This is a genomic window from Paenibacillus cellulositrophicus, assembly GCF_009363095.1.
In the GTDB taxonomy this organism is placed as follows: domain Bacteria; phylum Bacillota; class Bacilli; order Paenibacillales; family Paenibacillaceae; genus Paenibacillus_AQ; species Paenibacillus_AQ favisporus.
On sequence record NZ_CP045295.1, the window covers coordinates 6,158,571 to 6,216,241 of the forward strand.

Annotated in this window: 60 protein-coding genes and 1 pseudogene (2 of these 61 cut by a window edge); 59 read left to right on the top strand and 2 right to left on the bottom strand. The window is 53.6% G+C overall.

All coding sequences use genetic code 11. The features are described from left to right. The 6 genes from lepB to GCU45_RS28095 form a co-directional block, all read left to right on the top strand. Positions 1-489, top strand: partial view of a signal peptidase I gene (gene lepB, locus GCU45_RS28070; protein WP_105443639.1) — the 3' portion only. 132 nt of this gene lie to the left of the window's left edge; 489 of the gene's 621 nt are visible here — the last part of the coding sequence; the start codon falls outside the window, past its left edge; the stop codon is at positions 487-489. A gap of 48 nt (positions 490-537) precedes the next feature. Next, positions 538-1,404, top strand: coding sequence for a ribosome biogenesis GTPase YlqF (gene ylqF, locus GCU45_RS28075; RefSeq protein ID WP_116231770.1), 867 nt, complete (start codon positions 538-540; stop codon positions 1,402-1,404). A gap of 145 nt (positions 1,405-1,549) precedes the next feature. Then, entirely contained in the window at positions 1,550-2,386 is an 837-nt protein-coding gene (locus tag GCU45_RS28080; protein ID WP_152402210.1) for a YitT family protein, read from the top strand. A 191-nt stretch (positions 2,387-2,577) separates the two neighbouring features. Continuing rightward, positions 2,578-3,372: an amino acid ABC transporter substrate-binding protein gene (locus GCU45_RS28085; protein WP_152403380.1), complete on the top strand. Its 795-nt coding sequence runs from the start codon at positions 2,578-2,580 to the stop codon at positions 3,370-3,372. 22 nt (positions 3,373-3,394) lie between these two features. Next, entirely contained in the window at positions 3,395-4,072 is a 678-nt protein-coding gene (locus GCU45_RS28090) for an amino acid ABC transporter permease (RefSeq protein WP_145021963.1), read from the top strand. 18 nt (positions 4,073-4,090) lie between these two features. Beyond that, positions 4,091-4,840 (top strand): amino acid ABC transporter ATP-binding protein, encoded by a 750-nt coding sequence (locus GCU45_RS28095; RefSeq protein ID WP_152402212.1) that lies wholly within the window; start codon positions 4,091-4,093, stop codon positions 4,838-4,840. A 4-nt stretch (positions 4,841-4,844) separates the two neighbouring features. Here GCU45_RS28095 and GCU45_RS28100 read toward each other — a convergent pair whose 3' ends face one another. Beyond that, positions 4,845-5,120, bottom strand: a complete 276-nt coding sequence (locus GCU45_RS28100; protein ID WP_152402214.1) for a hypothetical protein — start codon at positions 5,118-5,120, stop codon at positions 4,845-4,847. A 347-nt stretch (positions 5,121-5,467) separates the two neighbouring features. Between GCU45_RS28100 and GCU45_RS28105 the strand changes: the two are divergent. The 4 genes and pseudogenes from GCU45_RS28105 to GCU45_RS28120 form a co-directional block, all read left to right on the top strand. Next, a pseudogene (locus GCU45_RS28105) lies at positions 5,468-6,151 on the top strand (ribonuclease HII); the annotation flags it as partial. A gap of 439 nt (positions 6,152-6,590) precedes the next feature. After that, positions 6,591-8,648, top strand: coding sequence for a hypothetical protein (locus GCU45_RS28110; protein WP_152402216.1), 2,058 nt, complete (start codon positions 6,591-6,593; stop codon positions 8,646-8,648). Next, a complete protein-coding gene (locus GCU45_RS28115) occupies positions 8,645-8,947 on the top strand; it encodes an EscU/YscU/HrcU family type III secretion system export apparatus switch protein (RefSeq protein WP_076168193.1) in 303 nt (100 codons plus the stop codon). The genes GCU45_RS28110 and GCU45_RS28115 overlap by 4 nt, the downstream gene beginning before the upstream one ends. Beyond that, entirely contained in the window at positions 8,944-9,330 is a 387-nt protein-coding gene (locus tag GCU45_RS28120; protein ID WP_244364310.1) for a YraN family protein, read from the top strand. The genes GCU45_RS28115 and GCU45_RS28120 overlap by 4 nt, the downstream gene beginning before the upstream one ends. A gap of 1,369 nt (positions 9,331-10,699) precedes the next feature. Here GCU45_RS28120 and GCU45_RS28130 read toward each other — a convergent pair. Further along, positions 10,700-12,292, bottom strand: coding sequence for a YifB family Mg chelatase-like AAA ATPase (locus GCU45_RS28130; protein WP_152402220.1), 1,593 nt, complete (start codon positions 12,290-12,292; stop codon positions 10,700-10,702). Positions 12,293-12,629: 337 nt separating this feature from the next. On the opposite strand from GCU45_RS28130, the gene GCU45_RS28135 reads away from it, so the two are divergent. The 49 genes from GCU45_RS28135 to frr all read left to right on the top strand — a co-directional run. Next, complete coding sequence (locus tag GCU45_RS28135; RefSeq protein ID WP_152403385.1) at positions 12,630-13,100, top strand: MarR family winged helix-turn-helix transcriptional regulator; 471 nt, start codon at positions 12,630-12,632, stop codon at positions 13,098-13,100. Between the two features lie 320 nt (positions 13,101-13,420). Next, a complete protein-coding gene (gene sucC / locus GCU45_RS28140) occupies positions 13,421-14,581 on the top strand; it encodes an ADP-forming succinate--CoA ligase subunit beta (protein WP_076168179.1) in 1,161 nt (386 codons plus the stop codon). A 34-nt stretch (positions 14,582-14,615) separates the two neighbouring features. Continuing rightward, complete coding sequence (gene sucD / locus GCU45_RS28145) at positions 14,616-15,545, top strand: succinate--CoA ligase subunit alpha (RefSeq protein WP_076168177.1); 930 nt, start codon at positions 14,616-14,618, stop codon at positions 15,543-15,545. Positions 15,546-15,673: 128 nt separating this feature from the next. Beyond that, on the top strand, positions 15,674-16,792 hold the full coding sequence (gene dprA / locus GCU45_RS28150; RefSeq protein WP_152402222.1) for a DNA-processing protein DprA: 1,119 nt from the start codon (positions 15,674-15,676) through the stop codon (positions 16,790-16,792). Positions 16,793-16,845: 53 nt separating this feature from the next. Next, the gene (gene topA / locus GCU45_RS28155) at positions 16,846-18,948 is read left to right on the top strand and encodes a type I DNA topoisomerase (RefSeq protein ID WP_145134945.1); all 2,103 of its coding nucleotides are present in this window, start codon (positions 16,846-16,848) and stop codon (positions 18,946-18,948) included. A 25-nt stretch (positions 18,949-18,973) separates the two neighbouring features. After that, on the top strand, positions 18,974-20,314 hold the full coding sequence (trmFO, locus tag GCU45_RS28160; protein ID WP_152402224.1) for an FADH(2)-oxidizing methylenetetrahydrofolate--tRNA-(uracil(54)-C(5))-methyltransferase TrmFO: 1,341 nt from the start codon (positions 18,974-18,976) through the stop codon (positions 20,312-20,314). A gap of 18 nt (positions 20,315-20,332) precedes the next feature. Further along, positions 20,333-20,875 carry an ATP-dependent protease subunit HslV gene (gene hslV / locus GCU45_RS28165; RefSeq protein ID WP_076168171.1) on the top strand — a complete coding sequence of 181 codons (543 nt, stop codon included), beginning with the start codon at positions 20,333-20,335 and terminating at the stop codon, positions 20,873-20,875. A gap of 16 nt (positions 20,876-20,891) precedes the next feature. Beyond that, positions 20,892-22,295: an ATP-dependent protease ATPase subunit HslU gene (hslU, locus tag GCU45_RS28170; protein WP_152402226.1), complete on the top strand. Its 1,404-nt coding sequence runs from the start codon at positions 20,892-20,894 to the stop codon at positions 22,293-22,295. Between the two features lie 526 nt (positions 22,296-22,821). Further along, positions 22,822-23,229, top strand: a complete 408-nt coding sequence (gene flgB / locus GCU45_RS28175) for a flagellar basal body rod protein FlgB (RefSeq protein ID WP_105443631.1) — start codon at positions 22,822-22,824, stop codon at positions 23,227-23,229. Between the two features lie 12 nt (positions 23,230-23,241). Next, positions 23,242-23,685 (top strand): flagellar basal body rod protein FlgC, encoded by a 444-nt coding sequence (gene flgC, locus GCU45_RS28180; protein WP_234489631.1) that lies wholly within the window; start codon positions 23,242-23,244, stop codon positions 23,683-23,685. A 41-nt stretch (positions 23,686-23,726) separates the two neighbouring features. After that, complete coding sequence (gene fliE / locus GCU45_RS28185) at positions 23,727-24,038, top strand: flagellar hook-basal body complex protein FliE (RefSeq protein WP_076168164.1); 312 nt, start codon at positions 23,727-23,729, stop codon at positions 24,036-24,038. A 98-nt stretch (positions 24,039-24,136) separates the two neighbouring features. Then, positions 24,137-25,717, top strand: coding sequence for a flagellar basal-body MS-ring/collar protein FliF (gene fliF, locus GCU45_RS28190; protein WP_152402227.1), 1,581 nt, complete (start codon positions 24,137-24,139; stop codon positions 25,715-25,717). Between the two features lie 11 nt (positions 25,718-25,728). Continuing rightward, entirely contained in the window at positions 25,729-26,745 is a 1,017-nt protein-coding gene (fliG, locus tag GCU45_RS28195; protein WP_076168160.1) for a flagellar motor switch protein FliG, read from the top strand. Next, on the top strand, positions 26,738-27,583 hold the full coding sequence (locus GCU45_RS28200) for a FliH/SctL family protein (RefSeq protein ID WP_152402229.1): 846 nt from the start codon (positions 26,738-26,740) through the stop codon (positions 27,581-27,583). Before fliG ends, GCU45_RS28200 begins: the two co-directional genes overlap by 8 nt. After that, positions 27,570-28,889, top strand: a complete 1,320-nt coding sequence (fliI, locus tag GCU45_RS28205) for a flagellar protein export ATPase FliI (protein WP_076168156.1) — start codon at positions 27,570-27,572, stop codon at positions 28,887-28,889. The genes GCU45_RS28200 and fliI overlap by 14 nt, the downstream gene beginning before the upstream one ends. Positions 28,890-28,898: 9 nt before the next feature. Beyond that, positions 28,899-29,348: a flagellar export protein FliJ gene (fliJ, locus tag GCU45_RS28210; RefSeq protein WP_105443629.1), complete on the top strand. Its 450-nt coding sequence runs from the start codon at positions 28,899-28,901 to the stop codon at positions 29,346-29,348. 42 nt (positions 29,349-29,390) lie between these two features. After that, complete coding sequence (locus GCU45_RS28215; protein WP_152402231.1) at positions 29,391-30,326, top strand: MotE family protein; 936 nt, start codon at positions 29,391-29,393, stop codon at positions 30,324-30,326. Positions 30,327-30,404: 78 nt separating this feature from the next. Further along, positions 30,405-31,871 carry a flagellar hook-length control protein FliK gene (locus GCU45_RS28220; RefSeq protein ID WP_152402233.1) on the top strand — a complete coding sequence of 489 codons (1,467 nt, stop codon included), beginning with the start codon at positions 30,405-30,407 and terminating at the stop codon, positions 31,869-31,871. A 17-nt stretch (positions 31,872-31,888) separates the two neighbouring features. After that, positions 31,889-32,515 (top strand): flagellar hook capping FlgD N-terminal domain-containing protein, encoded by a 627-nt coding sequence (locus tag GCU45_RS28225; protein WP_152402235.1) that lies wholly within the window; start codon positions 31,889-31,891, stop codon positions 32,513-32,515. Continuing rightward, positions 32,512-32,901 (top strand): TIGR02530 family flagellar biosynthesis protein, encoded by a 390-nt coding sequence (locus GCU45_RS28230; protein ID WP_116231250.1) that lies wholly within the window; start codon positions 32,512-32,514, stop codon positions 32,899-32,901. Before GCU45_RS28225 ends, GCU45_RS28230 begins: the two co-directional genes overlap by 4 nt. An 83-nt stretch (positions 32,902-32,984) precedes the next feature. Further along, on the top strand, positions 32,985-33,800 hold the full coding sequence (flgG, locus tag GCU45_RS28235; RefSeq protein WP_152402238.1) for a flagellar basal body rod protein FlgG: 816 nt from the start codon (positions 32,985-32,987) through the stop codon (positions 33,798-33,800). A gap of 56 nt (positions 33,801-33,856) precedes the next feature. Then, a complete protein-coding gene (locus GCU45_RS28240) occupies positions 33,857-34,081 on the top strand; it encodes a flagellar FlbD family protein (RefSeq protein ID WP_076168142.1) in 225 nt (74 codons plus the stop codon). Continuing rightward, entirely contained in the window at positions 34,078-34,545 is a 468-nt protein-coding gene (locus GCU45_RS28245) for a flagellar basal body-associated FliL family protein (RefSeq protein ID WP_076168140.1), read from the top strand. Before GCU45_RS28240 ends, GCU45_RS28245 begins: the two co-directional genes overlap by 4 nt. Positions 34,546-34,579: 34 nt before the next feature. Continuing rightward, positions 34,580-35,578: a flagellar motor switch protein FliM gene (gene fliM, locus GCU45_RS28250; protein ID WP_076168138.1), complete on the top strand. Its 999-nt coding sequence runs from the start codon at positions 34,580-34,582 to the stop codon at positions 35,576-35,578. Next, entirely contained in the window at positions 35,568-36,842 is a 1,275-nt protein-coding gene (gene fliY, locus GCU45_RS28255; RefSeq protein WP_152402240.1) for a flagellar motor switch phosphatase FliY, read from the top strand. Before fliM ends, fliY begins: the two co-directional genes overlap by 11 nt. A 26-nt stretch (positions 36,843-36,868) precedes the next feature. After that, complete coding sequence (locus GCU45_RS28260; protein ID WP_076168133.1) at positions 36,869-37,234, top strand: response regulator; 366 nt, start codon at positions 36,869-36,871, stop codon at positions 37,232-37,234. Between the two features lie 8 nt (positions 37,235-37,242). Further along, positions 37,243-37,776 (top strand): flagellar biosynthetic protein FliO, encoded by a 534-nt coding sequence (locus GCU45_RS28265; protein ID WP_076168131.1) that lies wholly within the window; start codon positions 37,243-37,245, stop codon positions 37,774-37,776. Beyond that, positions 37,773-38,525: a flagellar type III secretion system pore protein FliP gene (gene fliP / locus GCU45_RS28270; RefSeq protein WP_089546549.1), complete on the top strand. Its 753-nt coding sequence runs from the start codon at positions 37,773-37,775 to the stop codon at positions 38,523-38,525. The genes GCU45_RS28265 and fliP overlap by 4 nt, the downstream gene beginning before the upstream one ends. 32 nt (positions 38,526-38,557) lie before the next feature. Continuing rightward, positions 38,558-38,827, top strand: a complete 270-nt coding sequence (fliQ, locus tag GCU45_RS28275) for a flagellar biosynthesis protein FliQ (RefSeq protein WP_076168126.1) — start codon at positions 38,558-38,560, stop codon at positions 38,825-38,827. Between the two features lie 12 nt (positions 38,828-38,839). Next, the gene (fliR, locus tag GCU45_RS28280) at positions 38,840-39,628 is read left to right on the top strand and encodes a flagellar biosynthetic protein FliR (RefSeq protein ID WP_089546550.1); all 789 of its coding nucleotides are present in this window, start codon (positions 38,840-38,842) and stop codon (positions 39,626-39,628) included. Between the two features lie 22 nt (positions 39,629-39,650). Next, on the top strand, positions 39,651-40,739 hold the full coding sequence (gene flhB / locus GCU45_RS28285) for a flagellar biosynthesis protein FlhB (protein ID WP_240913006.1): 1,089 nt from the start codon (positions 39,651-39,653) through the stop codon (positions 40,737-40,739). Positions 40,740-40,760: 21 nt separating this feature from the next. Then, positions 40,761-42,794: a flagellar biosynthesis protein FlhA gene (gene flhA, locus GCU45_RS28290; protein WP_076168118.1), complete on the top strand. Its 2,034-nt coding sequence runs from the start codon at positions 40,761-40,763 to the stop codon at positions 42,792-42,794. After that, positions 42,791-44,230, top strand: coding sequence for a flagellar biosynthesis GTPase FlhF (gene flhF, locus GCU45_RS28295; RefSeq protein WP_152402241.1), 1,440 nt, complete (start codon positions 42,791-42,793; stop codon positions 44,228-44,230). The genes flhA and flhF overlap by 4 nt, the downstream gene beginning before the upstream one ends. Then, complete coding sequence (locus GCU45_RS28300; protein WP_152402244.1) at positions 44,227-45,141, top strand: MinD/ParA family protein; 915 nt, start codon at positions 44,227-44,229, stop codon at positions 45,139-45,141. The genes flhF and GCU45_RS28300 overlap by 4 nt, the downstream gene beginning before the upstream one ends. 35 nt (positions 45,142-45,176) lie before the next feature. Next, a complete protein-coding gene (locus GCU45_RS28305; RefSeq protein ID WP_152402247.1) occupies positions 45,177-46,571 on the top strand; it encodes a protein-glutamate methylesterase/protein-glutamine glutaminase in 1,395 nt (464 codons plus the stop codon). Positions 46,572-46,584: 13 nt separating this feature from the next. Then, a complete protein-coding gene (locus tag GCU45_RS28310) occupies positions 46,585-48,669 on the top strand; it encodes a chemotaxis protein CheA (protein ID WP_152402250.1) in 2,085 nt (694 codons plus the stop codon). A gap of 80 nt (positions 48,670-48,749) precedes the next feature. Further along, the gene (locus GCU45_RS28315; protein WP_105443621.1) at positions 48,750-49,211 is read left to right on the top strand and encodes a chemotaxis protein CheW; all 462 of its coding nucleotides are present in this window, start codon (positions 48,750-48,752) and stop codon (positions 49,209-49,211) included. A 36-nt stretch (positions 49,212-49,247) separates the two neighbouring features. Continuing rightward, the gene (locus tag GCU45_RS28320; protein ID WP_285855177.1) at positions 49,248-49,841 is read left to right on the top strand and encodes a chemotaxis protein CheC; all 594 of its coding nucleotides are present in this window, start codon (positions 49,248-49,250) and stop codon (positions 49,839-49,841) included. Further along, on the top strand, positions 49,834-50,331 hold the full coding sequence (locus tag GCU45_RS28325; protein WP_076168100.1) for a chemotaxis protein CheD: 498 nt from the start codon (positions 49,834-49,836) through the stop codon (positions 50,329-50,331). Before GCU45_RS28320 ends, GCU45_RS28325 begins: the two co-directional genes overlap by 8 nt. A gap of 2 nt (positions 50,332-50,333) precedes the next feature. After that, a complete protein-coding gene (locus GCU45_RS28330; protein ID WP_152402252.1) occupies positions 50,334-50,732 on the top strand; it encodes a hypothetical protein in 399 nt (132 codons plus the stop codon). Between the two features lie 12 nt (positions 50,733-50,744). Further along, positions 50,745-51,533: a FliA/WhiG family RNA polymerase sigma factor gene (locus tag GCU45_RS28335; RefSeq protein WP_152402254.1), complete on the top strand. Its 789-nt coding sequence runs from the start codon at positions 50,745-50,747 to the stop codon at positions 51,531-51,533. Positions 51,534-51,563: 30 nt separating this feature from the next. Then, entirely contained in the window at positions 51,564-52,973 is a 1,410-nt protein-coding gene (locus GCU45_RS28340) for a flagellar assembly protein A (RefSeq protein WP_152402256.1), read from the top strand. Positions 52,974-53,220: 247 nt separating this feature from the next. Beyond that, complete coding sequence (locus GCU45_RS28345) at positions 53,221-53,532, top strand: hypothetical protein (RefSeq protein ID WP_152402257.1); 312 nt, start codon at positions 53,221-53,223, stop codon at positions 53,530-53,532. A 45-nt stretch (positions 53,533-53,577) separates the two neighbouring features. After that, positions 53,578-54,171 (top strand): hypothetical protein, encoded by a 594-nt coding sequence (locus GCU45_RS28350; RefSeq protein WP_244364311.1) that lies wholly within the window; start codon positions 53,578-53,580, stop codon positions 54,169-54,171. Then, positions 54,168-54,794: an endolytic transglycosylase MltG gene (locus GCU45_RS28355; RefSeq protein ID WP_152402261.1), complete on the top strand. Its 627-nt coding sequence runs from the start codon at positions 54,168-54,170 to the stop codon at positions 54,792-54,794. The genes GCU45_RS28350 and GCU45_RS28355 overlap by 4 nt, the downstream gene beginning before the upstream one ends. Before the next feature lie 206 nt (positions 54,795-55,000). Further along, the gene (rpsB, locus tag GCU45_RS28360) at positions 55,001-55,699 is read left to right on the top strand and encodes a 30S ribosomal protein S2 (RefSeq protein WP_076168084.1); all 699 of its coding nucleotides are present in this window, start codon (positions 55,001-55,003) and stop codon (positions 55,697-55,699) included. Positions 55,700-55,850: 151 nt separating this feature from the next. Then, entirely contained in the window at positions 55,851-56,501 is a 651-nt protein-coding gene (gene tsf / locus GCU45_RS28365; protein WP_076168081.1) for a translation elongation factor Ts, read from the top strand. Between the two features lie 201 nt (positions 56,502-56,702). Beyond that, entirely contained in the window at positions 56,703-57,431 is a 729-nt protein-coding gene (pyrH, locus tag GCU45_RS28370) for a UMP kinase (RefSeq protein WP_076168079.1), read from the top strand. Further along, positions 57,431-57,671, top strand: the beginning of a protein-coding gene (gene frr, locus GCU45_RS28375; protein WP_076168076.1) for a ribosome recycling factor. The gene runs 314 nt beyond the window's last position; the window shows 241 of its 555 coding nt (coding positions 1-241); its start codon is at positions 57,431-57,433; the stop codon falls past the right edge of the window. The genes pyrH and frr overlap by 1 nt, the downstream gene beginning before the upstream one ends.

Consider the following 57,671-nt stretch of genomic DNA (forward strand, 5'->3'; position numbering starts at 1 on the left):
CGCTGGCTTCTCTTCAAACCGTTTATTGTGGACGGACCCTCCATGCAGCCAAACTTTCATACAGGCGAGCGGTTGATCGTCAATGAAATATTGTACGATATCCGGGCTCCGCATCGTGGAGAAGTTATCGTGTTCCATGTTCCGTCCGAAGGCAAGGATTTTATCAAACGCGTGATTGCCGTCGCAGGCGATACCGTCAAGGTGGAAGGCGACACGGTAACCGTGAACGGCAAAAAAGTCAATGAAGCCTACATACAGGGTGCCATCGATGCAAGCCATAAAGCGGGCCAGATGTATAATGACAAAGATTTTCCAAACAGCGCGTTTCCGGATGGCAAGGTTCCCGAAGGTCATGTGTTCGTGATGGGGGATAACCGGTCCGACAGTACGGACAGCCGGATGATCGGTTATGTGCCGCTCGGGGATATCGTCGGACGGGCTGACCTCATCTTCTGGCCGGTGAAGGACATCCATTTGATCAACCATTAATGAACGTGGAATGAGGCTGTTTGCGGACAAGAGAATGAGGTGATGACGGTGACGATTCAATGGTTTCCTGGTCATATGACCAAAGCGCGCCGCCAAATACAGGATAAGTTAAAGCTGATTGACGTCGTGATCGAGCTGATCGATTCGCGTCTTCCGCTGTCCAGCCGCAATCCGATGATTGACGAGATTTTGCAGGGGAAGCCCCGGCTGATCATTATGAACAAGGCGGATTTGGCAGACCCTTCGGTAACGAAGCAGTGGCAGGATTATTTTAAAGAGGAAGGCCATACGGCATTTCCGGTCGATGCGGCTACAGGCACGGGCGTGAAAGAGATTCCTGGACAGCTGAAGCTGCTTCTGAAGGAGAAGATTGATCGCCAAATCGCCAAGGGGATGAACCCGCGGGCGATCCGTGCGCTGATCGTCGGCATCCCGAACGTAGGCAAGTCGACGCTGATCAACCGGCTCGCCGGGCGCAGCATTGCCGCAACGGGGGACCGGCCGGGCGTGACGAAAGGCCAGCAGTGGATTAAGGTAGGCGGAGAAATCGAGCTTCTGGATACTCCGGGGATTTTGTGGCCCAAATTTGAGGACGAGAACGTTGGCTACCGCCTCGCGGTAACCGGCGCGATCAAGGAAGAGATCCTGAACGTGGAGGATGTCGCCTTTTTTGCGGTCAAATACCTGGTCCAGTATTACTGGGACGCCTTCCGGGAGCGCTTCGAGATCGATGCGGACATGCCGCACAACCCGGACGAGAGCGACGAAATCGTCTCCATCATGGAAGCGGTGGGGCGCAAGCGCGGCTGCTTGATGAGCGGCGGACGGGTGGATCTGGAGAAAGCGTCGAAGACGCTGCTGCGGGAGCTTCGTGCCGGCAAAATGGGCCGGTTCTCGATGGAGGCCCCTTACTAATCGGAAAAGAACGCCGGATACGATCCATGTGTCCCGCGTGTATCAAAGCGAGATGTACAGTATCATAGTGAACGAACAAGCCCAGTTCCGTTATAGGTACTGGGCTTTTTTTGCGTGTTGATTTATGGGAGAGGAAGGCCGTCATATGAAAAAAAGAATGATGGAAATCATAACGATCATCGCGGGGGCGTTTATTTTTGCGCTCGATATCAATCTGTTTGTCATTCCCCACGACCTTGGCGAAGGCGGTGTGACCGGGATTACGATCATCCTGTATTACCTGTTTGCATGGTCGCCGGGATTGGTCAACCTGATTTTGAACGCCATCCTGCTGATCGTTGGTTATAAGTTTTTGGACAAAATGACGACGGTGTACACCATCGTTGCTGTCGTGTTTAACTCTTTGTTCCTCCATTTGACCGAAAGTTGGACACTTACATCGAACGAACCGATCGTCAATGCGATTTTTGGCGGTGTATTGGCCGGTGTCGGCATCGGGCTGATCGTGAGGGCCGGAGGCACCACCGCCGGTACGGTCATTTTGGCGCGGATTGCCCATAAATACTGGGACTGGAACATCAGTTACGCCCTGCTGTTCTTTGATCTGATCGTCGCGTTCTCCTCCTACTTTATCATTGGCGCGGAAAGCCTGATGCTGACGATCATTATGCTGTTCGTCGGCACGAAGGTGATGGAATTCATCATCGAGGGCCTGAACCCGAAGAAGGCGGTGATGATCGTATCGGAGCAGCATGCGGAGATCGCCGAGAAGGTTAACCGGGTTATGGACCGGGGAGTCACCGTGTTTAAAGGGTACGGCTATTACAGTAAGTCGGCCAAGGAAGTGCTGTACATCGTCATCAGCAAGCAGGAGGTACCTGTCCTGAAAAAGATCGTCAAGGTGGCGGACAAGCAGGCGTTTATTACGATCCATGACGTTCGGGACGTGTTTGGGGAAGGATTCATCGACATATCGAAATAGTGTCGCAGCAGATAAAGACTTAGAATAGAGAAGAGGAAAGCTCATGACCTGGGGTCATGGGCTTTTTTTGTCGGGATCGACGAACGCAAGAAAGGCAGCCGCGCATGAAAATACAGCATCGTGGCAAAATAGGTGAAAACGGTTAGAGGAGGAAAAATGTGAGAAGCTGGCGGATATTTTGGGCAATCGTGATGACGTTGATGCTGGCCGTGACGACAGCGTGCGGCGGAAATACGGGAACGAAGCCGCAGGAGGGGCAAACCGGGGGCGCCCAGACAGGTAAAAACCTGCTTGAGACGATCAAGCAAAGCGGCAAGCTGCGCATCGGCACGGAAGGAACGTATGCACCTTTTACCTATCATGATGAGAAAGGAACGCTGACCGGTTTTGACGTTGACCTGGGCCGGGAGATTGCCAAAAGGCTCGGCGTGAAGCCGGAGTTTATCGAAACGAAATGGGACGGCATGATCGCCGGCTTGGACGCCAAGCGTTTCGACGTGGTGATGAACGAAGTATCCATTAATGCGGAGCGGAAGGCTAAATACGACTTTTCGGACCCCTACATCGCCTCCAAGGCGGTATTGATTGTGAAGGATAATAATCAGGACATTAAAAAGCTGGCCGACCTCAAAGGCAAAAAAGCAGGTCAGTCGCTGACGAGCAATCTGAATCAAATTGCTAAAGACAACGGTGCCACGATCGTGCAGGTCGACGGTTTCAACCAAGCGATCGACTTGCTGCTGTCCGGGCGCATCGATGCTACGGTGAACGACAAACTGTCCTATCTCGACTTCAAAACAAGACGTCCCGACGCGCCGATCAAGGTGGTGGACGAAACCGATACAGGCAGCACCAGCGCCGTACTGATGAACAAAAACAACAATGAGTTGCGGGACGCCATTAACCAGGCGCTGGCCGACATGAAGAAGGATGGAACGTACCTTGCCATCTCCAAAAAATACTTTGGTACGGATGTATCGAAATAATCGGCAAAAAGGGGGTTAACCGATGAATGACAGAACCGCCCATCTCACCGATATTTTTATCGACTCCTTTGTGCCGCTGCTCATGGCGGGGATCAAGTTCACGATTCCCCTGACGATCATTTCCTTCATTCTCGGTTTCGTGCTGGCGTTCCTTACCGCGCTGGCCCGCCTGTCGCGCTGGAGCATTCTCCAGCGGGTCGCCTGGTTTTATGTGTGGATCATCCGGGGGACTCCGCTGCTCGTCCAGCTGTTTATCATTTTCTACGGGCTTCCGAGCATCGGCGTCGTCATCGACGCTTTCACCGCTGCGGTGATCGGATTCTCGATCAGTGTCGGAGCCTATGGTTCAGAAATTATGCGCGCCGCGATCCAGTCCATCGCCAAGGGGCAGTGGGAGGCGGCGTACTCGGTCGGGATGACCCGTTCCCAGGCGCTGCGCCGGATTGTTCTGCCGCAGGCGGCAAGGGTATCGCTGCCTCCTCTGGCCAACTCTTTTATCAGCCTGTTGAAGGATACGTCTCTGGCAGCGACGGTGACACTCACAGAGCTGTTCCAAAAGGGGCAGCAAATTACGGCGGTCGTGTATGAGCCTTTGCTGCTGTACTGCGAGGTAGCCTTGATCTACCTGATCTTCAGCACCGTCCTGTCGGCGCTCCAGCATCAGCTCGAACACCGGTTTGACCGTTATGCCGCAAGATAGCGAAACGAGGGATGCATCATGATTGAAATCAACGATCTGAGATTAAGCTTTGGCAGCAATGAAGTGCTCAAGGGAATCGACCTGTCGATCGAAAAAGGACAAGTGACGGTCATCATCGGGCCCTCTGGTTCCGGAAAAACGACGCTGCTCCGGTGCATCAACCTGCTGGAAATCCCGACGGAAGGAATGCTGCGGATCGGAGACTCCGCCTTGTCGTTCAGGGAAGGAAACAAGCCGGGAAGGGGAGACATCCTGGCTTTCCGGAGGAAAACCGGTATGGTTTTTCAATCGTATAATCTGTTTCCCCATATGACGGCTCTGCAGAACGTGATGGAGGCGCAGGTCATCGTGCAGAAAAAGAGCCGAGCGGAGGCTAAGGAGAGATCGATGGAGCTTCTCGGCAAGGTAGGACTTGCCGGCAAAGCGGACTCCTATCCGCACCAGCTGTCCGGCGGACAGCAGCAGCGGGTCGGTATTGCCCGGGCAATGGGCATCGGTCCGGAGCTGCTTTTATTCGATGAACCGACGTCCGCCCTGGACCCGGAGCTGGTCGGTGAAGTGCTGAAGGTCATCAAAGAGCTGGCTGTAGAAGGCATGACGATGGCCATCGTAACCCATGAGATGAAATTTGCGAGCCAGGTGGCGGACCGGATCGTGTTTATGGACGAAGGAATCATCATGGAGCAGGGCAGTCCGAATGAGGTGCTAAACCATCCGGCGCAGGAGCGGACGAGGCAGTTTTTATCGCTGCTCAGCGAGCCGGTGTAAAATACTAGTAGGTGCTTGCGGGCACGGCGACGATAGCTGCATTGATGCAGCTATTTTTTTGTGTGGGGATCGTGGTGCGCGGGTGTTTAAAGTTGTACCGCCTTCTCAAGCAGCTGAATAACCGCATTTGGAAATTTACGAAACTATGATTGATTGCGGTGGTGTCAAAAAGCTTGGTTGGGTAGCATTCTTCAAAGAGTTTGGCCGGTTCACGGCGGACTCCGGGATTGCCAAAACCACGATGACCCTTGTTCAAGTCGTTCGATATAGCTGCATCCATGATCACTCCTCGAAGTACATCCATCTCATTACAGCATATTCACCTCTTTGCAACACTCTTCTTTTTCAATACATTCACCTCTTTGAAGTTACATTCATCTCTTTGCAGTTACATTCTTCTCATTACAGCACATTCTGCTCCTAGCTTCGTGAGGCTAGGTTTTTTCACCGGTTAATGCTTTCGGGCATATCGGCTCGGCGCATCTTCTGCACTCCAGCAGTCCGCACCCAAATTTTTGGAAGCCTGCCAGATGTCGTTTTTCGTTGGAATCCGCTGCCCGAACATAGTACAATAAAAAGGATAGATTGCGAGTTTGATAGACTTGCCAGGGGAATGAGCGGGAATACCCCTTGGCTCTTGCAGCACGGAGGAGGAAAGACAGCATGGATACGGAAGAGATCGAGCAGTCCCCGAGGGACCTGCTAAAATATGAACGCGAATACATAGAAAAAGATTACCGGTACATAGCGGGCGTGGACGAGGTTGGAAGAGGCTGTTTATTTGGCGACGTGGTGGCGGCGGCCGTGATTCTGCCGGAAGGACTCGTTCTGGAGGGCGTCGACGATTCGAAAAAATTGAGCGCCAAAAAACGGGACCTTCTGTACGACGTGATTATGGAGCAGGCGCTTGCCGTCAGCGTAGGGTACGTGGATGCTCGGACGATCGATGAAATCAATATTAAGCAGGCGGCCCGCCTGGCGATGAAAAAGGCGGTGCTTGGCCTGACGATCGCCGCGGATTTTTTGCTGGTGGACGCGGAGCATGTGGACGTGCCCGTTCCACAGCTGGCGATCATAAAGGGGGACGCTAACAGCCAATCGATTGCCGCGGCTTCGATCGTGGCCAAGGTTAGCCGGGACCGGCTGTGTGAAGGGGAATGGGAGGCGAAGTATCCTGAGTACGGCATCGCGATTCATAAGGGCTATGCAACCAAACTGCACCGTGAGCAGCTGGCAGCTTTGGGACCGACACCGATGCATCGCCGCAGTTTTTTGAAAAATATGGAAGTTGTGCAGCAGACCCTGTTCTAGGGCTGCTGTTTTTTTGCCAAGTAAAATGGAAACTCGGGTGTCGCGATGTAAACTTTTATAAGGAAAAAGTTTGGCTGATCAGACTTTTGGAAGGTGCGTTTTTCTGGATAAGTATCTCCAAGCTTTGATTCAGAAAAAAGACCAACCTTAGATGCAGGCTCGCCGTTTCGCGTCGTCTCTGTTCCTCGCGGACCAATCAGGACGTAACGATGACCCCAGCATCCGATAAAACGTATTCAGCCAGATTCGTAATTTGTTGGACGGTATTTTACATTTCATGTTTGAAGAGCTGAGCATTTGCAGCAATTATGAAGATAAATGACGATCTTTGATGAAAAGAAACAACGGAGATCGTGAACGCAGATAGACGGACTACAGCCCGCGGCTGGTTCGGCCGATAAATAAATAAACGAAGGAATACGGAAGGGGGAGAGGGACATTGAATATCGGTTCACTGCTGCGCGGCATGATGGGAGACACCAAAGCGGGCGAGACCAAACAGCTGGATTTGAAGGAAGGGCAAGTCGTCCGCGGCGTTGTGCTGAGCGTCTCTGAGGACGGACAGGAGGCCGTCCTGCAGATCCAAGGCGTCAAAGTACGGGCGGCGCTGGAAACGCCGCTTCAGCCCGGCCAGGCAGCGGTCCTGCAGGTACAGCCGGACAATGGCGGCGGCCTTCCGGTATTGAAAGCGATGGAGGGTTCCCCCTATGGGTCCGGGACTCCGATGTCGCTTGCGGACGTGCTGCAATCGCTCGATCTGCCGGATACGCCGGAGAATCGGGCCATGCTGGAGGCGCTGCGGTCTTCGGGCGTATATGTGACAAAAGAAAACGCAGCCGTCTTCAAAGACGCGCTGGCGTTAAAACCTGGCGGGGTCAGCACGGAGCAGTGGCTTGGCGCCGCATCGATTGCCAATCAGCGCGGACTGCCGCTGACGGCCGAAAGCGTCCGCGGGCTGCAGCAGGCGGTATTCGGCCCGCCGGTGCACCAGCTGCTTCACGTGCTGGAGGAACAGTTGAATGCGTTCACCGCGCAGGCTGGAGCGGGTTCGGAGGAAGCGGGGGCCGCAATCAAAAGCGGACAGGGCGTCATTACGCCACAGGCTCTGGGGCAGCAGCCGCCGGCTTCGTTACCCGGAGCGGCTACGCAGCCTGGGGCTGGCAGCATAGCGGCTCCCGAAGCGGAGCCAACGGCCGGTGCCCGCAGCCCAAAGAGCACCGAGGCAGAGGGGGATGCCGGGAAGACGGCGGGGCGCGCGGCTGACGGCACATCCGCGGCCGGCACGGCTGCCGCGGCGTCCCATCCGGCGGCGGCGCTTCAGCCGCTGGTCGCCAGGCTGCAGGCGCTGCTGCAGCAGCTGCGCGCGGCACCGCTCACGGGTGCCGCCGCACCAACGCCCGCCCCGGCTGAGCCGGCGGGCGGGCCTGCTGCCGGCGGCTCAGCCGCGCCGGCAGCAGAACCTGCGCCGCAGCACGCGGCGCAGGGAGGCGAAGGCCCCGCAGGCATGGGGCCTTCGCTGAAGACGCCCCTGTCCCACGGTGCGGAGCCGTGGGTGGGGCGTCTCTTGAAGCTGCTCGGTGCGGAGCACGAGCAGCAGGGCGTGCGCGCGGCGCTGCTGCAGCCCGCGCAGGAGGCCCCGCAGGGGCCGGGTGCCGCGGCGGGGAACGCGCGGCAGCCCTTGGCTGCACCGGCCGCAGGCCAGGGTGCAGCGGCAGAGGCAGGCCCGGCACAGCCGGGGCCTGCGCCGGGAGCGGCGAGCGCGGCAGGGGCCGCCGCCGCGCAGCCCGCTCCCCAAGTCGCGGACGGTCCGGAGCTGACCGTCCGGCCGCATGCGGTTCAGCAGCAGCCTCCCGGCCCGGCGCATCACGCCGTCCGGCCGGAGCAGCTGGCTGAGCCCGCTGCGCGGATGGAGCAGGCGCTGCAGGAAACCGGGCAGCGCGACACGCTGAAGGGGCTCCTCCTTCAGCTCGTCCAGGACGATGCTGCGCCGCCGGCCTTGAAGGAGGCGGCGCAGCAGGTCATCTCGCAGCTGACCGGCCAGCAGCTGCTCCTGAACACGGACCGGACGGCGCCGTTCGCCCAGGTCACGCTGTTCCTGCCCTTGAACGGGCCGGACGGCCAGGAGACGGCGTCGGTGCATGTCCAGTCCAGGCGCGGCCCCAAGGGTGAACTGGATGCATCCAACTGCCGCCTGTGGTTCGACCTTCAGATGAAGCATCTCGGGCAGACGCTGATCGACGTCCAGATCGTCGACCGGATCGTCAGTCTGAAGGTCCACAATGATCAGGAATGGGCTCAGTCCCTGGTGGAAGACAGACGTCCTGAAATCGCTGACGCTCTATCCTCCATCGGCTATCAGCTTCTGACGCTTAAAGCCGCTCCGCTACCGTCTCCGGCCGATGAACAACAGCCAGCTGGCTTGAGTGCGGCCATGGGCGGTCACCGCGTGGCGGACTTCGTGCCGCAGAGCTACAAGGGGGTGGATATGAGGGTATGAGCAGCAAGCCTCAGGAGCCGTCCCCAAGTTTGAAAAAGGCCGTCGCCCTCAAATACGCGCCCGGTGACAACGATGCCCCGGTCGTCGTGGCGAAGGGGCGGGGGAAAGTGGCGGATACGATTCTCGAGACGGCGAAGGAACACGGGGTCCCCGTTCAGGAGGACGCCGCGCTGGTGGAGGTCCTCTCCAAGCTGGACCTGGACCAACAGATTCCGCCGGAGCTGTATCACCTTGTCGCGGAGGTTCTCAGCTATATTTACCGGGCGGACCGGCTCGCTCGGGAAAGGCCGTTCGAATGAACGGACGGCAAGGAAAAATGAAGGATAACCGCCGCCAAAAAGGAGCAGCCGCTGAGCGGGCGGCAGCCGACCTGCTGCTCTCCGCAGGTTACCGCGTCCGCGACCGGAACTGGCGCTGCCGCAGCGGCGAACTGGACGTGGTCGCCGAGGACGGCGGCGTCATTGTTTTTGTGGAGGTGCGCAGCCGGACCGCCGGCACCTCCTTCGGCACAGCCGCAGAATCTGTGAATTTCCGCAAAATCCGCAAGGTCCGCAGCACGGCCGAAGTGTATCTTCACGCACAGCGGCTGGAGGGCCGCGAGGTACGCTTTGACGTCGTCGCCGTGGAGCTGGGGCGCGATCTAAGCATTGCCGCGATTCATCATATACAGGGGGCGTTCTAGGACGAGCCCCTAATAAAAAAACTTCCATTACCATGCGATTGGAAGTTTTTTTATTACCCCATTTTCACTGAGACAACTAACAGCATTAGTGCATCCAGATCGGCCGGCTTTATCTGGAGGTGGAAAAGTGGATGTATTAATTGTAATTATTTACCTTATGGTGAAGGCGATTTGAACTCATCATAGAATAATCTAAGTAGAAGTGATGTGTGAACTTGCCTAAAATAGAATTTTTCCTAGGTATCAACATCAGAGGATGATAGTAATTATTTTATTGAGCTTACCTCAACCCGTTCTACATCGAAAGGGGAAACGACGATTTAGTGGGAGGTATCATGAGGAATATTCTGAATTTTCTTATTACCTTTTTGGTGTTCTGGATAGGCAATGAGTACTTTAATCCATATCTTTCGATAACAGATACTAAAACTTTGCTGATTGCATCCCTTCTTATGTTCATAATTAGTCTTTTATTCAGTTTAGCCATGGTAATGTCGGTTATGCTGATCACTGTAGGAATTGGGTGTTTAACCACTCCGGCTTTAATGTTGGCTTCCATCGTGCTGACACCCATTAAACTTTGGCTTCTGGACAAATACCTGTATGGATTTGAAATACATGGATTGTGGACATATGTCATTCTTACTTTGGTTCTTAGCCTATTCACAGTGAAAGTAAAAGAGAGGCATGATTGACGATATGGCAAAAAGCCTGTGAGAACATTTACGAATTGAGGAGGAACCTGTGTTTAAAAATAGACACTGGAAAAAGTATCTCATTCTACTTGCCATTACGCTACCTGTTTTTATTGTTTTTATATTTATGCTTCCACATGATAAACAGCCTATTGCACTAGGTATATGTCCATCCATATTCTGGATATTGTATTATTCATGGATCGCAATGGAGAATAGAAAAAAAGATAGATAGAACAAATATTTAATGAAGGATAACATGAAGTTCTATCCTACAATAATGGCGTTTGGTTACCCGATGATTTACCTCTAAGGGTTAAATTAATCCAGATGAGATGATTGGGTTTTGAAGAGAGAATGGATTGACGGAAATAACCTGCCACAAATGGCAGGTTATTCTTTGTTATGAACCCCAGTGTCCAGTTTCTTCTGATGATTTACAATAAGGCGCCTTGTATCCCTGTAACGTCTGAGGCTGCGCATCTATCTGCTGATAGAGCTCAACGTTTGTTTTCTGGAGTTTAGATATCGTTGCCTTTATCTCTTCGGCTTAGAGCATAGATCATGAAGCAGGATGGCCGAAGGGGTCGAAGGGCAATCTGCATCATTTTATTTTCGTGATCGAACATAAATGAATCACATTACTAGGGTTTATACCGCAAATTAGCTTCCTTTCACCCCACCCCCGTAATCTGCGGCCGATCCAAATTCCGGTATTGGATCGCTTCCGCCACATGGTTGAAGGCGATATTCTCCTGGCCGTCCAGGTCGGCGATCGTCCGGGCCAGTTTCAGGATGCGGTCATATGCCCGCATGCTGAGGCCCAGCGTTTCGATCGTCTGATGGAGCATATCGGCTGAAGCGGAGTCGAGCCTGGCGAAACGCCGGAGCGCACTGCCGGTCAGCTCGCTGTTCCAGCTGCCATAACCGCTGCCGTATCGTTGTTGCTGACGGGCATGGGCTTCGAGCACCTGATTGCGCATTTCAGCCGATGACAGGCTCGGTGCATCGGTGGACCATTCCTTAGGGCGGGGGACCTCGACTTGAAGATCGATCCGGTCAAGCAGCGGACCGGAGATTTTGGCGCGGTATTGGGCGATCCGGCTGAAGCTGCATGTGCATTGATGTTCCGGGTGATCGCTTCCGAGGTATCCGCACGGACACGGATTCATCGAAGCCGCCAGCATGAAGTGCGCCGGGAAGGTGTGCACGGCACGCGCCCTGCTGATCGTAACCGTTTTGTCCTCCAGCGGCTGCCGCAGCACTTCGAGCACCTGGCGGTTGAATTCCGGCAGCTCGTCCAGAAACAGGATGCCCCGGTGGGCAAGGCTGACTTCGCCCGGTTTGGGTATCGTTCCTCCGCCGATCAGTCCTCCGGAAGAGATGGTGTGGTGCGGGGAACGAAAAGGACGTCTGCGGATGAGGCCGGAGCCGGGTTCCTTCAGTTTTCCGGCCGCGCTGAATATTTTGGTCGTTTCGAGCGCTTCCTGCTCGGTCATGAAGGGCAGGATGGTCGGCAGGCGTTTGATGAGCATCGTTTTGCCGGTTCCGGGCGGTCCGATCAGCAAAATGTTGTGCATGCCGGCGGCAGCAATCGTGAGCGCCCTTTTGACATGGAGCTGGCCGAGCACGTCGGCATAATCTTCCGCAGGAAGGTGATCGGGTACGGAAGCTGCGGCAACAGTCGTTGCTTTCAGCAGCGGGGACAAGGTTTGAATCCGGAGGGGCTGGTCTTTGCCGGGCACGTCAGCAGCCGAGTGTTCTGCGGCTAACTGACGCAGCTCGTTCAAATGCCGGATGGCATAAATATTCATGTGATCGATTAAGGCGGCCTCACCGGCATTCTCTTCCGGCAGCAGAACGGCGGTGAATCCCTCGCGCTTCGCCCTGTCCACCATGGACAGGACGCCGTTAACGGGCCTCAGGCTGCCGTCGAGCGCCATTTCTCCGATGAGAAGCAGCTTCTCATCCTGCGGCAGCAGAAGCTGTCCGCTCGTTACGAGAATGCCAAGAGCAATGGCCAGATCAAACGCGGAGCCTTCCTTTTTCAGATCGGCCGGTGCGAGATTGATCGTGACGCGCTGAAGGGGGAAGGTGAAGCCGCAATTTTTGATGCCCGCCCGGACACGTTCCACCGCTTCCCGGATGGCGGAGTCCGGCAGTCCGATAATGCTCGTCTGCGGCAGTCCGTTGGAAATGTCGACCTCCACCTGAATGATCACCCCGTCAATTCCGTATAAACATGTACTGTGCATTTTTCCATACATACAATAAAGCACCCCTATTCCCCGGCGGTTTCCCTGGACAAACGAGAACGGGATCGCCGTAGTTGACGGAAAAAAGGTGCTTCCTTATTTTCGCTTAAGTTTACAAAAATTGTAGGACCGTAAGCAGTAAAAGTCAAGATGGAAGGCATCGGGGATGAGAAATAGAGGTATGCTTGTAAGGGAGTGATTCAAGACCGATTTGTTGTTTAAAATTTAAAAGTATACAATAAAATTGCAGGGCATCAATTGCTCCTTCAGAAGATATCGCGCAATTACTATGATAATGTGACAAATTTATGATAATATTATGACAAGAAGGCAGGTGAAGACGAAAGTGATGAAACCAAGTGAAATGAATCCGCAGCTGCAGCTGGAAAATCAGCTGTGCTTTACCATCTATGCCTGTTCGCGAGAAATCACCAAGCTGTATCAGCCCCATCTGGAGAAGCTCGGTGTGACATATTCCCAGTATTTGGTCCTGCTTGTGCTTTGGGAGCGGGGACAGTGTACCGTGAAGGAGCTTGGGGAGGCTCTTTTCCTGGACTCCGGCACCTTGACGCCCCTGCTGAAGAGACTTCAGGCCGCTGGTCTGATTCACCGTGAGCGCTCTGCCCAGGACGAACGGAAGGTCATCATCACGTTGACGGACGAAGGAAACAAGCTGAAGGAGAAGGCGCTGAACGTTCCGGCCGCCATGCAGCAGGAGCTGTGCCTGAACGAGAGCGAATTCGGGCATTTGCTGGGCCAGTTCAAGAGTCTGCTGAACCGCGTCCATCACAACAACGAACAGCAAGAGAGCAAGATGTGAAGTAAAGAGCGATTTTTGCAGAACATTATCTGCAAATCTGTCGCTCTTTTTCCCTGTTATCCATGAAACCATGTTGGGACGACGCAAGGTTCCAAGGAATTATATCGGATCTAAGACGTTACTTCGAGGGCGGATTTTACCATCAAATCCCAAATATTCTCTCAAACGGATTAAACCGATATCAAAAAGCTGTCGATGGAAACACAGTTTCTTAAGGTAAGCGTTTTAAAAACATGTTACAATAGCTTGGGTTTATATTATTTTCCAAGAGATATCAGAACCCGCCTTGTAGCAGTCATGTTGATAGGAGGATACCGTAAATGAATATCCATGAATATCAAGGAAAACAAGTGTTAAAGCAGTACGGCGTTACCGTTCCGAACGGAAAGGTGGCCTACACCGTGGAAGAGGCGGTTGAAGCCGCTAAATCCCTGGGCAGCCAAGTCACGGTTGTCAAAGCGCAAATCCATGCAGGCGGCCGCGGTAAAGCCGGCGGCGTCAAAGTGGCCAAGAACCTGGACGAGGTTCGTGCTTACGCGGAGGAAATCCTCGGCAAAGTTCTCGTTACGCATCAGACAGGCCCGGAAGGTAAAGAAGTCAAGCGGCTTCTGATCGAAGAGGGCTGCGATATCCGCAAGGAATATTACGTCGGCGTCGTTGTTGACCGCGCTACCGGACGTGTCGTGATGATGGCATCGGAAGAAGGCGGAACGGAAATCGAAGAGGTTGCCGCTGCAACGCCTGAGAAAATTTTCAAAGAAGTGGTGGATCCGGCCGTAGGCCTGCAGGTTTTCCAAGCACGCAGACTGGCTTATGCGATCAACATCCCTAACGAACTGGTCAACAAGGCAGTTCAGTTTATGATCGCCCTGTACACCGCTTTTGTTGACAAGGACTGCTCCATTGCAGAAATCAACCCTCTGGTTGTAACGGGTGACGGCAATGTCATGGCACTCGATGCCAAGCTGAACTTTGACTCCAACGCACTGTTCCGGCACAAAGACATTCAAGAGCTTCGCGACCTGGACGAAGAGAACGAAAAAGAAATCGAAGCTTCCAAATACGACCTGAGCTACATAGCTCTCGACGGCAACATCGGCTGTATGGTCAACGGCGCAGGCCTTGCCATGGCCACGATGGACATTATCAAGTATTACGGCGGAGACCCGGCCAACTTCCTCGACGTAGGGGGCGGTGCCACGAAAGAGAAGGTTACCGAGGCGTTCAAGATCATCCTGTCGGATGAGCAGGTCAAAGGCATTTTCGTCAACATCTTTGGCGGAATTATGCGCTGCGACGTCATCGCCGAAGGCGTGGTTGAAGCTGCCAAGCAGCTCGGTTTGACCCGTCCGCTGGTTGTGCGTCTTGAAGGAACCAACGTGGATCTGGGCAAGAAAATTTTGGCCGAATCCGGCCTGAACATCGTGCCTGCCGACTCCATGGCTGACGGCGCCCAAAAAATTGTCTCACTCGTAAAATAGAATCTTTAAAATACGATAGGGGATGTGAACAAACGTGAGTATTTTGGTCGATAAAAATACAAAAGTCATCACACAGGGCATCACCGGCAAAACCGCCCTTTTTCATGCGAAAGGCGCCCTCGACTACGGCACGCAAATGGTCGGAGGAACTTCTCCGGGCAAAGGCGGCACCAAGGTTGACATTACGCTGGAGAACGGCCAAACGGTCAGCCTGCCCGTATATAATACGGTTGTAGAAGCCAAGGAAGCAACTGGCGCGACTGCAAGCGTTATCTACGTACCGCCGGCATTTGCGGCCGACTCCATCATGGAAGCCGTCGATGCGGAAATGGAACTGGTCATCTGTATTACGGAGGGCATTCCGGTGCTGGACATGGTCAAAGTGTCCCGTTACATGGAAGGCAAGAAAACCGTCCTGATCGGACCAAACTGCCCAGGGGTTATTACACCTGGAGAATGTAAAATCGGCATCATGCCTGGGTACATTCATACTCCGGGCCATGTGGGCGTCGTATCCCGCAGCGGAACGCTGACCTACGAAGCAGTTCATCAATTGACGACCCGCGGCATCGGCCAGTCCTCTGCGGTAGGCATTGGCGGCGACCCGGTAAAAGGCTCGGAATTCATCGATATTTTGAGCCGCTTTAACGATGATCCGAACACCTATGCTGTGATCATGATCGGCGAAATCGGCGGAACGGCGGAAGAAGAGGCAGCGGAATGGATCCGCGCCAACATGACCAAGCCGGTCGTCGGCTTCATCGGCGGGGTTACTGCGCCTCCAGGCAAACGTATGGGACATGCGGGCGCTATTATTTCCGGCGGTAAAGGCACGGCGAAAGAAAAGATCGCCAAGCTCGAAGAATGCGGCATCAAAGTCGCTCCGACGCCTTCGGAAATGGGATCTACGCTGGTAAGCGTTCTTGAAGAGCGCGGCCTGCTGGAAAAATGCACGACTCACTAATATAAACCGGCGTTATTTACGGTTCAAAGGTAAGCAACCTTTTATTTCTCCATCCGGGGGATAAAGGGTTGCTTTTTTGTGTTTTCAACACCAAAAATCTGGAAAATATAAGGAAGGGCGGGATTGGCGTGAAGGACGAACGGTGGCTATTGATCGCACTGCATGAGACCGAGGGGATCGGGAGGAAGAGTATTGCCAGGCTGCGCGGGCAGCGTATGTTCTCCGAGGACATGCTCCATTATAATAGTAGAGATTGGGAGGAAGCAGGTTTTCCCGAGGAAAAGGCGAAGCTTTTATCTGAACGAATCACACCCGATTTGATCGAAGAGCTGAAATCCCGTAAGCTTGAGGGAGGCGCCGGCATCCTGACTTTTTTGGATGAGGATTACCCTGCGTATTTAAAGGAGATTGCGGAGCCTCCATGGGTATTGTACTGCACAGGAAAACGGGGATTGCTGCAAACGCCCGGCGTCGCCATGGTCGGGACAAGGGTACCGACGGCCTATGGCCGTAAGGTCGGCCAGGAGCTGGCGGAGGGCATCAGTGCGGCTGGATTCACGATTGTCAGCGGCATGGCCAGAGGCATCGACAGCGTGTGCCATGAAGCCGCTCTTGCCTGCGGAGGAAATACGATTGCGGTGATGGGGACCGGTCATGGCGTAATCTATCCGCCGGAGAACAGAGGATTGTATGAGCGGATCGCCGAGGATGGACTCATTCTGACGGAGTATCCTTCCGGGACCAAATCGCATCCCGGCCTGTTTCCGCAGCGCAACCGTATCATCGCCGGCTTGACGCTTGGGACGCTGGTCGTCGAAGCGGACTCGCGCAGCGGTTCTTTGATTACGGCGGATCTGGCGCTCGAAGCCGGTAGGGATGTGTTCGCCGTGCCTGGGCCGGTCACCTCGCCCAAGAGCCGCGGGGCGCTGAACTTGATTAAACAAGGAGCCAAAATGGTGCTGAATGCCGAAGACGTCATCGAAGAATATGATTCATGGTTGCCAAAAGGGTTTGAAGATACATACAATAGGGAGCGTCAGATGTTGGAGGACACGCGGCTGCCTGCAGATCATTTGACAATGGATGAGCTTGGGATATACCATATATTGGAACAAGGGCCGTCTACATTGGATGAGCTGCTGCAGCAGACCGGATGGGATTTTGGACATTTGCATTCAGTTCTGTTATCTTTAATCATAAAAAAGCAGATTACCCAATTATCTGGTGCTATATACAAGCTTATATAACAAGAGTCTATTGACTAACATTCACAGAATTGTTCGGAAAGGGGGATGAACCTATGGCTGACTCACTTGTCATCGTCGAATCGCCGGCCAAGGCGAAAACGATCGGCAAATATTTAGGCAGCAAGTATATCGTAAAAGCTTCGATGGGTCACGTGCGTGATCTCCCGAAGAGCCAAATCGGGGTTGAGGTTGAGAATGACTTTAATCCGAAATATATTACGATCCGTGGAAAAGGCTCCGTATTAAAGGAACTCAAGGACGCCAGCAAAAAAGTGAAAAAGGTTTATCTCGCAGCTGACCCCGATCGCGAGGGTGAAGCGATTGCCTGGCATCTTGCCCATGCCCTGGAGCTCGACGATACGGATAGCTGCCGCGTCGTGTTTAACGAAATTACGAAGCAAGCGGTCAAGGATGCATTTAAAACGCCGCGCAAAATCAATATGGACCTGGTTAACGCACAGCAGGCCAGACGTATTCTGGACCGGCTCGTCGGTTACAAGATCAGTCCGCTTTTGTGGAAAAAGGTAAAGAAAGGCTTGTCCGCGGGCCGCGTTCAATCGGTGGCGGTCAAGATCATCATCGACCGGGAGAACGAAATCAATGCGTTCATTCCGGAAGAATACTGGTCTATTACGGCCCAGCTCGCCAAGGGAGATTCCGTTTTCGAAGCGAAATTCCAGCAGCTGAACGGCCAGAAGAAAGAATTGTCACGCGAGGATGAAGTAAACGAAGTGCTCGCTGCCATTAAGGGAGCCACCTTTAAAGTCAGCGAAGTAAAGGAAAAGGAACGCCAGCGGCATCCTTCGCCTCCGTTTACGACAAGCTCCCTGCAGCAGGAAGCTGCCCGGAAGCTTAATTTTCGTGCCGCCAAAACGATGTCCGTCGCCCAGCAGCTGTACGAAGGCGTAGAGCTCGGGAAGGAAGGGACCGTCGGCCTCATCACTTATATGCGTACGGATTCCACCCGGATTGCCGGATCGGCACAGGAAGAAGCCAAGGAATTTATCAGCGGGAAGTACGGGGATCCGTTTGTTCCTGAAACTCCGCGGGAGTATTCGAAAAAATCGGCGAACGCCCAGGATGCCCACGAAGCGATCCGCCCGACCTCGGTCATGCGCGATCCCGACTCCGTGAAGTCGTTCATGAGCCGTGACCAATACCGTCTTTACAAGCTGATTTGGGAACGTTTCGTTGCCAGCCAGATGGCTTCCGCCATACTGGATACGCTTTCCGTTGATATTGCGGCCGGTCCTGCCGTATTCCGCGCATCCGGTTCAAAAGTCCGTTTCCAGGGCTTTATGAAGGTATACGTGGAAGGCAACGATGACGGAACGACGGAAGAAGAGAAGTTTTTGCCTGCCTTGGCCGTAGGTGATAAGCTGAAGAAGGAAGATATCGAGCCGAAGCAGCACTTCACGCAGCCGCCTCCGCGCTACACCGAAGCCCGGCTGGTCCGGGCGATGGAGGAGCTCGGCATCGGACGGCCAAGTACGTATGCGCCGACGCTGGAGACGATCCAAAAGCGCGGTTACGTGGCGATCGAAGAGAAAAAGTTCGTTCCGACAGAACTGGGTGAATTGATCATCGAGCAGATGGAACAATTTTTCCCGGAAATTCTTGATGTGGAATTTACGGCCCACATGGAAGACGATCTCGACCATGTCGAGGAAGGCTCGGAGGATTGGGTCAAGGTGCTGGCCGAGTTCTATTCTTCCTTTGAAAAGCGCCTGGAAGTAGCCGAAGAAGAAATGAAGGAAATCGAAATCGAGGATGAGGTATCGGACGAGATTTGCGACAAATGCGGCCGACCGATGGTATACAAATTGGGGCGGTTTGGCAAATTCCTCGCCTGCTCCGGATTTCCGGACTGCCGGAACACGAAGCCGATCGTCAAAGATATCGGCGTCACTTGTCCGAAATGCAAGGAAGGGCATGTGGTCGAGCGCCGCAGCAAGAAGGGGCGGATTTTCTATGGCTGTGACCGTTACCCGGAATGCGATTTCGTATCCTGGGATAAACCGTCGCCGAAGCCTTGTCCGAAATGCGGCTCTCTGATGGTTGAGAAGCGCAACAAGCAGGGAGCACGTCTCCAATGCACGGCATGCGACCATACCGAGCCCCTGGAAGAGAACGAAGACAACGAAGAAATGATGTAATTGTAAACAGCAGGGGGTAATGAAGTTGACAGAAGTACAGCAGGTAACCGTCATCGGCGCGGGTCTGGCAGGCAGCGAGGCTGCCTGGCAGATCGCAAGCCGGGGGGTTCCCGTGAAATTATACGAAATGCGTCCGGTCGTGAAGACGCCCGCGCACCATACGGACAAGTTCGCCGAGCTCGTCTGCACCAATTCGCTGCGTGCCAACGGACTTACGAACGCAGTCGGCGTCATCAAAGAAGAAATGCGGATGCTGGATTCACTGATCCTGAAGTCCGCCGATAAAAATGCGGTTCCTGCCGGAGGCGCTCTGGCGGTGGACCGCGACGGTTTTTCCGGGGATATTACGAGCACTCTCCATAACCATCCGCTGATTGAAGTCGTAAACGAAGAAATTCAGCATATACCAGAAGAAGGGATTGTCGTCATCGCCACAGGCCCGCTGACCTCGCCTGCGCTCTCCGCCGAGATCAAAGCACTCATGGGCGAGGAGTATTTCTACTTCTATGACGCTGCGGCTCCAATCGTCGAGAAAGACTCCATCGACATGAGCAAAGTATACCTGGCTTCCCGCTATGATAAAGGCGAAGCGGCTTACTTGAACTGTCCGATGACCGAAGAGGAATTCAACGCGTTTTATGACGCGCTGGTCAATGCGGAAGTCGCGCAACTGAAAGAGTTTGAGAAGGAAGTATACTTCGAGGGCTGCATGCCGATCGAGGTCATGATGAAGCGCGGCAAGCAGACGGCGCTGTTCGGGCCGATGAAGCCGGTAGGGCTGGTCAACCCGCACACGGGTGAGCTGCCTTATGCGGTCGTGCAGCTGCGTCAAGATAATGCCGCCGGTACGCTGTACAATCTGGTCGGCTTCCAAACCCACCTCAAATGGGGAGAGCAAAAGCGCGTATTCTCTATGATTCCGGGGCTGGAAAATGCGGAATATGTGCGCTACGGCGTCATGCACCGCAATACGTTCATCAACTCTCCGAAGCTGCTCCAACCGACCTATCAGCTGAAAACGAATGAGAACCTGTTTTTTGCCGGTCAGATGACAGGGGTAGAGGGATATGTGGAATCTGCCGCATCCGGGCTTATAGCGGGCATTAATGCAGCGAGAAAGGCGCTTGGACAGGACCTTGTCGTGTTCCCTGACACAAGCACCCTCGGCAGCATGGCTCATTATATTACGACCGCGGATTCGGAGCACTTCCAGCCGATGAACGCCAACTTCGGCCTGCTGCCGAAATTGGAAAAGAAAATCCGCAACAAAAAGGAAAAGAACGAGGCGCTGGCCGATCGGGCTTTGGAGACGATTGCCGCGTTTATCAAGGAAGCCGGACTGGCAACCGTACATCAGGAAGTATAGATTAGGAGGTCTGTAGGTATGGATTTATCTTTTCATGCGACAACCATTTGTGCTGTACGCCATAACGGAAAAGCGGCGATCGCCGGTGACGGCCAGGTGACCTTCGGTGAAAATGTCATTATGAAGCAGACCGCCAAAAAGGTGCGCCGCCTGTACAGAGGCCAGGTCGTTGCCGGCTTTGCAGGCTCTGTGGCGGACGCCATTACCCTTTTTGAAAAATTCGAAAGCAAACTGGAGGAGCATCACGGTAATCTGCAGCGTGCCGCCGTGGAGCTCGCCAAGGACTGGCGCCAGGATCGCGTTCTCCGCAAGCTTGAGGCACTCATGATCGTTATGGATAAAACCGGCATGCTGCTCATTTCCGGAGGCGGTGAAATCATCGAACCGGACGACGACGTACTGGCGATTGGCTCGGGAGGCAATTTTGCGCTCTCCGCCGGACGGGCGCTGAAGCGTCACGCCCAGGACTTGGAAGCGAAGGATATCGCGCGGGAAGCTTTGAAAATTGCTTCGGAAATTTGCGTATACACCAATGGAAATATCATTGTGGAAGAGCTGTAAGGGTGGAGGAATGCATATGGATAACCAAAGTTTGACGCCAAGACAAATCGTGGCCGAACTGGATAAATACATTGTAGGCCAGAAGCAGGCGAAGAAATCCGTCGCCGTCGCACTGCGCAACCGTTACCGCCGCAACCGGCTTCCCGAGGATGTTCGGGATGAGATTGTACCGAAGAACATCCTGATGATCGGTCCGACGGGTGTGGGCAAGACCGAAATCGCCAGACGTTTGGCGAAGCTGGTCAATGCGCCATTTGTGAAGATCGAAGCCACCAAATTTACGGAAGTGGGATACGTCGGCCGCGACGTGGAATCCATGGTCCGCGATTTGATCGAAACGTCCATCCGCATGGTCAAAGCGGAGCGTACGGAAAAAGTAAAAGACCGCGCCGAGGAGCTCGCCAACGAACGAATCGTGCAAATTCTCGTTCCGCCGGCTGGCAAAAACAAGGCACAGCGCAATCCGTTTGAAATGCTGTTCGGCAACGGAAATCAGAACGCACAGGATACGGAAGAAGATAAGGAGCAGGACAGCACCGTGACCGAACGCCGGCGCCAGGTGAAGTTTAAGCTTCAGTCCGGCAGCCTGGAAGACGACATGATCGAAATCGACGTGGAGGACAACTCGCCGACGATGATGGATATGCTGGCCGGGCAAGGGAATGACCAGATGGGCATGAACATGCAGGAAATGTTCGGCAGCCTGCTGCCGCGCCGGACGAAGAAGCGGAAGCTGTCGATCCGGGAAGCGCGCAAGGTGCTGACGCAGGAGGAAGCGACCAAGCTGATCGACATGGACGACGTCATCGCCGAGTCGATTCTTCGTGCCGAGCAGTCGGGCATCATCTTTATCGACGAAATCGATAAAGTTGCCAGCCAGGGCAAAGGCTCTGGGCCCGACGTGTCCCGTGAAGGCGTCCAGAGGGATATTCTGCCGATCGTGGAAGGGTCGACGGTCATGACCAAATACGGCCCTGTGAAGACGGACTTTATTTTGTTTATTGCAGCAGGTGCATTCCATATCGCCAAACCGTCGGACCTCATTCCCGAGCTTCAAGGCCGGTTCCCGATCCGCGTGGAGCTGAGCAGCTTGTCTCTCGACGACTTTGTGTCGATTCTGACCGAGCCGAAGAACGCCTTGACCAAGCAGTATACCGAGCTGCTCAAAACCGAGGACATCGAAGTCGAATTCTCATCTGAAGCGATCCGGGAAATTGCCAAAATTGCCGCGACCGTCAACCAGAATACCGAGAACATCGGTGCGCGCAGGCTGCATACGATTCTGGAGAAGCTGCTCGAGGATTTGTCGTTTGAGGCGCCTGAATTGACCTTGGAGAAAATGACCATCACGCCGGAATACGTGCGCGAAAAGCTGGGCGACATCGCCCAGGACCGCGATCTGAGCCAATATATATTGTAAACCGACAACCGTCACTGCGGAGACATGTCAGAAGGATGAAGATCCTTCGGGCATGTCTTTTTTTGTTGTGCTAAGGAAGGGACCGCAGGAAGGACAGTGCCGACATCGTAAGAACCTCCCTGGGAGGTATAACTACTATCCTGCGCTCGTATGCAAGGGAGAGGTTATTTTACGACACTTTCGCAAATCTGAAATTCTAGGACTATTCAGGCTGAGTTTTTATCGAAATGTGACAACAGGCCTGTCCTATGTAAGCCCACAAACCCTTATCCTGCAAAGATTTAGCAAAAATTTCGGAGAAATTAAGAATAAAGACCTTCTTTCTGGTAAAAGATAGGGCTTTTTTCTTATTGTAATATGTCCCAATCTTTAAGAAACTTAGGATATACGACAATATAGTAATTTTTTCTACTTTAGACCTAGAATAAGCAATATTTCTAAGGACTTTTGTCGAAAAAAAGTGAAATTGGGAAGAAAGTTCCCCACGGACAAATAGTAAAGTTATGGAAAACAAGGGGGATACGGAATGGATTTGCTGAACAGCGTCAGCTTTCAACGTTTGGAAGGCGGACTTCAGGCGGCAAACGCGCGCCAGAGAGTCATTGCGAACAACATTGCCAATGTCGACACGCCTTATTTCAAACGGTCCGAAGTGTCATTTGAAAGCCTGCTCCAGCAGGAAATTAATGGATCTGCACCACAGCTTCGCGGCAGGGTCACCGATCCCCGGCACTTCGTCATTGGTCCTACGAATTCGGTCCCGGATCCAGTTGTAACGGAGGACCAATCGACAGCGATGAACAACAATATGAACAATGTGGATATTGACCGGGAGATGTCCGCACTGGCTGACAACCAGCTTCAGTACAACGCCTACATCCAGCAGATGAACGACCAGATCAAAATGATGCGGACAGCCATTGAAGGGAGATAATCGCGGGTGAACATGAACAGCAGCTTTGGGATTAGCGCTTCGGCGCTGACGGCACAGCGTTTGCGGATGGACGTCATTTCGTCCAACATTGCGAATGCGGAAACGACGAGAGCGTCGGTGGTTGACGGCAAAGCGGTGCCGTACCGCCGCAAAATGGTTGTGCTTTCGCCGAATGAATCGGATTTCTCCAGCATGCTGGAAGCACAAATGAACGGACAAAGTGCGGGGAAAGGTGTGAAAGTGGCTGCAATCCAGGAGGATCAGACGCCGCTGAAGCCGGTATACAATCCGACTCATCCGGATGCAGATGCGCAAGGGTATGTCTACATGCCTAACGTGGATATCGCCAAAGAAATGATCGATATGATTTCGGCCACGAGATCTTACGAAGCGAACGTCACAGCACTGAATTCCTCAAAAGCGATGATCACGAAGGCCTTGGAAATAGGTCGATAAGCCTAGTTTGAATAAATAAATGCAGGTAAGGAGGGACATTGATGATTCAAAACTCGATGTTTTCGACACAAAGCATCCAACCGCTCGACATGAAGCAAAGCGCATCAAGCGCAAGCAAGACGCCAGCCCAATCTCTTAGCGATTTCGGATCTTATCTTGAAAATGCGCTGAACCAGGTGGCCGGGCAAGAGAAAGCCGCCGAAGAAATGAGCAATCAGTTCATGCTCGGACAAGTTGATGTGGACCAGGTGATGGTTTCTTCGCAAAAAGCGCTTCTCAGCCTGGAGCTGACGACGCAGATTCGGAACAAAGCGATCGAAGCGTACCAGGAGATCATGCGGACGCAAATTTAAAGGCTGCAGACAAAAGAGTGAACGAAGGATTTGGCGGATCGCCTGAACCTATTCATTCATAGATTTATGCTAAGTTTTCGGGTGGGGTGGGTGACGTTGTGAACGAAAGAATCGTCCAGTATAAGGACAAGGTCGTTCAGTACTGGAATCAATTCAGCAAAAAGCAGAAAATTTTATTCATTTCTACGATCGCTTTTATTATCATCGCCATTGTCGTGCTGACCATGCAGTTTTCCAAAACGGAGTATGAAGTGGCCTTCAAGGACTTGAATGCCAGTGACTCCGCAGGCATTATGAACTACCTTGATACGAACAACATCCCGTATAAATTGAGTCCTAACGGAACATCCATTTCGGTACCGAGTACGGAGGCGGCTCGCATCAAGGTCGATGTCGGCTCACAGGGACTCATTCAGAATGGATCCATCGGTTTCAAAACGTTCGATCAATCATCATCGATCGGCACAACCGACAGCGAGTTTGACGTCAAGTACAACAACGCATTGAACGGAGAAGTTGAGCAGCTGCTCACGAGCATGAACGGCATAAATAAGGCTAAAGTCCTAGTAAACCTGCCGAAGGAAAGTGTGTTTGCAAGCGAAGAAGACCAGGAGAAAGCAAGCGCCTCAGTCGTGCTTTCCTTTAAACCGGGTTATCATCCAAGCCAGCAAACGATCGACGGGTACTTTAACTTGGTCAAGACCGCCGTACCGAATCTGCCGGTAGAGAATATTACCATCACCGAATCAGAGGGCAATACGGAGCTGCTGTCGTCGGCCCAAGGCGGTTCGGGAACGCTGTCCTCGTCCGTCGAAGAAAATTTTGCGCTTCAGAAAAAGTTCGAAAGCGAAGTTCGCCAGAACGTCAAAGAGTTTCTGAGCCAGTTCATGGGACCGAATAAAGTCGATGTCCTCGTCGTCTCCAAGCTGAATTTCGATAAAGTTCAGAGCAAGGAAAACATGGTGACACCGGTAGATACGGAGAACATGAAAGGCATTGAAATCAGCGTTCAGGAAATTTCGAAGAATTATACGGGTAAGAGCAATCCGGATAGCGGAGTGGCGGGCACGGGCCAAACCCAGGTGCCGGGGTATCCAAGTAACTCGTCCACAGGTGACGTAACTTCCGAGGATTTGTCCAAGACGATCAATTACGAGGTTAACCATATTACCAAAGACATCGTTGCCAGTCCGTATACCGTAAAAGATTTAACCATAAACGTAGCAGTTGAACCACCAACGGGACAAACCAGTGTAGATCAACAAACCAGAGATGCCATTCAGAATATCTTGGTAAATATCGTAAGGGCATCGCTTGCCGATTCCGGTATTACATATACAGACGCTGATTTGGCTAAAAAAGTTTCGGTCTATTCGCAACCTTTCAGTGGTAATGTTACCCAGCCGAGCGGAATCAAGCTTTCCCAAGGCATGCTGTGGGGAATTGGCCTTGCCGCGCTTGCGCTGCTTGCGGGTGGAGGTTACCTGATTTACCGCCGCCGCAAGAACAAAGAGGAAATCGAAGAAGATCTTCCGCTGCCGCCTGCGGCAGAGTTTCCTTCCATTAATCTGGAGAGCGTGACGAACGAAAGTCAGGTGCGCAAACAGCTGGAGACATTGGCGAAGAGAAAGCCGGATGAATTCGTCAACCTGCTGCGTACATGGCTCGCGGATGAATAGGGGGTGGATTTATGGCAAAAGCAAACAGCCAGGCACTGAGCGGGCGGCAAAAAGCGGCCATCCTGCTCATTACGCTGGGACCGGAAGTGTCCGCACAAATTTTTAAGCACTTGCGTGACGACGAGATCGAGCAGCTGACGCTGGAAATCGCCAATGTGCGCAAAGTGGACAGTGTGGAAAAGGACCTGATTATGTCCGAGTTTCATCAAATCTGTCTGGCCCAGGAATATATTTCGCAGGGCGGCATCAACTACGCCAAGGAAATCCTTGAAAAGGCGCTCGGCTCGCAGAAGGCGCTTGAAGTCATCAACCGTCTGACGGCGACGCTGCAGGTACGCCCGTTCGATTTTGCCCGCAAAGCGGATCCGAACCAGATTTTGAACTTTATACAGAACGAAAATGCCCAGACGATCGCCCTGGTGCTGTCCTACCTGCAATTTGAGCAGGCGGCGGCGATTCTGTCCTCCCTGCCGCAGGAAAAGCAGGCGGATGTGGCAAGAAGAATCGCGGTTATGGACAGCACGTCACCTGAAGTTATCGCCCAGGTAGAGCGCGTGCTGGAGCAGAAGCTGTCGGCGACCGTGACACAGGATTACACGAATGCCGGCGGCATCGAATCGATCGTCCAGATTTTGAACGGAGTCGACCGGGGAACCGAACGAACGATCCTCGATTCGCTCGAAATTCAGGATCCGGAGCTGGCCGAAGAAATCAAGAAGAGAATGTTCGTGTTCGAGGATATTGTCAACGTCGACAACCGTTCCATTCAGCGGATCATCCGCGACATCGAGAACGCCGACCTTCAGCTTGCCCTCAAGGTGGCGAGCGAAGAGGTGCGGGACGTCATTTTCCGCAACATGTCCAAGCGGATGGCCGAAACCTTCAAGGAAGAGATGGAATATATGGGGCCAGTGCGGCTGCGTGACGTCGAAGAAGCTCAGACCCGCATCGTAGGCACCATCCGCAGACTGGAAGAAGCCGGGGAGATCATCATCGCCCGCGGCGGAGGAGATGACATCATTGTCTAATTTGATTAAGTCTTCGCAGTACGTACCGGTGGAAGCCCTCAAGCGGCTGGATCTGGCAAGGCACTATGCGCTTCCGGAGCAGGATGAGGCAAACAACGAGGTAAAGATTGAAGAGATCCGGGCCCAGGCGGATGAAGAGAGTAAACGGCTCAGCCAGGAAATGCTGCAGGATGCCAAGGAGTTCGCGGAGCGACACATCCGTGAGGCGTCTGAAGAGGCGCAGCGGATACTGGCCGAGAACGAGGAGAAGATCAATGCCTGGTGGCAGGAACGCAGGGAGCAGGACGAGCACCTGATCGAGGCCGTGAAGTCGGAAGGCTACGCAGAGGGATACCGGGAAGGCGCTGAGAAAGCGGAAGCGGATCTTGCGGCCAAGCTTCAGGAAATGATGGCCGAAGCCCAGTCGGTTTTGCGGCATGCCTATATGATCAAAGAGCAGATCATTCAGGAAGCCGAGCCCTTTCTCGTAGATCTGAGCTGTGCCATCGCCGAGAAGGTGATCGACAAGCAGCTGACCGTGGACCGGGATTATGCGATCGATCTCATCCGGAAGAACTTGTCCCGCAAACGGGAGCAGGGCGTAATTACGCTTTGCGTGGCGCCGGAGCATTTCGCTTTTGTCCAGGCGGCCCGGGAAGAGCTGAGCGTGGCGATCGATTCGCAAGCGGAGCTGCAAATCCTGCCGGATGCTACGGTTCATGATCACGGCTGCGTCATCCGCTCCTCGTTCGGCAGCGTCGACGCACGCGTGGAAACACAGCTGACCGAAATCAAAAAAGAGCTGATACGCATCGCTCTGGACGAAGGGGAACGGAGAGACCAAGATGAAGGTGCTTGACAGCGGACGGTATATGGAGCATTTGCGGAACATCGATCCGGTCCGGATCAACGGAAAAGTCACCCAGGTCATCGGACTGATGGTCGAGTCGGAAGGCCCGGACGCCAGCGTCGGAGACGTCTGCTACATTTATCCGAGCAAAGGAGCCAAGCCGCTGCAGGCGGAAGTTGTCGGTTTCCGCGACAACAAGGTTCTGCTCATGCCGCTCGGTGAGCTGCAGTCGATCGGACCGGGGTGCGATGTGGTCGGCACGGGCAAGCCGCTCAGCGTTCAGGTAGGCTCCGAGCTGCTTGGCAAGGTGCTGGACGGTTTGGGGCAGCCGCTCGACGGTTCACTGATTCCGACCCGGATGCCGCACAGCTCGACGTATAACACGCCGCCCAACCCGCTGAACCGGCCCCGGGTGCTGGAGCCGATCAGCATCGGCGTACGGGCGATCGATGGTCTGCTGACCATCGGCAAAGGGCAGCGGGTCGGGATTTTCGCCGGTTCGGGCGTCGGGAAAAGTACGCTGATGGGCATGATCGCGCGCAACACCGCGGCGGATGTCAACGTGATCGCGCTCATCGGCGAGCGGGGACGGGAAGTGCTCGATTTTATCGAGCGCGACCTGGGTCCCGAGGGGCTGCAGCGATCGGTGGTCATCGTGGCCACCTCCGACCAGCCTGCGCTGATCCGGATCAAGGGAGCGCTGATCGCGACGACGATCGCCGAGTATTTCCGGGACCGGGGCATGAACGTCATGCTGATGATGGATTCCGTGACGCGGTATGCGATGGCGCAGCGGGAAGTGGGGCTGGCGATCGGCGAACCGCCGGCGATGCGCGGTTATACGCCGTCGGTGTTCGCGAGCCTGCCGAAGCTGCTCGAACGGGCGGGGACAGGGCCGCAAGGTTCCATTACCGCCTTTTACACCGTGCTCGTCGACGGCGACGACATGAATGAGCCGATCGCGGATGCGGTGCGGGGAATCCTGGACGGGCACATCGTGCTGAACAGGGGTATCGCGAACAAGGGCCATTTTCCCGCGATCGACGTGCTTGCCAGCATCAGCCGGGTGATGAAGGATATTGCGCCGCGCGAGCAGACGGACGCTGCAGATAATTTGAAGCGGCTGATGGCTGTCTACAAAGAGTCCGAGGATCTGATCAACATCGGCGCTTACCAAAAAGGCTCGAACGAGCAAATCGATGAAGCCATCGATTCCATCCAGGCCATCTGGGATTTTACCAAGCAGCGCGTAGACGAAAAAGTGACGCTGGAGCAGGTTCAAGAACGTTTGATTTCCGAATTTTCAAGGAGATGACCTTAAGGGATGAGATTTCAGTACGCGTTCCAAAAAATTGTCGACCTCAAAAGCAACGAACGTACCCAGGCGGAATGGATGCTGTCCAGCGCCATCGGCAAGCTTCAGGCGGAAGAAAAATCGCTGGGAGAGCTGCTGGATATCCGGGAGAGCATGGTCAAGCAGCTTCAGGAAGCCGCAGGCCAATGCGTTCCTGTCTCCATGATTCAGGAAATTCAGGCGTATGTCGAATATTTGGACCAATGCATACGGATGAAGCATGTGGATGTGAACAGAGCCAATATGAAGGTTCAGATGCAGCAGAAGCATTTGTCCACAAAGATGCTGGATGAAAACGTCTGGTTAAAAGCGCGGGACAAAGCAAAGACGGCATTTCAGCAGCAGGCGCTCCTGCATGAGCAGAACGAGCTTGACGAGATGGCGACCGTACGGTTTGCCATGGGCGCTAGGGCGAGATGAGTGAACGTGATATAGAGCTGCTGGCTTGGGGGTGGAACAACTGTGGCAAGAACAGGTTTTGAAGAATTAGAGAAAGAATCAACAGGGGGATTTGAACGGTTTTTGTTTTTAGTTATACCAATCATCTTTACGGTGGTGCTTCTGGGCGTGCTTCTGATGCTGCTGAACACCAACGTGCGGAACGAAGTGCTCGGCGTTGCCAACAAAATTCCGGTTGTGAAAAACTGGGTCCCTGACCCGGTCAAGGATCCGGAAGCGGCCAAGCTGGACAAAACGAAAGCACAGGTGGAGAGCGCGACCGCTACGATCAAGGAGCTGAAAAGCCAGCTGGAAGCCAAGGAAGCGGATCTTCAGAAGGCTAAGGAAGACCGGCAGCAGCAGGACAGTAAAATCAAATCGCTGCAGACGCAGATTGATCAGCTCCAGGAGAGCGGCGCGCAGGCTGCGGATGCACAGACGGGAAATACCGCCGACGATTACGAGAAGCAGGTCAAAAACTTGGCGAAAATGTACGCCGGCATGAGCCCGAGCAAAGCGGCGCCGATTCTGCAGAATATGACCACGGAAGAGGTCGTTCAGCTGCTTAACGCCATGGATGCCGACAGCCGAATGAACATCCTCGCCAAGATGGATCCGAAGATGGCGGCGGATATCACGCTGAAAATGAAGGACTCCGTGTCATCCAGCGATTTGGCGATCGCGGCGCTTCAGTCCAGAGTGAACAAGGACAGCGCCGCGCAGACGACACCGTCGTCAACCGGGCTCGACAAGGCTCAAATCAGCCAGACATTCGGGTCGATGAACGCGGACAGCGCGGCCAATCTGCTGCTGGCCATGTACAAGATCAGTCCGGACAAAGTACTGACGATTCTGGGCGCCGTGGCAGATTCGACACGGTCAAGCATTTTGGATTCGATGAGCAAAACAGACCAGAAGACGAGCGCTGTCATTCTCAACAAGCTGCTAAGCAGCAAGTAGTGATTCTTTTCAACCAGAGCTTCTTTTCAACAGAGTACTTGAATGTAGTACTGCACGCGAAAGGAGGTGAAAACAAAGATGAGCCTGATATTTCAAAACATTTCCGCAGGTACGTCAGCCGGAGCAAAGACAGCAGGAACAAGCGGCGGTGCGGCAAACGCCTCGGCGGGAACGGCACTGGTACCGGCATTTGGAGTATCGTTGACTCAGCTGATGACAGGTACAGCAGGCGGTTCGCAGGAAGCTTCGGCCATGAACGGCGTGGCGTCACTTTTGGAAGGGCTGCTGAAAAATGCTCAAGCGACCGCGGTTCAAGGGAACGGGGACAGTGATGAGCAGAATACCGCAGCCCTGCTGCAAAGCCTTCTTCTGGATGCCGATCAGCTGGATGAAGCGATTGCCGAAGACCCTGAAGTGCTGAGCGCCCTGCAAAGCTGGATTCAGCAGGTAACCACCTTGCTGCTGAACGTTCAAGGAAACGGCGAAGCACAGTCTGAAGACACCCCGGCTAATGAGGGAGATCAAGCCTTGACGGCACTGGCCAGCCACCCGGCGACGGCACGGTTTGCCGCGCAGGATGCGTTGGCCCAGCTGATCACGGTGCTGCAGCAGCCAACTACGGGGGCGGACACCACGGCGCAGGCGGCAGAACTGCTGGAAACGTTCCATAACCTGGTTCAGAACGCCACAGCTCCTGGGAAAAGCAAACCGGCGGCTCTGGTCAAGGACTCGGAATCGGCAGCACCACAGGAACCGGCACCAATGTTCCAGCCTAAAGCGGAAGGACAAGCCGGCCGCATCTCCGCGTTGCTGGAAGCGATCCGGCAGCAGCCGGCAGGCGATACTGCATCCGCTGCAAGCGGCAAGGCCGTGCTGAGTACGATCTTGACAAGACAGCATCCGAATGCCGATGCGCAAACAGCAGCATCCGCTGCAAGCCCTTCTTCCGGAGAAGAGATGGAAGCAGCGGCGAAGCCGGAGGATCCGCTTACCAGCCAGACGACGGTAACGGCAGGGCATCTCGTGATGAAAGAAGGCATTCAGTCGCCTCATAAAGCAGCGGCGCCAGCGGTGCCCGTTACGCAGTTTGCCAAAGAAATGAGCACTTTTGTCGTAAACAAGCTGGAAATCGTGAAGCAAGAAGGCATCTCGGAAGCGAAAATATCGCTGTACCCGGAACATTTGGGCCAGGTCGACATTAAGCTGACGATGCAAAACGGACAGCTCGTTGCCCAATTTACGACCGAGCACGCCGGAGCCAAGGATTTGCTGGAACAGCAGATGAGTCAGCTCCGCAGTACGCTGCAGTCTCAGGGTGTGCAGGTTGAGAAACTTGTGGTAACGCAAAACCCTTCGCTGCAGTCCCAAATGTATCACGATGGCCGTCAATCCCAATCCGGTCAGCAGCAGCCGAACCGCCGGCAAAAGGACAAGGACGCTTCCTCCAAAGATGCCTTGACCGTGGCTGAGCTGGGAGACGAGCTGAATGAATGGCTTGCCCGGCAGCAGGCGGATCAAGGAAATACATTTACGGCTAAAGCGTAAAACGGAGGTGAACAACCATGACAGATATCGTATCGACAAGCAACATTTGGCCTAACTACTCGGCTTCCAATGTGCAGAAGGCCAGCACGAAGACGCAGACGCTCGGGAAGGACCAGTTTCTGAGCATTCTGGTGACCCAGCTTAAAAACCAGGACCCGATGCAGCCGATGGAGGACAAGGAATTTATTGCCCAGATGGCCCAATTCACCTCGGTCGAGCAGCTGATGAACATATCCAGCCAGCTGAACGCCATGAGCCAGTCCCTTGGCAACGTATCGGGACTGATCGGCAAACAGATCAGCTGGGTCGATAGCGGAAGCAGCTCCGATCAATCAGGCGAAAGTACACCTGAGATCAAAACGGGCATCGTGGATTCGATTATCGTCAAGGACGGCGTTCAGTACGCTTCCGTCGGGTCGGTAGCGATTCCGATTACGAAGATCGTCGAAATCATGAATGCCAAGCAGGAAGAGGGCACTCCGCCGGCGGATACCGATACGCCATCAACTGACGGTGCGTCGAATGCGAGCGGCGCGGCAGAAGGTTCTGCGGGCAGCGGATCTGAAACCAGAGAGACGGGAGCCGAGGCAACAAGCGCAGCGGCAGGAGAGGGCACGACAGGCGGGAACGGGGAATCGGCATGAACGAACGGATGACGATCGGACAGCTCTACCCCGGAAGGATATATCCGGCCGCACCCGTCAAGACTTCGAAACCGGCCGCAACGCCGGACGCCTCGTCCCAGACGTCATTTGATGAACTGCTGCAGGGAAGCCTGCTCAAGTTCAGTAATCATGCGGCCAAGCGGCTGGAGCAAAGAGGAATCGAGATCAAAGGGGAACAGCTGGACAAGCTGAACCAAGCCGTTGAAAAGGCTGCCGCCAAAGGCAGCAAGGAATCGCTGATCCTGATGAAGGATATGGCGCTCATCGTCAACGTTCCTAACCGGACGGTCGTCACGGCGATGGACGGCAAATCCATGAAAGACAACGTGTTTACCCAAATCGACAGCGCGGTCGTGCTGTCGTAAGCTGGCTGGCCCGAACCGGAAAGCCAGGGAACTGCTGACCGACTGACGCAGTTCATTTCACAAACCTAGGAGGAAACAGACCAATGTTGAGATCGATGTATTCAGGCGTTTCAGGGATGCGCGGATTCCAAACCAAGCTCGACGTAATCGGCAACAATATCGCCAATGTCAACACGACGGGGTTTAAGGCAGGCCGGGTGATGTTTAAGGATGTCATGAGCCAGACCGTATCTGGCGTGACAGCGCCGGTTGACGGCGAATCGGGCGGAGCCAACGCCAAACAAATCGGGCTTGGCGTATCGATCGGATCGATTGATACGTTGCACACCGGGGGAAGCGCGCAGACGACAAACAATCCGACGGACTTGCGGATTGATGGTGACGGTTTTTTCCTTGTGAAACTGGATCCGGCCCAGGATCCTCCGTTCCTTACCAGAGCTGGCGATTTTCATGTGGATGCGCTGAAGAATCTGGTCACATCGGACGGGATGTTCGTCTGCGATTCAGGTGGGACTCCGATTAATTTGGCTGGAGCCGTTTCCTTTTCCATCTCACAGGACGGCACCATTATTCAAAAATTGGACGATGGATCAACCGATACTGCCCTTAAGGTTGGCGTAGGAAAGGTAACAAATCCGGAAGGGCTGGAGAAAGTCGGTGGGAACCTGTATCGCTTGACGCCAAATGCTATTGAGGATGGAACTTTTCAACCAGGTGAAGCAAATGATGCAACCACAGGTACCGGTGCAATCGTTGCAGGTCAGCTGGAAATGTCCAACGTCGACCTGACCGGCGAATTTACCGAAATGATCGTCGCCCAGCGCGGCTTCCAGGCGAACTCGCGGATCATTACGACCTCCGACGAGGTGCTGCAGGAAGTCGTCAATCTGAAGCGTTAGTAGAGTGAAGTGACGGGGGAGGCCTGTCCTCCTCCGATTTCCATAGGAGGCCTGCTATGATTTTAGTTACCCGGTTAAACGGCTCACCATTATGGCTGAATGCCCTGCTTATCGAAACAGTGGAAGAAACGCCGGACACGTATATTACCCTGGTTACGGGCAAACGAATGATTGTTTTGGAAAAAGCGGCGGAAGTCATTTCCCTGGTGAAGCAATACAATCAGGAAATCGGCGTTCACAACGCAACTATTAAAGTGCAACAAACGGAGGAATCCCCATGAAAAAGATGCTGCCCTGGCTAATAACGATACTGCTGGCGATTACACTGATCGTGCTTGCCGCATTTTTGCTGATGGATAAATATTTCGGGAGCAGTTCAAACGAAACGAAATCGGCCGCCCAAACGATCGAGGCTCCAAAATTATCGGCAGACGAGCTTGTGGAAATCACTTCGGAGATTACGGATATCAAGACCAATCTCGCGGATCAGGATTATATCGTATTGATGAATTTTGCGTTCCAATTGAACGACAAAAAATCGAAGGAAGAATTCGATAAGATCAAAGAATTCGAAATCAAGCCCATCATTATTAAAACGCTCGCCGATACGAGACCCGAGGAACTGAAGGGCTCCAAAGGAAAAGACCAATTAAGCGCAAAATTGATCAATCTGATCAATAAAACCCTGACACGAGGGAAACTGACGCAAATCTCCATCACGAACTTTGTTTTGACGCCGCTGTAACATAACGACCGGAAACCGTAAGGGGGTGAGATGATTGGTTGATGTATTATCGCAAAATGAGATTGACGCCCTGCTCGCCGCACTGTCGTCCGGTGAAATGGATGCGGAGGAACTTAAAAAAGAAGAGACCCAGAAAAAAATCCGTTCCTATGATTTCAAGCGGGCCGTCCGCTTTTCCAAGGATCATATCCGAAGTCTGACACGGATTCATGAAAATTTCGCGCGTTATCTGACGACCTATTTTTCCGCACAGCTGCGGACGTTTGTTCAAATTAACGTCGTTCAGGTCGAGCAGCTTCCTTATGACGAATTTATCCGCTCGATTCCGAAGATGACGATTCTCAATATTTTTGAGGCGGAACCTTTGAAAGGAAGAATGGTGCTGGAGGTACACCCCAACGTGGCTTATGCCATGCTGGACCGGCTGCTGGGCGGAGTCGGAAACGCTCCTTCCAAAATCAACTCGCTCACCGAAATCGAAACGACGATCATGGAGCGGATTTTCAGCCGGGCGTTCGAGAGCTTGGCGGAAGCGTGGAAAACGGTGCTGGATATCTCTCCGCGGATGGAAGCGATGGAGACGAATCCGCAGTTTATGCAGATCGTCTCACCGAACGAAACCATCGCCCTGATTTCACTCAGCACCAAAATCGGCGATACGACGGGCATGATCAACCTCTGTATTCCGCATGTAGTGCTGGAGCCGATCATGTCGAAGCTCTCGGCCCATCAGTGGTTTGTATCGGAGAAGAAGTCCAGCGTGCCGGAGGAAGCCGAGTCGCTCAAAAACCGGATCAGCCAAGCCAAGCTGAGCATGATCGCCGAGCTTGGGGAGTCTTATATCTCCGTATCCGAGTTTTTGGGATTGAATGTAGGGGACGTCATCAGCCTGGCCAAGCCGGTACATTCGGGACTGAAAATCAAGGTTGGTGACCGGTTGAAGTTTATAGGAAGCCCGGGTACCGTCAAAGACCGCGTGGCCGTGCAAATCGACGAAATTGTCAGCGAAGGAGCTGAGGAACTTGACGAGTAAAGATTATTTATCCCAGGAAGAGATCGACGCCCTGCTGAAACAGACCGAAGCGGCCGACTTCTCCCGAAATGCGGGTTCGACGGTAGATGATTATTTAACGCCTCTGGAGCAGGATGCACTGGGAGAGATCGGCAACATTACGTTTGGCAGTGCAGCCACCGCACTTTCGACGCTGCTTGGCAAGAAGGTGGACATTACGACGCCGAAGGTGTCTATCATTACCCGCAGCCAGTTTGAGGAAGAGTTCCCCAAGCCCCATGTGGCTGTTCATGTCACATATGTGGACGGTTTTGAAGGGATCAACTCTTTGGTCATTAAAACGCGTGACGCTCAGGTCATCGCCGACCTGATGCTGGGCGGAGAAGGTGATCCGCAGGATGCGGAGCTGAACGAAATCCATATCAGCGCGGTTCAGGAAGCGATGAACCAAATGATGGGCTCTTCGGCCACTTCGATGTCGACGATATTTAACCGGTTCGTCAATATTTCGCCGCCAGGCATCGACATTCTGGACATGGCCAACGGCGACGGGGTCAACAGCCTGCCTTCCGAGCAGACGCTGATCAAGATCTCTTTCCGGCTCAAAATCGGAGAACTGATCGATTCCACGATCATGCAGCTGCTTCCGGTCCAGTTCGCCAAGGATATGGTCAGCATGCTGATCCATGGTTCGGACGAGGCGGAGCAGTCGATGCAGCAGGCGGCTCCAGCGGTTGAAGCGCCTGAGCGGCCGGCATCTCAGCCTGAGGCCTCTTACCCGCCTCCGGCAGCCAGTCAGCAAGCTCCGCAGCAGCAGGATTACGGAATGCCGTCCGGCGCGCCGGGCTACGGTGCTACAGCTGCCGGGATGCCTGCTTCCATGCCGGGGCAAGCGTACGATCCGAACATGCAGAATCCTTATGCGGCCATGCCGCAGCATTACGGGGCTATGCCTAACCGGAATGTCAACGTGCAGCCCGTGCAATTTGCGAATTTACAAGGTGGCTCGTTCGGCCAGGTCGATCAAAATAATTTAAACTTATTGATGGACATTCCTCTTAAAGTCACCGTAGAATTAGGAAGGACCCAGAAGCAAATTAAGGATATCCTGGAAATGTCTCAAGGTTCAATCATCGAGCTGGACAAGCTGGCGGGCGAGCCGGTTGACATCCTGATCAACAACAAGCTGATCGCCAAAGGCGAGGTTGTCGTTATCGATGAAAACTTCGGGGTGCGTGTCACGGATATTCTCAGCCAGTGGGACCGAATACAAAAATTACAATAGCAAAATTTAGGGAGGATTTTTAATCAATGGCAAATCGAATTCTTATCGTGGATGACGCTGCATTTATGAGAATGATGATCCGTGATATTTTGACTAAAAACGGTTTTGAGGTAGTCGGAGAGGCCCAGGACGGATCCCAGGCGATCGAGAAGTTTAAAGAGCTTCGTCCGGACCTGATTACGATGGATATTACGATGCCGGAAATGGACGGGATCGCCGCGCTGAAAGAAATCAAAAAGATCGACCCGGCCGCGAAGGTCATCATGTGCTCCGCCATGGGGCAGCAGGCGATGGTCATCGACGCCATCCAAGCAGGCGCGAAGGATTTTATCGTCAAACCGTTCCAGACCGACCGCGTTATTGAAGCCATCAATAAGACGCTGGGAGTTTAGGACTTTAGATGAGTAATCCAGATACGCCGCTTCCTGGCTCCGGTAATTACGCCCTCAGCCTGGTTTATGTCATCATCGTCCTGGCGGTGATTATTGCACTCATTATTCTTCTGATCCGTTTTCTCGGCCGGAAAAATAAAACTTGGTTCAGCAGCCGTTCGATCCGGACGCTGGGGGCTGTCGGGCTGGGGCCGAACAAATCGCTCCAGGTCATTGAAATCGGCAGCAGCGTATATTTGGTCGGCGTAGGCGAAGATATTCGCCTCGTCGATAAAATCACCGACCCTGACGAGGTCGCCGTCATCCTGGCATCGTTTGAACAGGATCCGGCATACTCGCAAAACGGGTTATCGCCATTGGTGGCCAAGCTTGCTGCAAAGCTGCGCAAAACGGGACCGGTATCCGAGGAGATCAGCCTGGAGGAAACGCCGGAATTTCATGAAGTATTTGACGAGAAGCTGCGCCGGATGTCAAACCGTAAAGAGAAGATGGAAGAGCTCCTGCGGGAAGACAATACTACAGATCGGTTGAGGGAGCCATGAAAAAGAAGGTTTTGTTCGTTTGTATCATCGTTACATTGATCAGCCTGCTCTCGGTGACGGCCGCCTTTGCGGATCCGATACCGAATATCGATATCCAGGTAGGGGACTCCGGAGGGAAGCCAAGCACCAGCTCGCTCTCGATTCTGCTTCTCATCACGGTCATCAGCATCGCGCCGGCGCTGCTTGTGCTGATGACCAGTTTTACGCGGATCGTGATCGTGCTCGGTTTTGTCAGAACGTCGCTTGGAACTCAGCAGATGCCCCCTAACCAGGTCATCGTAGGGCTGGCTCTTTTTTTGACGCTGTTTGTCATGACGCCAACCTTTTCCTCCATCAATGATGTGGCCCTGCAGCCGTATTTAAAAGGAGAACTGACACAGACGCAGGCTTTGGACAAAGCGGCGGAACCGATGAAAAAGTTCATGTTCTCCAACACAAGGGAGAAGGACCTGCTGCTGTTTATGAAATATACCAAGATCGAAAAGCCGAATACCTACAAGGACATTCCGCTCACGGTCATGGTGCCGGCGTTCGCGATCAGCGAGCTCAAAACGGCCTTTCAGATGGGATTCATGATCTTTATTCCTTTTCTCATTATAGATATCGTCGTATCCAGTACCTTAATGGCGATGGGCATGATGATGCTCCCGCCGGTCATGATCTCACTGCCGTTTAAAATTTTGCTGTTTGTGCTGGTGGACGGTTGGTATTTGGTCGTCAAGTCGCTGCTGATGAGCTTTAATACCTGAATGAGTATGAAGAAGGGGCGGGATGCTCAGCCATGAATTCGGAATTTATTATCGGTCTCGCCGGCCAGGCGGTATATACCGTGCTGAAGGTCAGTGCGCCCATGCTGCTGCTGGGACTCATCGTCGGTCTGGTGATCAGCATTTTCCAGGCGACAACCCAAATTCAGGAGCAGACGCTGGCATTTGTGCCAAAGATCGTGGCCGTACTGCTGGCGATTCTTTTCTTTGGGCCATGGATTCTGACGACGCTGGTGGACTTCACTTTTAACATTTTGGACAACTTGTACAAATACATCGGATAGGCGGACTTATTCATGAACATGCTGCTGGAAAGTCTGCCGGTTTTTATGCTTATTTTTTGTCGAATTACAGCCTTTTTTGTTGTCGTTCCGGTGCTTTCTTCCAAAGGAGTCCCGAATATTTTCAAAATAGGCATCGCTTTTTTCGTATCTGCGCTTGTGTACCTAACTTATGGCGTGCATCAGAGCGTTCCGGCAGATGTGACGTACGTCCTCTTGATCATCAGGGAAGTGCTGATCGGGCTGCTGCTCGGATTCGTCGCCTATGTGCTGTTTATGGTAATCCAGACGGCCGGCTCCTTCATCGACATCCAGATCGGCTTCGGGATCGCGAACGTACTGGATCCAATGACGGGCACCTCAGCGCCAATGCTGGGCAACTTCAAATACATGTTCGCCCTGCTGCTGTTTCTGACGATGAACGGGCACCACTATTTGCTGGACGGCATCATCCGGAGCTATGACTGGGTTCCGCTTTCCAACGAGTTGTTTATGAGAATGGCGGACGGCAGCTTGTCGGAATTTTTGATCAAGACGTTCGGCCAGTCGTTTGTCCTTGCCTTTCAAATGTCGGCTCCGCTCGTCACGGCGCTGTTCCTGACAGACATCGGGCTGGGATTTCTGGCACGCACCGCACCGCAGTTTAACGTATTTGCCGTCGGGATGCCGCTGAAAATTATTGTCGGACTGATGATTCTGTTTTTGCTGGTACCGAGCTTTTCCTATATTTTCGGCGACTTGTTTGGGATCATGTTTGAGTCGATGCAGACGCTTCTGGGGATTATCGGTCACAAGCCTGCGTAATGTGAGGATGGAGGGAAGGAACGTGTCCTACAGGTATCCCCTGGATCTGCAGCTGTTTGGCGGAGAAAAAACCGAAAAAGCGACCCCGAAAAAGCGGCAGGATACCCGGAAAAAGGGCCAGGTCGCCAAAAGCCAGGATTTAACCGGCGCGGTCGTTCTGCTGGCTTCCTTTTTCAGCCTTCTCATGTTCGGCTCATCGTTCAAGGAGCGGCTTGTCGGACTGTTCAAGGACATTTTTCTGAACCGCCTGACCATGGATTTGTCGATTAACAACGTCATGAGCCTCGCCGTGGAATACGGCATCGACATTTTGCTGCTGCTGGCGCCGGTGTTTCTTACCGTCGTCGTCATGGCGCTCGCCGCCAATTTGATGCAGGTCGGTTTCATGCTGACGGGGGAATCGCTGAAGCCCAAATTCAGCAAGCTGGACCCGATCAAGGGGTTTAAAAATATATTCTCGGTCCGTTCTCTGGTCGAGTTCGCGAAATCGATCTTAAAGCTGGTGATCATCGGCTTTCTCGTTTATCAAACGCTTAGAGGAGCTATCGCGGATATCGGCAAGCTGTCCGAGGTTAATATCGAGAAGACGTTTCATTTTGTGGCCAGTTTGACGATGACGCTCGGCCTAAAAATAGGGGCCGCCCTGTTTGTGATGGCCGCACTGGATTTTTTGTATCAAAAGTATGAGTTCGAGAAGAGCATTCGGATGTCAAAACAGGACATTAAAGATGAGTATAAAAAAATGGAGGGGGATCCGCTGATCAAGGGGAAGATCAGGGAGCGGCAGCGCCGGATGGCGATGCAGCGGATGATGCAGGAAGTGCCGAAGGCCGACGTCGTCATCACGAACCCGACCCACTTCGCGGTGGCCCTGAAGTACGAGGGCTCAAACATGGAAGCCCCGCAAATCGTAGCCAAAGGGCAGGATTTTGTGGCTCTTCGGATCAAGGAGATCGCCAAGGAAAACGGCGTGATTACGATGGAAAACAAGCCGCTGGCCCGTGCGCTGTTTCAAAGGGCGGAGATCGGGGACTCGATTCCCGCCGATTTGTTTCAAGCCGTGGCTGAAGTACTGGCTTATGTATATAAATTAAAAGGCAAAGTGAGATAAGGGATCGGAGGTAAGGAAGCTTTGAAATTAAAAGAGATAACGATACTGACCGGCGTCATCGGCATTGTAATGATGATGATTCTTCCGATCCCGTCCTGGCTGCTCGACGTGCTGCTGGTCATCAATATTTCGCTCGCGCTCATTATTTTGCTCGTCGCGATGAATACGCAGGAAGCGCTGCAGTTTTCCATTTTCCCTTCGCTTCTGCTCATTACGACGCTGTTCCGGCTGGCGCTGAACATTTCGACGACCAAGCTCATCCTGTCCGAGGGCTTTGCCGGCGACGTCGTCAAAACGTTCGGCAGCTGGATCGCCAGAGGGGAAATCGCCGTCGGGTTTATCGTCTTTCTGATTCTGGTCGTCGTGCAGTTCATCGTCATCACGAAGGGATCGGAACGCGTGGCGGAAGTCGCCGCCCGGTTCACACTCGATGCGATGCCCGGCAAGCAGATGAGCATTGACGCCGACCTGAACGCCGGCATGATCAATGAGCAGCAGGCCAGGGAGCGGCGCCGCAAAGTAGAACGCGAAGCGGACTTTTACGGCGCAATGGACGGTGCGAGCAAGTTCGTCAAAGGGGACGCGATTGCGAGCATCATCATCCTGTTGATCAACCTGGTCGGCGGTTTTATTATCGGGATCGCCATGCGGGGCCTGTCCTTCCAGGATGCGATGTCCACCTACTCGGTACTAACTATCGGGGATGGTCTGGTCAGTCAAATTCCCGCACTCTTAATTTCAACGGCTTCCGGTTTGATCGTGACGCGTTCTTCTTCGGAAGGCAATTTGGCGAACGATCTGACCAAACAGCTGCTGTCGTACCCGAAGCTGCTGTACATTGTGGCGGCGACGATTGCCCTCCTTGGGTTGTTTACTCCGATTCATCTCATCACGACGCTTCCGCTGGCCGGGCTGCTCGCTTTTGCCGCTTACCGGATGCAGCGGAACATGGACAAAAAGCAGATCGAGGTGGAACAGCTGGAAGAGGAACAGCAGATCGAAGAGGTGCGCAGTCCGGAAAGTGTCATCAACCTGCTGCAGGTGGACCCGATCGAATTCGAATTCGGTTACGGATTGATCCCTTTGGCGGATACACAGCAGGGCGGAGATTTGCTTGACCGGATCATTATGATCCGCAGACAGTGCGCCTTGGAGTTGGGACTTGTGGTCCCGGTGATCCGGATCCGCGACAATATTCAACTAAAACCGAACGAATATGTCATTAAAATTAAAGGGAATACCGTCGGAAGCGGTGAATTACTATTAAATCACTACCTGGCCATGAGTCCCGGTTACGATGACGAATCGATCACGGGAATTGAAACTTTGGAACCAGCTTTCGGACTCCCAGCCTTGTGGATTGACGAAGCGACGAAGGATCGCGCGGAGCTTTCGGGCTATACGGTAGTGGATCCGCCGTCCGTCGTGGCGACCCATTTGACCGAGCTGATCAAAAAGCACGCCCACGAGCTGCTTGGACGGCAGGAGACGAAAACGCTGGTCGACAATTTGCGCGAAAATTATCCGGTTCTCGTCGACGAGCTCATTCCGTCGGTGCTGTCGATCGGAGATGTTCAGAAAGTACTGGCCAAGCTGCTTCGTGAGAAAATATCGATTCGGGATTTGGTGTCGATCTTTGAAACGCTGGCCGATTACGGCCAATATACGAAAGACCCCGATGTGCTGACCGAGTATGTGCGGCAGGCATTATCCCGCCAAATTACGCAGCAGTTCTCAAGGGAAGGCGAGACGCTCAAGGTCATTACAGTAGGGCCAACGCTGGAGAAAAAGATTGCCGACAGCGTCCAGCAGACGGATCAGGGGAGCTACCTGGCGATGGATCCTGTTTCTACCCAGACGGTGTACCAGAAACTCAGTGAGCAGATCAACCGCCTGCTTCAATCGGGACAGCAGCCCATTTTGCTTGCCTCGCCGACCATCCGGATGTATTTGCGCCAGGTGATCGAGCGGACCATGCAGGATATTCCGGTTCTTTCTTACAGCGAGCTTGAACCCAATGTAGAAATTCAAAGTGTCGGAGTGGTGAACTTATGAGAGTAAAGCGATATGTGGTCGATACGATGCCTGAAGCTATGCTCCAAATCCGCAATGACCTGGGCAGCGATGCCGTCATTCTGAGCACGAAGGAGACCAAGCTGGGCGGCTTCCTGGGCATGTTTAAGAAGAAAAAAATCGAGGTCATCGCCGCGGTGGAAGCAGACGAACAGGCGAATACAGCAACGAAACAGCGGCAGGCGCAGGCCCCGGCTCCTCAAAAGGCGGCCGTCCCACAGAAGGCCGTGCCGCAGGCATACAAGAAGACCGCCGAGCTGACCCTTGCCGCTACCGGCGTCAAGGTTTCTGCTGATCAAGCCCAGCCGGAGGCCGCTCCTGCGCGTCCGGAGCCTTGGGGGGCGGAGATGACATCCGTTCAAGCCGGCAAGGCCGTGACCCAGACGGCAAGCTATGGGGAATCAGCAGCTGCGAACGAGACGCCGCCTTCCAACGTAACGTTCCCTCTTTCGGAACGGGGGCAGATCACCGGAGCGCTCAACCGCTCTGAACAGCCTCAGCCGGCGGGGGAAAGAGAGCCGGAGGCCAGAAACAGCGTGGAGGCCAAGCTGCTGGAAGAGCTGCAGGAAATGAAGGCGTGGATGGCCAAAATCTCCCGCCAATCGATGATGAAGCAGCAGCTGCCGGCTGTGCTGGAGAAGCTGCAGGAGCGGCTGATCCAGCAGGAGGTCGATTTCGACCTGATCGAGGAGTGGATTACCTCTTCCTTCGATCATTGGGAAGAGAGCGGCCGGACGCTCGGGGATGCGGAATTGTTTGCACATGTACGCAGCCAGGTGCTGGCGTTCCTTTCGGAGCGGTTTGGCGGAGGCATTTCCAATCGGACACGGATCGTCTATGTCGCAGGTCCTACGGGGGTCGGCAAAACGACGACCATCGCCAAGCTGGCTGCGGAACAGCTGCTGCGTTTTCACCGGAAAGTTGGCCTGATCACATCCGATACCTACCGGATATCGGCGGTTGACCAGCTTCGGACGTACGCCTCCATCCTGAATGTCCCGCTGGAGGTCGTGCAGTCGCCCGGTGATATGCAGCGGGCGTTTCAGCGCCTTCAGGACTGCGACATCATCCTGATGGACACGGCCGGCCGCAACTATCGTAACGAACTGCTCGTCTCGGAGTTGCAAAGCCTGTTTTCCGCCATCACGGACCACAGCGAAACCTATCTGGTGCTCAGCCTGACATCCAAGAGCCAGGATATGAAGAAGATCACAGAACACTTCAGCAAGTATGGGCTGGACAAGGTGATCTTCACCAAGCTGGATGAGACCGGAAGCTGCGGCTCCGTCTTTAACCTGATCCGGGAATACCCGCTGTACCTGTCCTATATGACCAACGGCCAGAACGTGCCTGAAGACCTTCTGCTTCCGGACAGCAAGAAGCTGTGCGGTATGCTGCTTGGAGAAGAGGCGCCATGATGGACCAGGCACAAGCATTAAGGGATTTGATCCGGAAGCAGGGATCCGGCGGGAGAGGAGCCGAAGCCGGAATGGAACCGAGGCTGACCGGGAAGGGGAAAACCGCCAAGCTGATCACCGTCACAAGCGGAAAGGGAGGCGTAGGCAAATCGAACTTTACGCTCAACTTTGCCCTTGCCCTGCAGGCGATGGGACGGAAAGTGCTGGTGTTTGACGCCGATATCGGTATGGCCAATATCGATGTACTGATGGGCATCTCGCCCAAATTCAACCTGTACCATTTGCTCCAGCGTGAGAAGTCGGCGAGCGAAATCATCGAGAAAGGACCGCATTCGTTGTCTTTTATCGCCGGCGGCTCCGGGTTATCCGAGCTGCTGTCACTCTCCGAGCAGGATCTGGCTTATTTTACGGAGCAGATTGAAGGACTGGCAGACGAGATGGACTATATCATCTTTGATACCGGCGCGGGGCTGTCCAAGGAGAACCTGAATTTTATCCGTTCGGCGGATGAATGCCTGGTTGTGACCACCCCGGAGCCGACCTCAATCACCGACGCCTACGCTTTAATCAAGGTGGTCAGCGGCGCGGAACCGGGCGTTACCTTCAAGCTGATCATTAATCGGGCGGGCGATGAGAAGGAAGCGGCTCAAACCGCCGACAAAATCGCCATGGCGGCCCGGCGTTTTCTGGGCGTGGAAACGACCATGCTGGGTTACATCGCAGATGACAGTCATGTTGTACAAGCTGTGAAGAAGCAGGTTCCCTTCTCCCTTGCATACCCGAACTGCAATGCAGCGAAGGATCTGCAGCGGATCGCATACCGTTACTTGCTCGTACCGGCTCCCCCGGAACCAAGTGCCTTGACAGGAATCAAAGGGTTTATGCATAAATGGCTTCGTCGTACAAAATGATTTTCTGTACTAAGGAACAGAGGTGAACAAGCGGCATGACGCCATACAAAGTCATAGTAGTGGACGACTCGGCTTTCATGCGGAAGATCGTATCCGATCTCATTGAAAAGGATCCCGCATTTCGGGTCGTTGATACGGCCGTTAACGGAAAGGAAGCCGTAGACAAAATTTTAAGCCAGCAGCCGGACATCGTCACGATGGACGTGGAGATGCCGGTGATGAACGGACTCGAAGCGCTTACGGTCATTATGCAGGCGCATCCGCTGCCGGTAATCATGCTGTCCGGCATCAATGAGGCCGGCATGAGGGAGACGATCAAGGCGCTTGAAGCCGGAGCGTTTGATTTTATCCGCAAGCCGTCCGTAGCGCATGCGCAGCAGATCGATGACGTTCGGGATGCCCTGCTTGAACAGATGAAGGCAGCTATGTCGGCCAAGGAACGGAGAGCGCTTTGGAAAGCGGAGGAAGAGAAGCGGAAGAACAAGCCCGCCGCGGCTGCACCGGTTTCAACGCCAGTCCTGCCAAAGCTTGGGCGGAAGCGTCCGCTCCCGGACCTGGCGAAAGAAACCGGCGCTCGTAACGGGGCAGCCGCGCAGGAGAGCGCTCCCGATAAGGAGGTTGTTCTGCAGCAGCCAGACAAGCCCAAGGCGACGAAGCTTTCCAAGCCTGGAGCAGGAAAGAAACATCAGGACTCCCCGAGTAGCAGGACAACGCGCGAACTGACGCACCAGGTGCTGGAATCCGCTCCTTCGGCGCAAGAAGCGAAAACAACCAAGCCGGCGGGAACGGATGCCGCCAAGCCCAGTCGGACAGCGGAGGGCAGGGCAGCAACCGCGTATACGCAGCTTGTTGCGGTCGGCTGCTCCACAGGCGGACCGCGGGCGCTGAAGACGCTCCTTGAGGGCATTCCGGCCGATTTTCCGGCACCCGTTGTTATCGTGCAGCATATGCCGCCCAATTTCACGAAATCCCTCGCCCAACGGCTGAATACGTTCAGCCCGCTGACCGTGGTTGAAGCCGAGCAGGGAATGGCATTGGAGCCAGGGTTCGCTTATATTGCCCCGGGCGGCTATCATACGAAAATCGTGCCGGATCAGAGCCGGGGCTTAATGATCTCGCTGACGGAGGAGAGTCCGGTGGGCGGCCACCGTCCGTCGGTGGATGTCATGTTCGAATCCCTGCTTGAGCTTCCATCCCTGAAACGCCACGTTGTGCTGATGACCGGGATGGGAAGCGACGGGGCAAAGATGATGAAGCGGCTGTACGATGCCGGGGTTACCAGTACGTTTGCGGAGAGCGAGGAGACCTGCATCGTATACGGCATGCCGCGTTCCGCAGTGGAACTTGGCTGCGTGAGTCATGTATTACCGCTTCACAATATTGCCGCAGGGCTCGTCCAGGCTGTAGGCAACGGAAAGCAAACTTATTAGGAGGTGTCTCATAATGGACATGAATCAGTATTTATCCATGTTTATCGATGAGTCCAATGATCATCTGCAATCCTTGAATGAAAACATGCTGCTGCTCGAACAGACACCGAATGATCTCTCCATCGTCCAGATTATTTTTCGCTCGGCTCATACGCTGAAAGGGATGGCGGCTACGATGGGCTTCGAGGACCTGGCGTCGCTGACCCACCAAATGGAGAACGTTCTCGACCTGGTACGGAACGAAAAGCTGGCGATGCAGGACTTTATCTTCGACACGCTGTTCAAAGGGCTCGATGCACTTGAGGCTATGGTGGAGGATATTACCCAGGGCGGCGAAGGGAAAGCCGACGTATCGGCAATCGTTGCCGACCTTCAGGCGATCGTTCGCGGAGAAGCCCCTTCCTCCGGCAGCGCGAAGTCCGCAGGCTCCGCTCCGGCCAAGCAAGAAACCAATACCGCCATCCAGCTTGATGAATTTCAATACTCCGTTTTACAGCAGTCCATAGGGGAAGGGCACCGCGTGCTGTATATTGACGTCGCCATTCGGGACGATTGCCAGCTGAAGGCGGTCCGCGCCTATATGGTGTTTGATTTGCTGGAGAAGTCCGGCGAAGTCATTAAGTCCCATCCAACCGTGCAGGATATTGAGCAGGAAAAATTCGAAAAAAGCTTCTCACTCTACTACATAACACAAAAAGATCCTGCCGAACTCAAACAGCAAATTTTGAACGTTTCGGAGATTGACCAAGCATCAGTAGTAGAACTCGATCACGAATCCTTGCAGCAAATGGCCGAGATGGGGGCGGCATCCGCTCAATCCGCGGCGGCTGTGGCCGAAGAAACGAAACCGGACACTGCCGCTCCGGCAGCCGCTGCGCCAGCGGCAGAGAGCAAGGATAACAAGCCAGCGGCAGCCGCCAAGCCGGCCGCCAAAACCGGCGGTGCCCCGGCCCGCACGATCCGGGTTGATATCGAACGGCTCGATGTGCTGATGAACCTGTTCAGCGAGCTGCTGATCGACCGGGTACGCCTGGAACAGCTGGCTTCGGAGGTGCAGAACCATGCTTTGACGGAGACCGTAGAACACATGAGCCGCGTCAGCTCCGATTTGCAAAATATTGTCCTGAAGCTGCGAATGGTGCCGGTCGATACGGTGTTCAGCCGGTTTCCGCGGATGGTCCGCGACCTGGCCAAATCGCTGGATAAAAAGCTGGAGCTGGTCATTACCGGCGCAGAAACAGAGCTTGACCGGACCGTTATCGATGAGATCGGGGATCCGCTCGTTCACCTTTTGCGCAATGCGGTCGACCACGGCATTGAGTCGCCCCAGGATCGGGTTGCCGCCGGCAAACCGGAGACGGGTACCGTACACCTTCGGGCTTTCCACAGCGGGAATCACGTCTTTATCGAAATTGAAGAAGACGGGCGCGGCATCTATCGCGACAACGTCCTGAAATCCGCGCTGAAGAAAGGCATCGTCACCGAGGAGGAAGCGAAGGGCATGTCGGACGAGCAGGTGCACCAGCTGCTGTTCGCGCCGGGCTTCAGCACCGCCGAGAAAATCTCCGACGTATCGGGCCGGGGAGTCGGACTGGATGTCGTGAAGGCAAAGATCACTTCGCTCGGCGGGCAGGTGACCATTTATTCGACGCCGGGGAAAGGAACCAATTTCTCGGTGCAGCTGCCGCTCACCCTGTCGATCATCGCCGCGATGCTCGTGAAGATGGGATCCGAGAAATATGCCATCCCGCTCAGCTCGATCGTGGAAACCGGCATCGTTAAGAAGGAACAGATCCGCCAAGTGCATGGCAACAAAATGGTGGATTTCCGCGGATCGATGATCCCGCTCATTTCGCTGAGCCGCATTTTTGAAGTTCCTGACTTTAATGAAGAGGACGAAAGTGAAACCGAGATCATCGTCATCCATAAGGGAGACCGTTTGGCGGCTTTGGCCGTCGACGAATTTATCGGACAAAACGAAATCGTCCTGAAAAACCTTGGCAAGTATCTGCCGCAAATCAAAGGAATCTCGGGGGCAACCATTCTGGGCGACGGCCAGGTGGCCTTGATTCTGGACCCGAACGTCTTCATTAAATAGGAAGGTTTGCGATAAAGGAAGGCTTGCGGCGACAGTAAAGAATTGCAAATACGCCGCATTTAAATAAGGAGGTTTAGGGCATGGGAGAAGATATCAAAGTCATTGTATTTAAGCTGGGCAGTGAAGAGTACGGAATCGAAGTCGACAAAGTCCAAACGATTGAGCGCATGCTTCCCATTACACGCGTTCCGAAGACATACACGTTCGTTAGGGGCGTCATCAACCTGCGGGGCGTCGTTATTCCGGTGATCGACCTGCGGGGACGCTTCGGCCTTCCGGAAACCGAACATACGGACCAAACGCGGATCATTATCGTGGTGGTAGGCGAAATGGAAGTCGGCTTTATCGTCGATTCGGCCAATGACGTCATCGATCTGAACAGAGACCGGATCGAGACTCCGCCGGAAGTCGTCGGTGGCATTAAGGCCAGATACCTGGACGGCGTGGCAAAAATCGGCGATGACCGTCTGCTCATCATGCTGAACTTGTCCGAGGTGCTGAAGAAGAGCGAAATTATTCAGCTGGAAAGCCTAGAGGAGTAGTTCGTGGAGGTCTTTAAGCATTTTAAGGAATTCAAAATGGATGTCCTGAAGGAAGTCGGCAATATCGGGGCGGGCAATGCGGCAACGGCGCTGTCCCGCCTGCTCGATAAGCCAGTCGATATGGCGGTTCCCAAAGTGCAGCTGCTTCCCTTTGAAGAGATTGCCGACAGGGTCGGCGGGGCCGAGCGAATCGTCATTGCTATTTTTCTCAGGGTGGAAGGCGACGCTCCAGGTAATTTGTTCTTTATTCTAAGCCCGGAAGCAGCCAAAAGCCTGCTGAAGAGGCTGGCCGGCATGCAGGTCGATCAGGATGGGATGTTCGATGAGATGGAACAATCGGCACTCTGCGAGATCGGCAATATTTTGGCCGGCTCGTACCTGTCCTCGCTCGCCGACTTTACGAAGCTGGATTTGTCCCCGACGGTCCCTGGCCTTGCGATGGACATGGCCGGCGCTGTTTTGAGCTACGGGCTGCTCCAGTTTGGCCAAATGGGTGACGATGCGCTGCTGATCGATACGACTTTTCTCGAGGGCGATCATGAGGTGGAAGGGAAGTTCTTTCTGATCCCCGATCCGGACTCGTTCGCGAAAATTTTTCAAGCCCTGGGAGTGCCTCTAGAGAATGATTGAAGAGCAAAGCATCGTTAAAGTAGGCATGGCCGACATGAACGTCGTGCGCGATCCCGGGGTCATCCGCACGCTGGGCCTCGGATCATGCGTCGGAATTACCCTGCACGACCCTCTGCTCAAAATTGCGGGTATGGCTCATATTATGCTGCCGTCCTCAGACATTGCCCGTGAAGGGCAGCTGAATATCGCCAAATATGCGGATACCGCAGTGCCTGCTTTGCTGGAGCGGCTGGTGGCCATGGGTGCCTCGCCTTCCAGAATTGTCGCCAAGATGGCCGGAGGATCGCAAATGTTCCTGATGGCCGGTACCGGGGATACGATGAGAATCGGCCCCAGGAATGTGGAATCATGCAAAATGATGCTGTCAAATCTTCATATCCCGTTAATCGCCGAAGACACGGGCGGAAGTCACGGACGAACCATTGAACTGGATTCAGGCAGCGGAATCCTGTCCGTGCGCAGTGTACAAATGGGTATAAAGGAATTGTAGCCATGAAAGGAAATTTGTTGTTTAACCTTGTGTTTGGTACTGTCGGATTCGTGCTGACGCTGCTGATCTCGATGGGAAACAACCTGTTTATGACCAGCTTGATCAGAGGGCTGATATCCTTTGTCATCTGGTTTCTGCTCGCCTTTTTGCTCCGCTGGGTATGGGGTGTGGTCAGCGTTCCCGAAGCGGAGCAGGAGGCAGCAACCGAACAGGAGCGGGGTGCCCGGTTCGATGTGACGACCCCGGATGAGAGCGATGAGTTAAATGATCTGTTGACGCCGAAGCCCGCCTCCGTTCAAGAAGATGGGGGAGGCTTTACACCACTCAATCCGCCGAAGCTGGTTTCGGCGAAAGATCCGGAAGAACTGGCGAAAGCCGTTCGACACCTGTCAGAAAAATAGGGGGTGGGGGAAATGAGCGAGCGCAAAGCTTCTCACCTGAATCATGCCGAGCTCTGGGAGCAATGGAAAGAACACGGAAATATTGAAGCAAAAAAGTCCCTGATCGAGAAACACCTCCACATCGTGGATTATGTTTCCAGCCGCCTTGCCATCGGTCTTCCAAGGAATGTTTCCAAGGATGATCTGGCCAGCAACGGCGTCATGGGCCTGATTGATGCTATTGACAAATTTGACTATAAACGCGGACTGCAGTTTGAGACCTACGCTTCTTTCCGGGTAAGGGGAGCTATTCTCGACTCTCTGCGGCAGGGGGACTGGGTGCCCCGTTCCGTCCGGGAGAAGGCCAAGCGGATTGAGGATGCCTATCAGCAGCTCGAACAGAGGCACCTGAGGTCTGCGACGGACTTGGAGATGAGTGAATATTTGAACGTATCCGAGAAAGATTTTCACCAGATGCTTCAGGAAGTCGCGGTCATGTCACTCTGCTCGCTGGAGGACCCGATCCGTGAGGAGGAATCCGAGACGCGTCTGTCCGTGATGGTCGACGACAAAGCCAAAAATCCGGATTACAAAGTCAACGAGTTTTATTTGCGGGAGTCTCTCGTCAAAGGGATTGAGAAGCTTACCGAGAAAGAAAGAACCGTCGTATCCCTGCTGTATTATGAGGACTTATCTTTAAGCGAAATAGCAGAGGTCATGTCACTTTCACCTTCAAGAATATCCCAGCTTCATTCCAAGGCCATTTTACGGCTGCGCGCAACGCTGGAGAAGCACCGGGATTTACTGATGCAAAACGATTAACCGTTGCACGAGTAGAAAGGAGGAAAACGATTGACAGCTCCAATCGCGCTTGAAACCTATTTGGATATTACCTTTTCGGAGGATAAAAGCGTCGCCTATCTGCAGTTCTCCAAGCGTTCCGAGGATTTTGAGGTGACGGAGGAAGAGCTTCAGCTCTTTTTGAGGAGCCATCAAGTCCAGTTCGGCATGGACCAGGCGGTCCTGAGCCGGATCTGCAGCCATCCTCAGGAATACATGTTTGGACGGACCGCGATTGCCTTCGGTGAGCAGCCCGTCAGCGGCAAGGACGGCCGGATCGAGTATGCCTTCAACCTCAGAGATGACAAGGAGCACAGGCCGCTCGAGACCGAAGACGGCAGAGTGGACTATAAAGAACTGATCAGTCTCAACAATGTCATGAAGGGCCAGCTGATCGCCAAACGGATTCCGCCCGAGCCTGGCAAACCGGGACTCAGCGTTACCGGGGAAATGATTCCGTTCAAGCCCGGCAAAGAAGCCTATTTTAAGGTAGGAAAAAATGTGGTGGTCGACCCGGAAAACACAGCCATGTATGCCGCCATCGACGGCCTGATCGCCACGACGGATAAAGGAAAAATCAACGTTTTTCCCGTCTATGAGGTGAATGGGGACGTGGATTACAGTGTGGGCAACATCGACTTTGTCGGTACCGTGGTCATCCGTGGGAACGTTCTGACCGGATTCCGTGTGAAAGCGGCAGGGGATATCCGCGTGGTCGGCGGCGTAGAGGGCGCGGAGCTGGAAGCGGAAGGGTCCATTGAAATTACGAGCGGGATCATCGGTTATAACAAAGGTTATGTGAAAGCGGGCCAACATGTAAAAAGCTCTTTCATCCAGGACGGCAACGTCATCGCCGGGGAAGATGTCATCGTCTCGCAGAGCATCATGCACTCCAACATCCGGGCAGGAAGAAACGTACTGTGCAACGCTACCAAAGGGCTGATCGTCGGCGGAGTCATTCAGGCGGGGGAGCGGGTCATTGCCAGAACCATCGGCAACAGCATGTCCACCATGACGACGATTGAGGTGGGTGTTCTGCCAGAGCTTAGAAACGAGCTGGCCGACCTGCGGGGCAAGATCAGGCAGCTGGCGGAGGCGCAGGACAAGACGGACAAGGCATTGTATTTGTTGAATCAGCTGGCTGCTTCAGGACAGCTACCGCCCGACAAGATGGCGCTTAGGCTCAAACTGAACGCCACCAAGAAATCGAATGACCGTGAGCAGATGGAAGCGAAAGAACGTATACTGGAAATCGAGAAAACATTGGAAGATTCAGTGCGGGCCCGCGTCGACGTCGTAAAAGTGGTCTACGGAGGCTCTAAAATAGTTATCGGCAGATACACCAGATTTATTAAGGACCCGGCGGAACGGGTTTCATTTTATTATCATGAGGGCGATATTACGATGGCTCCGTACATTTAATATAAAGTGCGAGTTCAAAAAGGTCGTTTTCTGGCCTCGATTGGTTTTCTTATAATATCAGAAAGTATAAACATCCAGAGCCATTGCTTCCTGATATTGCAAGAAAAATTACCTTTAAACGCGGTCTGTCTTCTTTGAAGGTACGTCGATAGACGGTTTTCTTATCAAAAGCGGTCTTTTTGAACAATCTCTAAAAAGAAGCAAAGTACTCTGGATACGATTCCTATCGATAAGAGGGGGAAGACGAATGAGTATGAAGGCGGTTGAAATGCAAATTGCGATCCCACGGACCAGCGAGGCCGGGAAGGTGCAAAACGAGCTCCAGCACCGGCCTGCACAGGATCAGCAGTTTTTGGCCGAACAGCAGCTTAAGGAAACAGCGGAAATGAGCAAGCGCAGCGAATCGGTGGACGAAGCGGCGGACGCCGCCGTTCGGGATGAGGGCGGACGGAACAGGCATCGGCGTAATCAAACCGCAAGCAAATCGGCAGAGGAGCATGAGGACCTGCAAAGTGCGCAGCACCCCTTCAAGGGACATCATCTGGATGTGTCCCTATGAGACGCTGCCCCGTCATGAATATTACAGTCAAAGGAGAACCGCTACTTGGAACCTTGGTTAATCGTCGTTATATTGGGCGCTGCCGCGTTGGTGTATGCCATGATGCTTCCTAAACGGAAGGAGGAGCAGAGCCAGCAGGGCAGCGTGGTCAAGCAGGTCGAGGCTACACTGGAGCAGTACATGGCCGAAATTGAAAATGAAAACGTGGAGCTCGTCGAGCTGGTTTCCCAAATGAAGCAGGATATGGCGGCCAAGCAGCTGTCCCAGCAGGAACAGCTGTCGGAGATGCGTCAGCGGCTCGTTTCGCTTGAACAGCAGGTTGCGCAGCAGGATGCCAGGCTTTCGCAAATGGAGAGCCTGCCTGCCGGACAGGCCACGGTTAGCCGTGAAACGGCCGCGGCCGTGGAGCCGGAAGCTTTCCTGGAGTCAGCAGCTGCGGCTGGTGCAGATTTAGAGGGTCAGGATGGAACGGAATCAACGCTGCCTGAGCAGCAGCCATCGATCAGGGACAGGTATCCGGAGCTGTTTGAGTTGTACGACACAGGCAAATCTATTGATGCGATCGGAAAAATGACCGGCATGCACCGCGGCGAAATCCAGTTGATTCTTCAGCTTGCGAAACAGGAGGAGACGCTGTGATCAGAAATCGGACATTCATGATGGGACTTGGCCTCGGTCTCCTGCTTGGAGCCCTCCTGCTGCAGCTGATGATCCTTGGGCAGGGTACCGGCCGCCCGGCCGGAGAGGTCCCGTCAGCTGCCAGCCTGACGAAGGAAGAGCTTGAGCAGCAGGCGGAGACGATGGACCTGAAGGTCGTCGGCAAGGAGGACAAGCTGATGACTGAGGAGGAATGGAAGCAGCAGATGGTTGAGCAGAGCTCGGTTCCCAAAGGAGACGCAGCGAAGGCGCCGAAGGCTACGGACGCGGGCAAACAGCCGGATAAGCCGCAGCAGCCTGCCGCTTCTAAGCAGCCGAAGTCGGTCACTCCGGGATCCGGTGAGGCTTCAGCAGCCAAGCAGCCGCAAACGCCTTCTGTGCCGGCGGCCAAAGCGGTTGAAGTGAAAATCGCCAGCGGAAACAACTTGGAAGACGTCGCCGGCAAGCTGGAGAAGGCGGGGGTCATCGCCGACGCCGACCAATTCGTGCAAAAAGGCCGATCGCTTAAGATCAGCACGAAAATCCAGACCGGCCAATACACGTTTTCACCCGGCGAGGAATTCAGTTCCATCATCGCTAAAATTACGACAAAACCGTCACGCTAACGACAATCGGCTGGACGGTTTTTTGCATGTAAAAAAAGCCGTCCCTTAGGCGTTGCATCGAGCTTTTAGATATGGTATATTAAATGACGGTGTTAAAACACACGCTGTCGGATTTCGTAAAGGGTGCTTTCCATATGGAGAGTCTTGACGGGAAATGAAAGCAGCGGAGGACACAATAAAAAACCAAACTTAGGAGGTGTGTGAAGATGGCAGTTATCTCCATGAAGCAGCTTCTCGAAGCTGGCGTTCACTTCGGTCACCAGACACGTCGCTGGAACCCGAAAATGGATAAATATATCTTCACTGAAAGAAACGGAATTTACATTATTGACCTGCAAAAGACAGTTAAAAAGGTCGAAGAAGCTTTTAACTTCGTGAAAAGCGTGGCAGAAGAGAACGGAACAATTCTTTTCGTCGGCACGAAGAAACAAGCCCAAGACTCCGTCAAAGAAGAAGCAGAACGTTGCGGTATGTACTACATCAACCAACGTTGGCTCGGCGGAACGCTGACTAACTTTGAAACGATCCAAAAACGGATCAACCGTTTGAAAGAACTCGAAAAATGGGAAGAAGACGGCACATTCTCTGTTCTTCCTAAGAAAGAAGTCATCCTTCTCCGCAAAGAGAAAGATCGTCTTGAGAAATTCCTGGGCGGCATCAAGAACATGAGAGGCCTGCCAAGCGCCCTGTTCATCATCGATCCGCGCAAAGAGCGCATCGCGGTTGCCGAAGCCCGCAAATTGGGTATCCCAATCGTAGGTATCGTTGACACGAACTGCGATCCGGACGAAATCGACTACGTTATTCCTGGTAATGACGACGCGATCCGTGCCGTTAAGCTGTTGACTGGCAAAATGGCTGACGCTGTGGTGGAAGCTCACCAAGGCGAAGAAACTTCTGCCTAAGTTTCGACAGTTACGTAATATAGACATGAATTAAATGAAAAGGGTGGTTGGTAGGTGGATAACCTCTCACTGCCCTTTTTTTAAGATGAAAACAAAGATCAGGTGTGACGCCTGGCTGAAAAATTAGCATCCTATTTGGAGGGAATATTCGATGGCAGTAAGTGCTAGTGCGGTAAAAGAACTTCGTGAAAAAACAGGCGCAGGTATGCTCGATTGCAAAAAAGCGCTGGAAGAAGCAAACGGTGATATCACCAAAGCAACAGAACTCCTTCGTGAAAAAGGTCTGGCTGCAGCAGCAAACAAAGCTGGACGCGCAGCTACGGAAGGCGTTGTAGAAGCTTACATCCACGCCGGCGGAAGAATCGGCGTTCTGGTTGAAATCAACTGCGAAACCGACTTCGTTGGTAAAACAGACCAGTTCAAAGAGTTCGCTCGCGACATCGCTATGCATATTGCAGCTTCGAGCCCGCGTTACGTTTCCCGCGAAGAAGTGCCTCAAGCAGAAGTAGAGAAAGAAAAAGAAATCTTGAAAGCTCAAGCTTTGAACGAAGGCAAGCCTGAAAAAATCGTTGAAAAAATGGTTGAAGGCCGCATCGGTAAATACTACGAAGAGTTCTGCCTTCTGGAGCAATCCTTCATTAAGGATCCGGACAAAACGATTTCTCAGCTGCTGAACGAAAAAATCAGCACCATCGGCGAAAACATCTCCATCCGCCGCTTTGTTCGTTACGAACTGGGCGAAGGTCTTGAGAAAAAAGTCGACAACTTCGTTGAAGAAGTTATGGCGCAAGTTAAACAATAAGAGCCCTTTTTTTGCGGCATCTATAACTAGAACAAGAGAAGAGCGGAACACGCAGTGTTCCCTCTTTTTTAAAAGAGCAGACGTTTTTTTCTGAAGAGAATGACATCGGTTTGGTGTGGTGTTTACCGGATAGGGCCCGCCGAACGTTAGTTGCAGCAACTGGCGCCATATGGTGATGTCTTTAAAGTGGAGGGTAAACATTTGGAACAGCCTGTATTTAAACGAGTTGTCTTGAAGGTCAGCGGGGAATCCCTCGCAGGTCAGAACGGTTATGGTATCGATGCGGAAACGATCGGATCCATTGCAGAGCAAGTCAAAGAAGTGGTGGATCTTGGCGTTCAGGTTGCAATCGTCTGCGGCGGCGGCAACATCTGGCGCGGCATCGCCGGCAGTTCCAGCGGGATCGACCGCGCGACAGCCGACTACATGGGGATGCTCGCGACGGTCATGAATTCGCTGGCGCTTCAGGATGCCCTGGAGCAAATCGACGTGCCGACGCGCGTACAGACATCGATTGCCATGCAGCAAATTGCAGAGCCTTATATCCGCCGCAGAGCGATCCGCCACCTGGAGAAAGGCCGTGTGGTCATTTTTGCCGCAGGAACGGGTAACCCGTTCTTCTCGACCGATACAACCGCTGCCCTGCGTGCGGCTGAAATCGAGGCCGAAGTGATTCTGATGGCCAAAAACAAAGTGGATGGCGTGTACTCCGCCGATCCGTTCAAAGACAGTACGGCCGAGAAATATGAACAGCTTACTTACATGGACGTGCTGAACAAGAATCTGGGTGTAATGGATTCCACGGCATCATCCCTCTGCATGGACAACAACATTCCGCTGATCGTATTTGCTGTTACCGAGCAAGGGAACATCAAACGGGTCGTTTTGGGTGAAAAAATCGGAACGATTGTTAAAGGGAGCGTAGACTAATGCCAGAAACGGTAAAAAAACACGCAGAAGAACGCATGGAAAAAGCCATCGGCGCATTGAAGAGAGACCTCGCCACACTGCGCGCCGGCCGCGCCGCCCCGGCACTGCTTGACCGAATCCAAGTGGAGTATTATGGAGCGATGACACCGGTGAACCAGCTGGCCAACATCAGCACGCCGGATCCGCGCACGCTGCTCATCCAGCCTTGGGACAAATCTTCGCTGGCCGATATCGAAAGAG

Excerpts from the sequence above, each read along its gene's own strand:
- GCU45_RS28080 (WP_152402210.1), top strand. The coding sequence starts at position 1,550 with ATGAAAAAAAGAATGATGGAAATCATAACGATCATCGCGGGGGCGTTT.
- GCU45_RS28085 (WP_152403380.1), top strand. The coding sequence starts at position 2,578 with ATGACGTTGATGCTGGCCGTGACGACAGCGTGCGGCGGAAATACGGGA.
- GCU45_RS28090 (WP_145021963.1), top strand. The coding sequence starts at position 3,395 with ATGAATGACAGAACCGCCCATCTCACCGATATTTTTATCGACTCCTTT.
- GCU45_RS28095 (WP_152402212.1), top strand. The coding sequence starts at position 4,091 with ATGATTGAAATCAACGATCTGAGATTAAGCTTTGGCAGCAATGAAGTG.
- GCU45_RS28100 (WP_152402214.1), bottom strand. The coding sequence starts at position 5,120 with ATGGATGCAGCTATATCGAACGACTTGAACAAGGGTCATCGTGGTTTT.
- GCU45_RS28115 (WP_076168193.1), top strand. The coding sequence starts at position 8,645 with ATGAGCAGCAAGCCTCAGGAGCCGTCCCCAAGTTTGAAAAAGGCCGTC.
- GCU45_RS28120 (WP_244364310.1), top strand. The coding sequence starts at position 8,944 with ATGAACGGACGGCAAGGAAAAATGAAGGATAACCGCCGCCAAAAAGGA.
- GCU45_RS28130 (WP_152402220.1), bottom strand. The coding sequence starts at position 12,292 with ATGTATGGAAAAATGCACAGTACATGTTTATACGGAATTGACGGGGTG.
- GCU45_RS28135 (WP_152403385.1), top strand. The coding sequence starts at position 12,630 with ATGAAACCAAGTGAAATGAATCCGCAGCTGCAGCTGGAAAATCAGCTG.
- sucC (WP_076168179.1), top strand. The coding sequence starts at position 13,421 with ATGAATATCCATGAATATCAAGGAAAACAAGTGTTAAAGCAGTACGGC.
- topA (WP_145134945.1), top strand. The coding sequence starts at position 16,846 with ATGGCTGACTCACTTGTCATCGTCGAATCGCCGGCCAAGGCGAAAACG.
- hslV (WP_076168171.1), top strand. The coding sequence starts at position 20,333 with ATGGATTTATCTTTTCATGCGACAACCATTTGTGCTGTACGCCATAAC.
- hslU (WP_152402226.1), top strand. The coding sequence starts at position 20,892 with ATGGATAACCAAAGTTTGACGCCAAGACAAATCGTGGCCGAACTGGAT.
- flgB (WP_105443631.1), top strand. The coding sequence starts at position 22,822 with ATGGATTTGCTGAACAGCGTCAGCTTTCAACGTTTGGAAGGCGGACTT.
- flgC (WP_234489631.1), top strand. The coding sequence starts at position 23,242 with ATGAACAGCAGCTTTGGGATTAGCGCTTCGGCGCTGACGGCACAGCGT.
- fliE (WP_076168164.1), top strand. The coding sequence starts at position 23,727 with ATGATTCAAAACTCGATGTTTTCGACACAAAGCATCCAACCGCTCGAC.
- fliG (WP_076168160.1), top strand. The coding sequence starts at position 25,729 with ATGGCAAAAGCAAACAGCCAGGCACTGAGCGGGCGGCAAAAAGCGGCC.
- fliI (WP_076168156.1), top strand. The coding sequence starts at position 27,570 with ATGAAGGTGCTTGACAGCGGACGGTATATGGAGCATTTGCGGAACATC.
- fliJ (WP_105443629.1), top strand. The coding sequence starts at position 28,899 with ATGAGATTTCAGTACGCGTTCCAAAAAATTGTCGACCTCAAAAGCAAC.
- GCU45_RS28220 (WP_152402233.1), top strand. The coding sequence starts at position 30,405 with ATGAGCCTGATATTTCAAAACATTTCCGCAGGTACGTCAGCCGGAGCA.
- GCU45_RS28225 (WP_152402235.1), top strand. The coding sequence starts at position 31,889 with ATGACAGATATCGTATCGACAAGCAACATTTGGCCTAACTACTCGGCT.
- GCU45_RS28230 (WP_116231250.1), top strand. The coding sequence starts at position 32,512 with ATGAACGAACGGATGACGATCGGACAGCTCTACCCCGGAAGGATATAT.
- flgG (WP_152402238.1), top strand. The coding sequence starts at position 32,985 with ATGTTGAGATCGATGTATTCAGGCGTTTCAGGGATGCGCGGATTCCAA.
- GCU45_RS28240 (WP_076168142.1), top strand. The coding sequence starts at position 33,857 with ATGATTTTAGTTACCCGGTTAAACGGCTCACCATTATGGCTGAATGCC.
- GCU45_RS28245 (WP_076168140.1), top strand. The coding sequence starts at position 34,078 with ATGAAAAAGATGCTGCCCTGGCTAATAACGATACTGCTGGCGATTACA.
- GCU45_RS28260 (WP_076168133.1), top strand. The coding sequence starts at position 36,869 with ATGGCAAATCGAATTCTTATCGTGGATGACGCTGCATTTATGAGAATG.
- GCU45_RS28265 (WP_076168131.1), top strand. The coding sequence starts at position 37,243 with ATGAGTAATCCAGATACGCCGCTTCCTGGCTCCGGTAATTACGCCCTC.
- fliP (WP_089546549.1), top strand. The coding sequence starts at position 37,773 with ATGAAAAAGAAGGTTTTGTTCGTTTGTATCATCGTTACATTGATCAGC.
- fliQ (WP_076168126.1), top strand. The coding sequence starts at position 38,558 with ATGAATTCGGAATTTATTATCGGTCTCGCCGGCCAGGCGGTATATACC.
- fliR (WP_089546550.1), top strand. The coding sequence starts at position 38,840 with ATGAACATGCTGCTGGAAAGTCTGCCGGTTTTTATGCTTATTTTTTGT.
- flhF (WP_152402241.1), top strand. The coding sequence starts at position 42,791 with ATGAGAGTAAAGCGATATGTGGTCGATACGATGCCTGAAGCTATGCTC.
- GCU45_RS28300 (WP_152402244.1), top strand. The coding sequence starts at position 44,227 with ATGATGGACCAGGCACAAGCATTAAGGGATTTGATCCGGAAGCAGGGA.
- GCU45_RS28305 (WP_152402247.1), top strand. The coding sequence starts at position 45,177 with ATGACGCCATACAAAGTCATAGTAGTGGACGACTCGGCTTTCATGCGG.
- GCU45_RS28310 (WP_152402250.1), top strand. The coding sequence starts at position 46,585 with ATGGACATGAATCAGTATTTATCCATGTTTATCGATGAGTCCAATGAT.
- GCU45_RS28315 (WP_105443621.1), top strand. The coding sequence starts at position 48,750 with ATGGGAGAAGATATCAAAGTCATTGTATTTAAGCTGGGCAGTGAAGAG.
- GCU45_RS28320 (WP_285855177.1), top strand. The coding sequence starts at position 49,248 with ATGGATGTCCTGAAGGAAGTCGGCAATATCGGGGCGGGCAATGCGGCA.
- GCU45_RS28325 (WP_076168100.1), top strand. The coding sequence starts at position 49,834 with ATGATTGAAGAGCAAAGCATCGTTAAAGTAGGCATGGCCGACATGAAC.
- GCU45_RS28330 (WP_152402252.1), top strand. The coding sequence starts at position 50,334 with ATGAAAGGAAATTTGTTGTTTAACCTTGTGTTTGGTACTGTCGGATTC.
- GCU45_RS28335 (WP_152402254.1), top strand. The coding sequence starts at position 50,745 with ATGAGCGAGCGCAAAGCTTCTCACCTGAATCATGCCGAGCTCTGGGAG.
- GCU45_RS28345 (WP_152402257.1), top strand. The coding sequence starts at position 53,221 with ATGAGTATGAAGGCGGTTGAAATGCAAATTGCGATCCCACGGACCAGC.
- rpsB (WP_076168084.1), top strand. The coding sequence starts at position 55,001 with ATGGCAGTTATCTCCATGAAGCAGCTTCTCGAAGCTGGCGTTCACTTC.
- tsf (WP_076168081.1), top strand. The coding sequence starts at position 55,851 with ATGGCAGTAAGTGCTAGTGCGGTAAAAGAACTTCGTGAAAAAACAGGC.